Source organism: Streptomyces sp. NPDC002088, assembly GCF_040296605.1.
Taxonomy (GTDB): domain Bacteria; phylum Actinomycetota; class Actinomycetes; order Streptomycetales; family Streptomycetaceae; genus Streptomyces.
On record NZ_JBEOXO010000005.1, the window covers coordinates 330784 to 388454 of the forward strand.

Here is a 57671-nt window from a genome sequence, read left to right on the forward strand (position 1 = left end):
TGCCGGAGCAGCGCTCCGGCACCCCCGGGGACCCACCACACACCACGAGCCCACGGAGTCACGCGTGACGACCGCACCTGCCGAGACAACCATCGACGCCAGCGTCTTGAAGGGCGTGGACACTCTGTTCGATGGCTACGCCCAGCTCACTCCCACCGACACTCTGCTGGTCCTCTACACCCCGGACTGCCGGGAACAAGCGTCTCTTCTCGTTCTCGCCGCCCGTGACCGAGGGGTGGCCACCACGGCACTCGGCATGGCCCCCATCGAGGACCCCGGCTTCCACGAGCGCCTCAAGGCCGCCCTGCCCTCCCGCGACAGCCTGACCGGCCGCCTGGTCATCATCACCATCGAACGCGACACCATGTCGCACTCCCCCATCCTGCGCCACGAGGTCGACGCCTACGGCGATCAGGTCCTGCCCATCCGCATCATCAACGGCAGCTGGGACTTCTTCCGCCTCGCCCTTGGCCCCACCCCCGCGGAACTCAGCGCCATCAACGCCGGCTTGCTCCACCGTTTCCTCGCCGCCAAGCACCTCGCGGTTACCACCAGCTCCGGCAGCGAACTCGAAATCACCCTGGACAACGACCGCTACCGCTGGCTGAGCAACCGCGGCGTCTGGCGACCCGGCCACTTCGTCATCCTCCCCGCCGGCGAAGTCGCCACCTACCCGGCCTCGGTCACCGGCCGCCTCGTCGCCGACGGAGCGTTCAACGTCAACAAGGCTGTCCAACTCGATGCACGCCTGGGGGAGAACCCGCTCACCGTCGACCTCAAGGACAGCCAAGTCACCTCCTACTCTTGCGCGGACAAGAAGATCGCCAAGCTCTTCGAACGCTGCATCCAGGTCGACCACGGAAACCACGTCGGTGAACTCGGTTTCGGCACGAACACCGGCATCGACGACTTCATCGGCATGAATTCCCACATCAACGAGCGTCATCCCGGCATCCACCTCGGATTCGGCCAGCACGGCCAGCTCCCCGACGTCGTGGACTATTACACCGACATCCATATGGACCTCATCACCACCGACGTCACCATTCACATCGACGGCGACTCCATCCCCCTCACGTCCCGCGAGCTGGCGCCCAGCACCCTTCCGCACCCCACCAACGTCAGCGACGAGGACATCGACAGCAACTGCTGCGGCGCCCGGACCCCCCATTTGTGAGCTGCGCCCCAGCCGCTACGCCATCCACGGCGACCGCTGCCAGAAGCCGTGCGAAGTCCGCTGCCGGCGAGCGGCTGCTTCCTTTGCCTGCGTTGGTCAGTACCACGAAGCAGTGGTATGTGAAGCCGGATGTGGAGGATCTTCGTCCGGCGGCTGCTGCATGGGGAGGTCTGGCGGGGGTGCCCACCCCCCTCGCCTGATGAAAACGTGAGATGTGGGAGCGTGAGCGGGTGAGCAAGACGAACGTCGAAACCCTGCAATACCGCTTTGACGGGCCAGAGGACGCCCCCGTCCTGATCCTGGGTCCCTCCCTGGGTACCACATGGCACATGTGGGACCGCCAGGTCCCGGAGCTGACCAGGCAGTGGCGGGTCTTCCGGTTCGACCTGCCCGGGCACGGCGGCGCGCCCGCGCACCCGGCCGGCGCGGTCTCCGACCTGACCGCGCGCCTGCTCGCCACGCTCGACGCGCTCGGCGTGCAGCGCTTCGCGTACGCGGGCTGCGCCCTGGGCGGCGCGATCGGTGTCGAGCTGGCCCTGCGGCACCCGGAGCGGCTCGCCTCGCTCGTGGTGATCGCCGCCTCGCCCCGGTTCGGGACGGCCGACGAGTTCCGCCAGCGCGGGGTGATCGTACGGACGAACGGGCTGGACCCCATCGCGCGTACATCCCCGGACCGCTGGTTCACCGGCGGGTTCGCGGCCGCCCAGCCCGCGATCACCGAGTGGGCGGTGCAGATGGTGCGCACCACCGATCCCGGCTGCTACATCGCGGCGTGTGAGGCGCTCGCCGCGTTCGACGTACGGCACGAACTGGCGCGCGTCGGTGTGCCGACCCTCGTCCTGGTGGGCTCGGAGGACCAGGTCACCGGCCCCGCCGAGGCCCGCACACTGGTCGCCGGCATCCCGGACGCCCGTCTGGCGGTCGTCCCCGGCGCCTCCCACCTGGTCCCCGTGGAACAGCCGGCCGCCGTCACCGACCTGCTCGTCCACCACTTCTCGACCGCCTGGCAGCCCGCCTTCGACTCGGCCACCGGCCAGATGGCCATCCCGGCCGCCCCGGTCAAGCCGGTCCTGACCGCGCCCCAGCCCACCGCGCCGATCGCCGCGATCGCGCCGGCCGTCGTACCGCCGCAGGCCGCGGGGCGGCCGGAGGCGTACGACACCGGGCTCAAGGTGCGCCGCGAGGTGCTCGGCGACGCGCACGTCGACCGGGCGCTGGCGCAGGCCGACGACTTCTCCGGGGACTTCCAGGAGTTCATCACCCGCTATGTGTGGGGCGAGGTCTGGGACCGGCCCGGCCTCGACCGCCGCACGCGCAGCTGTGTCACCCTCACCGCGCTGGTCGCGGGCGGCCACCTGGAGGAGCTCGCCTTCCACACCCGGGCCGCCCTGCGCAACGGCCTCACCCCGGACGAGATCAAGGAAGTGCTGCTCCAGGCGGCGGTCTACTGCGGAGTCCCGGCGGCGAACAGCGCGTTCAGGGTGGCCCAGCAGGTGATCCGGGAGGAGACGACCCCCGCCGAGTGATCGCCAGCCGGGTACCGGGAGCACTACCCTGAGCGGCCCGCCGCCGCGACACTGGGGGCAGGATGGGACCCATGAAGCTCACGAAGAAGTCGCACGCCTGTGTCCGTCTCGAGAAGGACGGGCGGACGCTCGTCATCGACCCCGGAGGGTTCAGCGAGGAGGACGCCGCGCTCGGCGCCGACGCGATCCTCGTCACGCACGAGCATCCCGACCACTTCGACGAGGGGCGACTGCGGGCCGCTCTGGACGCCGACCCGGCCGCCGAGATCTGGACGCTGAGGTCCGTCGCGGAGCAGATCTCTGCCGCGTTCCCGGGCCGTGTGCACACCGTCGGCCACGGCGACACCTTCACCGCCGCGGGCTTCGACGTCCAGGTCCACGGCGAGCTGCACGCGGTGATCCACCCGGACATCCCGCGCATCACCAACGTCGGCTACCTCGTCGACGGCGGCCGCGTCTTCCACCCCGGCGACGCGCTCACCGTCCCCGACCAGCCGGTGGAGACCCTGATGCTCCCGGTGATGGCCCCGTGGAACAAGATCTCCGAGGTCATCGAGTACGTCCGCGAGGTCAAGCCGCAGCGCGCCTACGACATCCACGACGCTCTCCTCACCGACCTCGCCCGCCCGGTCTACGACCGCCAGATCGGCGCCCTGGGCGGCGCGGAGCACCTGCGGCTGACGCCGGGGACGTCGGCGGAGGTGTAGCGGGGGAGCGGGCCCGTTGTCGTACCCGCCGGGTAGGTTGTGAGGCATGCGCATCGCGACCTGGAACGTGAACTCGATCACCGCCCGCCTGCCGAGGCTCTTGGCCTGGCTGGAGAGCAGCAACACGGACGTGCTCTGCCTCCAGGAAGCCAAGATCGCCGAGGCGCAGTTCCCGTTCGACCAGCTGCGTGAGCTGGGCTACGAGGCGGCGGTGCACGCGACCGGCCGGTGGAACGGCGTCGCGGTGATCTCCCGCGTCGGCCTCGAGGACGTGGTCAAGGGCCTGCCCGGCGGTCCCGGCTACGAGGGCGTCGAGGAGCCCCGAGCGATCTCCGCGACCTGCGGCCCGGCCCGCGTCTGGTCGGTGTACGTGCCGAACGGCCGCGAGGTCGGCCACCCCCACTACGCGTACAAGCTCCAGTGGTTCGAGGCCCTGAAGGCGGCCGTCGCGGGCGACGCGGCCGGCAGCCGCCCGTTCGCCGTCCTCGGCGACTACAACGTGGCGCCGACGGACGACGACGTCTACGACGTGGCCGTCTTCGAGGGCCTCACCCACGTCACCCCCGCCGAGCGCGCCGCCCTGACCGCCCTGCGCGAGACGGGCCTGTCCGACGTGGTCCCGCGGCCCCTGAAGTACGAGCACCCGTACACGTACTGGGACTACCGCCAGCTCTGCTTCCCCAAGAACCGCGGCATGCGCATCGACCTGGTGTACGGCAACGAGCCGTTCGCCAAGGCGGTCAAGGACGCGTACGTGGACCGGGAGGAGCGCAAGGGCAAGGGCGCCTCGGACCACGCGCCGGTGGTCGTGGACCTGGACGTGTAGCCCTCGGTCGGAGGGAGAGCGTCGTGTAGTCCGCGGTCAGAGAAGATCCAGGTCCACCGAGTCCGCGAGGGCTGCCAGTCCGGCGTCCCCGGGATGCAGATGGTCCCCGCTGTCGTACGCGGCCAGGATGCGCGTGGGGCGGCCGGGGTCGCGCAGGACGATGTCGAAGTCGAGCACACCGTCGAAGATCCCGGAGCGGCGGATCCAGGCGTTGACCGCGGCCCGCTCGGCCTCGACCGACGCCGTGCACCGGGAATCCCCTCCGCACGGCAGGATCGTCGCCGCCAGCACCCGCAGCCCTCGGGCATGCGCCCGGTCGGCGATCTTCCGCAGCCCCGCGACGACCTGCTCGGCCGTCGCACCCGACCGCACGTCGTTCACGCCCTCGAACACGACCGCCGTACGCGCCGACGTCTGGGCGAACACGTCCCGGTCGAGGCGGTGCAGCGCGCTCACCCCGCCGGCGTCCGTGGAGACGCCGTCCCCGGGGTAGCGGTCGGTGACCACACGGTTGCCCGAGATGCCCTGGTTGAGGACGCCGTAGCGGGGCACCGCGGTCTGCCGCAGCAGACGGTCGGCGAGCACGTCGGGCCAGCGCCGGTTCGCGCCCGCCGTCGACCGGTCCCCGTCGGTGATCGAGTCGCCCAGCGCGACCACCGACCCCGGTCCGCCGCTCACGTCCACCCCGGTCAGCAGCGGCCAGGTCGTCAGCGTCGAGGTGTACGCCGCCGCCGAGCCGTCGGCCGTGTGGTCGCCCGGTCCGCTCAGGTACGACCGCTGCACCGCGAGCCGGTGCACGGGAGCCGCCCTGACGGTGCCGGGGAGGTGGAAGCTCACCAGCAGGTCGGCGTTCGCGGGCACCTTGAAGCCGAGCGGATCACTGACCGCCTGCGCCCCCGCCGGGACGTCGATGCCCGCCGCACCCCGGAAGGACAGCCGCACCGGCACGGCTCGGGCCGCCGCGCCCGCTGCCCGCACCGCCACCGTCGCACGGCCGATCCGCACCGGAGCGGAACCGAACGTGTTGTCGAATCGCAGTCGCACCCGGGGTCCGCCCACCGACGTGTGCACCACGAGCCGCAGCGTGCGGTCGGTCCACGGCCCCACGGCCGCGTAGCCGGACGTCGCCGCGGCCCAGGTGCCGGTCCAGCCCCCGGCTCCCCGCACCGACAGCGCGAACACGTGCAGACCGTCCGCCCGCGGCAGCCGCACCGAGGCGACCTCGCGGCCCGGCGCGAGCGGCACCGTCACGACGTACAGCCGGGCCTTCTCGGCGAGCCGGCCGCCGGGCGTGTTGACGTGCGGGAGCGCCACCGCCTTCGTGGCGAGCGGGCCGGTGCGCCAGTCGGAGGCGCTGAGCAGGTACGAGGAGTGTGTGCCGTCCGCGTACGTGACCGTGCCCGAGCCGCTCACCTCGGTGCCGTGGGTGCCGGCCATCAGGAAGGCGAGGGTGTCGCCGTGCCCGCCGACCCGCACCTCCTGTCCGGCGGCCCGCACGTTGTCCGGTTCGCCCGGCTGTCGTGGCGGCCAGGTCAGCTGGGCCCCCTGCACGGTGAGGGTGCGGCCGGGCGTCCAGCCCGCTGCCGTGAGGTCCCGGGCCGACAGGGAGGCGCCCGAGCCGTCGAAGTCCGCCTCGGCGGGCCGGGCGTCGTCGCTGACGGCCGTGTTGTCGAAGAGCCGCTCCAGGGGGAGCGGGGCGGAGCGGGGCGGGTCGGTGGCCCGCGCGGCGGACGCCGGCACCAGGGCTGTCGTGAACAGGGCGAGCGCGAGCGGGAAACCCCGGACACCTCGGTGCACGTAACGACTCCTCCCGCTCACCGGTCGTGCGCACAAGCACCGCGAAGCTAGAGACGCCCCGCGTCCCGGTCAACGAGCCATGCGGGAAGGCCGGGTGGAATCCACCGGACGAGACCATCGGGCGCGCCTGTGGTGCGTACGCCGGTGCGAATGACACGCTGGACGTATGAACATCCCTTTCCTGGGCAACCGGCGCAAGAAGAGCGACGGCGCGGAGATCTCCGCCGACCCCGAGGGTGTCGCCGAACTCCTCTCCGAGTGTGAGCTGCTGCGCTCACAGGCGTCCCAGGAGGGCGTCCAACTCGACGACTCCGTAGCCTCCTTGGAGGCGCTCGACCAGCTGGTGCCACGCTGGCGCGACGACGAGGAGGTCCTGCCCTGGCTCGGCAACGACGCGGGCCTCTACCTGGGTACGGTCATCGTGCGCACCGTTGCGGGCGCCGTCTGGGAGGTCTGGCCCGGCGGGCAGCCCGTCGTACGGCTCGCCTCCGGCCGTGAGTTCGACGTGGTGACCGCCGGTCACGAGTGGGCCGTGAGCGGTGTTCCCGAGCTGTCGCAGTTGTACGCGGAGGTGGCCGAGGCGTAGGCAGCGGACACCTAATTGCGGTAAATACGGCTAATGCCCGAAAAGTGCGTGTCGTGAGGGGCCTTGATCCCTGTCTGGATAGTTTGCGGCAGTCACGACACAGCTGAGGTGAGTAACGGTGGGCATGGCTGTCGATCCGTTGATCGAGCTGCAGGACGTCAACAAGCACTTCGGGGAGTTGCATGTCCTCCAGGACATCAACCTCACCGTCGGCAAGGGGGAGGTGGTCGTCGTCATCGGCCCGTCCGGCTCGGGCAAGTCCACCCTCTGCAGGGCGATCAACCGCCTGGAGCCGATCGAGTCCGGGACGATCACACTCGACGGCAAGCGGCTGCCCGAGGAGGGCAAGGAACTCGCCAGGCTCCGCGCGGACGTCGGCATGGTCTTCCAGTCCTTCAACCTCTTCGCCCACAAGACCGTCCTGCAGAACGTCTCCCTGGGGCAGGTCAAGGTCCGCAAGCGCAAGAAGGAGGACGCCGACAAGCGCTCGCTCGAACTCCTCGACCGCGTCGGCCTCGCCTCCCAGGCGCCCAAGTACCCGGCCCAGCTCTCCGGCGGCCAGCAGCAGCGCGTGGCCATCGCCCGCGCCCTCGCCATGGAGCCCAAGGCGCTGCTGTTCGACGAGCCGACCTCGGCCCTCGACCCCGAGATGATCAATGAGGTCCTGGAGGTCATGCGGCAGCTCGCCCGCGACGGCATGACCATGGTCGTCATCACCCACGAGATGGGCTTCGCCCGCTCGGCCGCCAACCGGGTGGTCTTCATGGCCGAGGGCCGGATCATCGAGGACCGCACCCCGGAGGAGTTCTTCACCAACCCGCGCACCGACCGCGCCAAGGACTTCCTCTCCAAGATCCTCAAGCACTGAGCGGGGAGTGCGACCCATGTTCCGTACCACACGTGTGTCCGCCGTCCTGGCGGTCCTGGCCGTGCTGTTCGCAGTGGCCTGCGGCAAGGAGGGCAGCCCGCCCAGCAAGGGGCCCGCGGCCGACAAGCTCCCCAACTACGAGGTGGCACAAGGATTCCGGCTTCCCGAGTCCCCGACCTGGACCCGGGCGAAGAAGCGCGGCTACCTGATCATCGGCGTCAAGGAGGACCAGCCGTACCTGGGCGAGAAGGACCCGGCGACCGGAGCCTACTCCGGCTTCGACATCGAGATCGCCAGGATGATGTCCGCCTCCCTCGGCTTCGACCCCAAAACGATCCGCTTCAGGACGATCGCCTCCGCAAACCGCGAGACCGCCCTGCAGAACGGCCAGATCGACTTCTACGTCGGCACCTACACGATCAACGCCAACCGCAGGAAGCTCGTCGGCTTCGCCGGCCCCTACTACATGGCCGGGCAGTCGCTGCTGGTGCGAGCCGACGAGAACGACATCCACGGCCCGCAGGACCTCGACGGCAAACGTGTGTGCTCGGTGACCGGTTCGACGCCGTACCAGCGCATCAAGGAGAACTTCCCGAAGGCGGTCCTAGTCGCCTACGACACCTACTCCGTCTGCGTCGACAACCTGCTCACCTACCAGGTCGACGCCGTCACCACCGACGACGCCATCCTCATCGGCTACGCGGCGAAGCTCCCCGACGAGCTCAAGGTGGTCGGCAAGCCCTTCTCCGAGGAGCCGTACGGCATCGGCGTCCCGCACGGCGACAACGCCCTGCGTTTTGCCCTCGACGACGCGTTGGAGGCCCGTGAGAAGAACGGCGACTGGAAGAAGGCGTACGAGGCGACGCTCGGCCTGTCCGGTGTGCCCGCGCCCACCCCACCCCCCATCGACCGCTACCCGGCTGGCTCATGAACGTACTGACAGACAACTTCTCCACCTACGCCGAAGGCTTCCTCGGCACCGTCGAACTCACCGTCTACGCCTCGGTGCTGGCCCTCCTCCTCGGCTTCCTCATGGCCTCCTTCCGGGTGGCGCCCGTCGGCTCCCTGCGGGTCTTCGGCACCGTGTGGGTGACCGTGCTGCGCAACACGCCGCTGACCCTGCTCTTCTTCGCGGTGCTGCTCGGCCTCCCCAGGTTCGGACTGGTCCTGCCCTTCAAGGTGTTCGCCGTCCTCGCCCTCGGCTGCTACACCTCGGCGTTCATCTGCGAGGCGCTGCGCTCCGGCATCAACACCGTGCCCAGGGGGCAGGGCGAGGCGGCCCGCAGCCTCGGGATGACCTTCGCGCAGACCCTGAACCTGGTCGTCCTGCCGCAGGCGTTCCGTTCCGTGATCCCGCCGGTCGGGTCCACCCTCATCGCGCTCGCCAAGAACTCCGCGATCGCGGGCGCGTTCAGCGTCACCGAGCTGCTCGGCACGTACAAGACCCTCAGCGAACTCGGCTACAACATCATCTGGACCTTCGTCTGGATCGCCGTCGGCTATCTGATCATCACGCTCGCCATCAGCGCGCTGTTCAACGTGCTGGAGAAGAAGTGGGGAGTCGCCCGTTGACACCGGCCATCGCCCTCTACGACGTGCCGGGGCCCAGAACCCGGCAGCGGCACCGGATCTACAGTGTCGTGTCCACCGTCGTGATCCTCGCTCTGCTCGCCTGGATCCTCTATCTCCTCTTCGACACCGAGCAGTTCACCTACACGAAGTGGATGCCCTTCGAGTACAAGGGAATCCAGGAGCTCCTGCTGCGCGGCCTCGGCAACACGCTCAAGGCCTTCGCCATCGCGGCGGTCCTGTCGCTGGCGCTCGGCGGGGCGCTGGCGACCGGGCGGCTTTCTGACCACCGGCCCGTGCGCTGGCTGGCCACGGTCGTCGTGGAGTTCTTCCGCGCCATGCCCGTCCTGGTGATGATCTTCTTCATCTTCGTGGCCCTCAAGGTGCAGCCGCTGCCCGCCCTCGTCGCCGGACTGACCCTCTACAACGGCTCCGTGCTCGCCGAGGTGTTCCGCTCGGGCGTCAACTCCGTCGAACGCGGCCAGCGGGAGGCCGCGTTCGCGCTCGGCATGCGCAAGACGCAGGTCATGTCGTACGTCCTCGTGCCCCAGGCCGTGCGGGCCATGCTCCCCGCCATCATCAGCCAGCTGGTCGTGGCCCTGAAGGACACCTCCCTCGGCTACCTGATCACCTACGAGGAGTTCCTCCACGCCGGGAAGCTCATCGCGTCGAACCTCGACTACGATTTGCCGTTCATCCCCGTGGTGATGGTGATCTCGCCGATCTACATCGGGATGTGCATGCTGCTCTCCTGGTTCGCCGGCTGGGTGTCCCGGCGGGAGCAGCGCAGTCCCAAGACCAAAGCCGTGGAGGTGGCCGCGGCCGAACCGGGGACACTGCTGCCGGGTGGGGGACCCCCCACGGCCCCTAAACCGTAGGGGGCAGCAGTTCACAGAGCCATACCCGCCCGGCCGCGGCCGGAGATCACTGCTCGCGCAGCGGAACCGACACGTACGACGGGTCGTTCGCCGGCGAGGAGAAGGTCAGCTGCGCGCCGGACGGGTTGTGCTCGATGTAGAGCGGGTCGACCGTGTCGACGACCAGGGCGAGCCGGTGCCCTGCCGGGACGTCGTAGGCCGTGGAGAACAGGTCCAGGTCGAGGCCGAACGGCTTGCCGGGCGTGACCCCGTGGAAGGTGTACGGCGCGTTGCTGACCAGCTTGCCGAGGCCGAGCGGGCCCACGTCGTACAGGTAGGCGACGAGGGTGCCGCTCTCCTTGGTGGGGGTGACCGTGGTGTGCAACTTGGCAGTGCCACGCACCTTTTGGGCGGTGGCGTACTTCTCCGACTGCCATACGGCCGCCCAGCGGCGGGGGAGCAGGGGGATCGAGGCCACCGGGGGGACCTGGGCGATCTGGTCGAGGATGCTCGACAGGAAGACGATCCCGCCGTCCGCCCCGGAGTCGACGTTCGTGTGGATCGTGGTCGTGCCCGCGAGATTGATCTTGCGGGTGGTGGCGCCGACCGACTTCCAGTCCGGGTAGCCCTCGTAGCCGCCCGTGGAGCGGGACTTGAGCTGGACCGGCTGTTCGCGGTCGATGCCGTTGTCCTCGCCCTTGAGGTAGTGGTCGAACCAGCGGGTGGTGGCGGTCCAGACGTTGTTGGGTAGCCCGAACAGGCCGGTCACCTCGGCGGTGGCGACTGGGCGGCAGAGAGAAGAGGTAAGGGGCCCGGTGCATACCGGACCCCGATTACCACGTCGGACCGCTCTCGTGCTGGGTGCGGCCGGATTGGAGTTCTCTCCCGCGCGAGCGGGAGACTCTCCCCTGGATCGCTCCGGGGAGTTTGACAGGTCATGCCTGTCCGGCGGCGACCCTCCCGGCCGCCGGAGCAACTGCTTGAGCTGCTGGGTGTGTTGACGGCTTGGCTGTCGCCGTCAACAGGACCACAGTAGCAGCACGGAGTCGCTCTGCGTAACCGCATATGTTCAGTCTGTGTTGGTGCTGGCGTCCTCGTCGGTTGACCGTGCGCGGCGGCGAGCAGGCTGATGCCGGCGCCGTAGGAGACGCCCGCCATGCCGATGTGCCGGTCGTCGGTGGGGGTGTTGGCGATCGCCCAGTCGATGACCTTGGACGCGTCCGCTATGTCGGGAGGTCCCGCCACTTCTATCTCGCCACCGGACTGCCAGAAGCCGCGGACGTTGTAGGTGAGCACGATGTAACCGGAGTCGGCGAGCTGCTGGGCCTGCGCGAGATACTCGACCTGGGGCAGGCCCCAGCTCGTGGGCAGCACGATCAGCGGGTAGCGGTGCGTGCCGTCGGAGCCCGCCGGGGTGACGACGTTCGCCTTGAGGACGGTGCCGCCGTCGCCGGTGATGTCCACGAAGCGGACGCTGTTGCCGGCCGCCTGCGCGGCGGGGGCGAGCCCGAGGACGCTGCCGGCGATCAGGGTCGCGGAGACGGCGCCCACGGCGGTCGTACGCAGGGCCCTGCGATGGTGCCCGCCCGTCGCCCGCCGCCACCCTGTTCGAAGGCGCTCCGCGCCCCTTTGGTCCATGGGTCACTCCTCACTCGTGTAAGTGCAAAGTGACCGAACGGTAACCTCGCCTCCTTACCGTAGGTAACCCATGGGTAAGTTACGCGGGAGTAACGATTGTTGGTCTGTGAACGAACTCAGGAGGCGCGGTGCGAGGTCCGTGTCGGCTCGGGTGCCGGAGTCGGCAGCGGCGCCTGGGCCGCGCGCGTCACGTCGGCGACGAGTTCGACGACGTCAGGGCCGTACGCCTGCGAGTTGACGACCTTCAGCAGCAGGACGAAGGAGGCGCTGCCGTGCTTGCGGGCCAGCCGCTCGTGGTTGCGGGCGAGATAGCGGGTCGCGGCCTGGTTGGTGATGGCGCGCTGACCGCAGAAGAGGAACACCGGGCGCGCGTCCTTGCGCTGGCCCGCGGTGAGCCGGGCGAGGATCACGTACTCGCCCTTGCCCGGCTCCAGCCGGTAGCGCTCGCTGCCTATCTGGAAGGCGCCGCGGTCCGGACCGGGCTCGGCGTCGACGTTCACCCGCACCCCCGGCAGCAGGGAGCCGAGATGCGCTGCCATACGGCGGTTGGAGGCCGGCCCGCCCACGCAGAACTCGGTGCGCTCCCCGAACCCCTGCTGGGCCGCGTCGTGCGCGACGACCTGGGCGTTCGCGTTGCAGTCCTTGATGAGCGCGGCCAGTTCGAGGAGGGCGAACACGTCGTGGCGCATCACCGTCAGCTCGGGACCGCCCGCCTCGCGGTTGACCACCAGCAGCGACTCGGAGTTGTCGGGCAGCCCGAAAAAGGCCTGCTTGCGCCGCAGCCTCCGCTTCCAGAGGTAGGTACGGGCCAGCCAGCCGAGGGCGGTGCTGAGGCCGGCCGCCACCACGCCCAGGACGATGTTGCGCACGTCGTCAGTCATGGGCGCGCATGGTAGCGGGCCCGTGCGGACCGGTGTTCGACACGGTCCTGACGTGGCAAGGGTGATGGATTAGGCTGCTTGGACGGTCCCTTGACTGGAGGTGCGGATGCGTCGCCCTGTCGTGCGGAATCTGGCAGTCCTGGCGGTTTTGGCCGCCGTGGTGTCGGTGGGGGCCGCGGCGCCACCCGCCGCACAGACCGGCTCCGCCGGGAAAAACCCCGCGAAAGTTCCGGTCGCCGTCGGCTACGGCGGCGCGGTCGCGAGCGTCGACACGGACGCCTCGGCCGCCGGCATCGAGGTGCTGAAGAAGGGCGGCAACGCGGTCGACGCGGCCGTCGCCACGGCCGCCGCCCTCGGCGTCACCGAGCCCTACTCCGCCGGCATCGGCGGAGGCGGCTACTTCGTCTACTACGACGCCAAGTCCCGTACGGTGCAGACCATCGACGGCCGCGAGACCGCCCCGCTGACCGCCGACTCCAACCTGTTCGTGGAGAACGGCAAGGCGCTCGCCTTCGCCGACGCCGTCAGCAGCGGACTGAGCGTCGGCACACCCGGCACGCCCGCCACCTGGGCGACGGCGCTGGACAAGTGGGGCAGCGAAAAGCTCGGCACGGTGCTCAAGCCCGCCGAGCGCATCGCCCGCGACGGCTTCACCGTCGACGACACCTTCCGCGCGCAGACGGCCTCCAACGAGACCCGCTTCCGCTACTTCCCGGACACCGCCGAACTGTTCCTGCCGGACGGCCGGCTCCCCGTCGTCGGCTCCACCTTCAAGAACCCCGATCTCGCCCGCACCTACGAAGAGTTGGGCAAGGAGGGCGTCGGCGCGGTCTACCGGGGCGACCTCGGCAAGGACGTCCTCAAGACGGTCAACAACCCGCCGGTGGACGTGGGTTCCGGCTGGAACGCCCGCCCCGGCGACCTCACGGCCAAGGACCTCGCGGCGTACCGCGCCAAGATCCAGGCGCCCACCAGGACCTCGTACCGCGGCCTCGGCGTCTACTCCATAGCGCCCTCCTCCTCCGGCGGCACCACCGTCGGCGAGGCCCTCAACATCCTGGAGAAGACGGACCTCTCCAAGGCGAGCGAGGTCCAGTACCTGCACCACTTCATCGAGGCCAGCCGGATCTCGTTCGCGGACCGCGGGCGCTGGGTCGGCGACCCCGCCTTCGAGGACGTACCGACGAAGGAACTGCTGTCGCAGCGGTACGCCGACTCGCGCGCCTGCCTCATCAAGGACGACGCCGTCCTCACCAGCCCCGTCACCCCCGGCGACCCCCGCGACCCGGCGGCCTGCGCCACCGGCGGCACCGCGGCCCCGACGACGTACGAGGGCGAGAACACCACGCACCTGACGGTCGCCGACAAGTGGGGCAACGTCGTCTCCTACACCCTCACCATCGAGCAGACCGGCGGCAGCGGCATCACCGTCCCCGGCCGGGGTTTCCTCCTCAACAACGAGCTGACGGACTTCTCCTTCACCCCGGCCAGCCCGGCCGTGCACGACCCGAACCTGCCGGGGCCGGGCAAGCGGCCGCGGTCGTCGATCTCCCCGACGATCGTGCTCGACAAGAACAACAAGCCGGTGGTCGCCCTCGGTTCGCCCGGCGGGGCGACCATCATCACCACCGTGCTCCAGACCCTCACCGAGTTCCTCGACCGCGACCTGCCGCTCGTCGACGCGATCGCCGCACCCCGCGCGAGCCAGCGCAACGCGGCCCAGACCGAGGTCGAACCCGGGCTCTACGACAGCGACGTGAGGACACAACTGGAGGCCATCGGACACAGCTTCAAGCTGAACCCGGAGATCGGCGCGGCGACCGGAGTCCAGCGGCTGCCCAACGGGAAATGGCTGGCCGCCGCCGAGACGGTACGGCGGGGCGGCGGCTCGGCGATGGTGGTGTCTCCGGCGTCGTAGCACCTCACAGCTCGGGGGCGGGCGGCTGCTCGGTTTCCGCGTCCTGTTCCGCGTCCTGCGTACGGAACGCCAGCTGCCCGTCCGCCACGTCCACCGTCACCCGGCCGCCCTCCCCGATCCGGCCGTCGAGGAGCAGCCGGGACAGCCGGTTGTCGACCTCCCGCTGAATGGTGCGGCGCAGCGGCCGGGCGCCGTACTCGGGCTGGAAGCCGCGCTCGGCGAGCCAGTCGACGGCCGCGTCGGTGAACTCCACCCCGATGCCCTGCGCGTGCAGCAGCCGGCGGGTCTTCTCCAGCAGCAGGTCGGTGATCTTCCGCAGCTGGTCCGTGGTGAGCTGGCGGAAGACGACGATCTCGTCGATGCGGTTGAGGAACTCCGGCCGGAAGTGCTCGCGCAGCGGCCGCAGGACCTGCTCGCGTCGCGCCTCCTCGTCGGCCTCGCCGCCACCCGGCCCGAAACCGATACCGGCGCCGCGCCGGATGATCGCCTCGGAGCCGAGGTTGCTCGTCATCACGATCACGGTGTTGGTGAAGTCGACCGTGCGGCCCTGGGAGTCGGTGAGCCGGCCGTCGTCGAGGACCTGGAGCAGGATGTTGAAGACGTCCGGGTGCGCCTTCTCGACCTCGTCCAGCAGGAGCAGTGAGTACGGATGCCTGCGCACCACCTCGGTGAGCTGGCCGGCCTCCTCGTGGCCGACGTAGCCGGGCGGGGCGCCCACCAGTCGGCTGACCGTGTGCCGCTCCTGGTACTCGCTCATGTCGAGCCGGACCATACGCTCCTCGCTGCCGAACAACGCGTCCGCGAGCGCGCGGGCCAGCTCCGTCTTGCCGACACCGGTCGGGCCGAGGAAGAGGAAGCTGCCGATCGGCCGGTCCGGGCTGGACAGTCCGGCGCGGGAGCGCAGCACCGCCTCGGCGACGACACCGACGGCCTCGTCCTGGCCGATCACCCGCTGGTGCAGATGCTTCTCCAGGCCGAGGAGGCGTTCCTTCTCCTCCTGGGTGAGCCGGCTGATCGGAATACCGGTCTGCCGGGACACCACCTCGGCGATGGCCTCCGCCGTCACCTCCAGGTTCAGGCCCTCGTCGGCCGCGTCGTCGCCCGTGGCCTCCGTGATCCGCTGCTTCAACTCGCCGATCCGGTCCCGCAGCTGCGTGGCCTGCTCGTACTGCTCGTCGGCGACCGCCTGGTCCTTGTCACAGGTGAGCTGCTCGACCTCGCGCTCCATCGTCCGTACGTCCGTACCCTTCGTACGGGCGCCGAGCCGCACCCGGGCTCCGGCCTGGTCGATCAGGTCGATGGCCTTGTCGGGCAGCCGGCGGTCGGTGAGGTAGCGGTCGGACAGCTCCACGGCCGCCACCAGCGCCTCGTCGGTGTAGCGGACCTGGTGGTGGGCCTCGTAGCGGTCGCGCAGTCCGCGCAGGATCTCGATCGCGTCCGCGCCGGTCGGCTCCGGCACCAGGATCGGCTGGAACCGGCGGGCCAGCGCCGCGTCCTTCTCGATCCGCCGGTACTCCTCCAGCGTGGTGGCGCCCACGACGTGCAGCTCGCCGCGGGCCAGCGCCGGCTTGAGGATGTTGCCCGCGTCCATCGCACCGCTCTCGCCGCCCGAGCCGGCGCCGACGACGGTGTGCAACTCGTCGATGAAGACGATCAGCTCGTCGGAGTGGGCACGGATCTCGCCCACGATGTTGTTCAGCCGCTCCTCGAAGTCCCCGCGGAACCGGGTGCCGGCGACCACGCCGGTGAGGTCCAGGGAGACCACCCGGCGGCCGCTGAGCACGTCCGGCACGTCCCCGTCGGCGATGCGCTGCGCGAGCCCCTCCACGATGGCGGTCTTGCCGACGCCCGCGTCACCGATGAGCACCGGGTTGTTCTTGCCTCGCCGGGAGAGCACCTCGATGGTCTGCTCGATCTCCTCGTCCCGGCCGATCACCGGGTCGATACGGCCCTGCCGGGCCAGGTCGGTGAGATCGCGGCCGAACTTGTCGAGGGTCGGCGTCGAGGTGAGCCGCGGGCGCGGGCGTTCGGCGAGCGGCGGCTGCACCCCGTCCGGCGCCTCGGGCGGCAGGCCGGTGGGGGCGAAGTGGGCCGAGTGGAGGATGTGGCCGGCGGCGGAGTCGGGGTTGGCGGCCAGGGCGCTGAGCACGTGCTCGGGGCCGATGTAACCGACGCCGTGCGCGCGGGCCAGCTCGTGCGCGTCCAGCAGGGCGCGCTTGACGGCCGGGGTCAGGGAGAGCGAGGTGGGCGGCGGGGCCTCACCCGGCGGGTGCTGGACCGGGCCCGAGCGCTCGTCGATCTCCGTCGCCAGCGAGTCGGGGTCCGCGCCGGCGCGGCTGAGCAGGCTCCGGGTGGGCTCCGCGGCGAGCGCGGCCCGCAGCAGATGCTGCGTGTCCAGGTCCCGGCTGCCGTGCTCGGCTGCGTACATCGCGGCGCCGCGCACCAGCTCCCGGGCCGGCTGACTGAGCAGCCGGCCGATGTCGATCTGCCGGGGACCGGGGCGCGGTCCACCGAAGAAGCGTGCGAGGAATTCTCCGAAGGGGTCCGGGCCGTATCCTTCCGGTCCCGTGAAGCCGCTGGTCATGGCGTTCCGTTCCGGCGTCCCGATGGGGGTCTCCCGGTCCGGACGGAGCCGGGAACCCGGGGGAGTACCGGGACGCGCTCACTGATCGACGTGCACGTCCGGACGCGGGTGCCCGGACGCGGCCGGCTTACGCCTGCGGTGCGTCCCATACGTCCGCTGCCGTCAGGCGGCCCACCACGGCGGCGGGCCAGGTGTACTCGATCTCGTCCAGCACGAGGCCCGAGGCCAGACGCAGCGGGCGCTCTGCCGTGCGCAGGCCGCCCTGGCGCTCGTAGAACACGATCGCACGATCGTTGCCGCGCAGCACCTCCAGGAAGACGTCCCGGCCGGGGCACGCCGACGCGGCCCAGGCGAAGCCGCGGTGCAGGAGGAGGCGACCGAGGCCGGTGCCGACCCGGCCGGGCCGCACATGCAGGTTGTCGACGTGGACACGCCCGTCCGGCGCGGTGTGGAGATTGACGAAGCCGCAGAGCTCCGCTTCGTCGTCTTCCTCGCCCGCTTCGTCTTCCTCGGCGAGCAGCAGACAGTGGCCGGCGTCCGTGGCGGCGACGGCCGTGCGGGAGTGCCACTTCGCACGGTGCTCCTCGGCCAGCGGTCCGTGCAGGTACTCCGCGGGCATGAGGCCGGCGTAGGCGCTGCGCCAGCTGGCCGTGTGCAGGGCGGCGATGCGGTCGGCGTCGGCGGGGGTGCCGGGGCTGATGCGCATGGGGGCGGGGTCCTTGGGGCGGTTCGGGGATTGGGTGGTCGGTGCGGGGCGAGGGCGGCGCAGCTGCCGGAATCCGCCGTCGGCGGATTCCCGCGGTGGGCGGTCAGCGGGCCGTCAGGATGCGGGGGCCCGCCTCCGTGATGGCCACCGTGTGCTCGACGTGGGCCGCGCGGGAGCCGTCGTCCGTGCGCAGTGTCCAGCCGTCGGGGGCCGCGTGATAGCCGTCCCGTCCGCTCGCGACGAGCATGGGCTCGATCGCCAGGACCATGCCGTGGCGCAGGGGAAGGCCGCGGCCGGGGCGGCCCTCGTTCGGGACGGGCGGGTCCTCGTGCATGCGGCGGCCGATGCCGTGGCCCCCGAAGCCGTCCGGGATGCCGTATCCGGCGGCGCGGCACACCGAGCCGATCGCGTGCGCGATGTCGCCGATGCGGTTGCCGACGACGGCCGCCTCGATGGCCGCGGCCAGCGCCCGCTCGGCGGTCTCGATCAGCCGTACGTCCGCCGGGCGCGGGGTGCCCACGACGAAGCTGATCGCCGAGTCGCCCACCCAGCCGCCCAGTTCGGCGCCGAAGTCGGCGGAGAGGAGATCGCCGTCGCGCAGCCGGTAGCCGTCCGGGATGCCGTGCACGATCGCGTCGTTCACGGAGGCGCAGATGACGGCGGGGAAGGGGGTGGGGGCGAAGGAGGGCCGGTAGCCGAGGAACGGCGAGGTCGCGCCCGCCCCGCGCAGCACGTCGTGCGCCAGCGCGTCGAGTTCCAGCAGGGAGACGCCGACGTCGGCAGCCTCGCGCACCGCGGTCAGGGCCCTCGCGACGACCTGGCCGGCCTCGTGCATGGCGTCGATCGAGGTGTCTGTCTTCAGCTCCATCATGCCAATTACTATACCGGTATTAGAATGACGGCATGGTGCGTACCCCCCTGACTCCCGAAGAACGCGAACGCGGCGAGCGGCTCGGCCGGCTGCTGCGTGAGGCCCGCGGCGACCGCAGCATGACGTCGGTCGCGGCGAGCGCAGGCATCTCCGCGGAGACGCTCCGAAAGATCGAGACCGGCCGTGCGCCGACACCGGCGTTCTTCACGGTGGCCGCGCTGGCCCGCGCCCTCGGGCTGTCGATGGACGAGCTGGCGGGGCGGTGCGCGCCGGCCGGGGTGCTCGGGGTCCTGGGGGGACTGGGTGGCCCGGTGGGCCTCGGGGGCTGACGTCACGGCCGGGATCCGCGGCCGCGGAGATCACTGCGTCCACTCCGAAAACTCCCCGTAGTCGTTCTGTAACACGGCTGGTGTTTCCTGCGAAGCGGAGTGTTCCGGTCTGGCGGGAGTTGGGCGATGACAGTGGATCAACTCCCGGTCCGGGTACGGGAGTTCGCGAAGTTCCTGGACGGCGTGCTGGCCCGCCTGGATCAGGACGGCGGCTGGTGCGCGGTGTTCTGGCAGCGCGATCCCGACGGCATGCAGGCCTGTCTCGACGGGCGCGAAGTGCCGCCCTGGGACGTTGTGGAGGCGCTCCTCCATGACCTCGCCGCGGGGTACGGCCCCGAGGTCGCCGCGCCGGAGAAGGAGCGCGCCCGTGCCCTGCACGCCGCCGCGCTCTCGGCGTACGACGCCCGGCCCGGCGGCCGGGACGCCCTCGGCGACCGGCTCGACGTGATGCTCCGCGAACAGCGGTACGCCGCCGAACGGCAGGCCGAACTCGACCGGTTGCTCGCCGCCGCCACCATCAAGGAGGAGGTCGACGCGTTCCGCCTCGACCTCGCCTGGGCCCGCGACGATCACGAACGCGCCACCGCTCGGTGCGCTGAACTCCGCGCCCGTATTGAGGAGTTGGACCGGCGCGGAGTGGGCGGCCAGGTGCGGGGCGCGCAGGCTGTCCGGCGGCCGGGTGCGGACGCGGAGGCCGGGTACCGGGTCGACGGAGGCCGTCCGCGCGGCGTCGGCCCCCAGTCACTGCCCCGGCAGCGCGACCCACGCGGCGCGGCCCCCTCCGGAGCCGGCTTCCCGAACCCGGAGTACGGCACGACCCGTGAGTACGACGGACCCGGCGCCTCTCGCTCCGAGTACCGCGCCCGCGGCGCCTACGACGGCTCCGAGTACTCCGCCCCAGGCGCGCGCGACGGCTCGGAGTTCCGTGCCCCCGGCGCGCGCGACGGCTCCGAGTACCCCGCCACCGGCGCGCGCGACGGCTCCGAGTACCGCGCCCGCGGCGGCTACGACGCCCCGGGCCCCCAATACGGCGCCCCAGCTCCCGTAACCCCCGAACCGGCCCCCACCGGCACCCCACCCACCGATGTCGCCCCGGTCCCCGCCCCCGCCCCCACCCCCGCCAAGCAGCGCAAGCGGCGCCGTGGCAGTGCCCGGTTCGCCGGGGTGATCGAGGAGGAGGCCGCCCCCGTCGTCGTACCGCCGGATGCCGTACCGTCCCTGCCCGTGCCGGCCCCGGCCGCCGCCGGCCGCACCCCGCGCGGAGCGCGCTTCGCGGGGGCCGCCGAGACGGTGGAGCGGGTGGAGTCGGAGCAGGCCGAGCCGCTGGACGCGGCAGCCGGGCGGGAGACCGCCGAGACGGTGCAGCGGCTGGTGCGGCTGCGGGCCGAGGGCCGCAGCGGCGAGGCACACGCCCTGCTGGTCGAGGTCACGTACTGGCCGGCCGCCCGCCTCCCGCTGCTCGCCGCCGAGCTCCAGCGCGCCGGGCTCGGCGCCGACTGGGCGACCCTGCTGTGGGAGGCCGCCTCGCTGCCCGCCGACCGGCTGGTCGCCGCCGCCGACGCCCTGGTCGCGGCCGGCCGCAGCGCCGACGGCGAGCAGATGCTGCGGCAGGGCGTCGCACGCCCCGCCGCCGAGATAGGCGAGGCCGTGCTCGCCCTGGCCCACGAGGGCCGCCACCGCGAGGTCCGCGCACTCCTCGACGCGTACGTGCGCGTCCGTACCCCCGAGGAGGCGGCCCGCAGCGTCGCACCGGACCCGCAGTCCCTCGTACCGCTGCTGGTGGCGGCCGCCCAGGGCGTCTCGGACGAGCGCCACTGGGACCTGGTGCACGCCCTGCGGGTGGCCGGTTTCACCGCCTGAGCCGCCGCCTTCGCCACCTGACCGGCCCAGCAGCTCACCCACAGGGGTGTGAAACGCGATCGACTCAGCGGGTTAACGACGATGGTCTTGGCAAGGCCGTCCGGGAGGCTTACGTTCGTCCCTCTACGGCCTGCGTCTACGGGCGTAGAGGCTCTGACGTCCCGTCGAAGGAGCAGCTCATGGCCAACGTCGTACGAGCCGCACTGGTCCAGGCCACCTGGACCGGCGACACCGAGTCCATGGTGGCGAAACACGAGGAACACGCGCGCGAGGCGGCCCGGCAGGGCGCCAAGATCATCGGGTTCCAGGAAGTGTTCAACGCCCCCTACTTCTGTCAGGTCCAGGACCCCGAGCACTACCGCTGGGCCGAGCCGGTCCCCGACGGGCCGACCGTGAGTCGTATGCAGGAGCTCGCCCGCGAGACCGGCATGGTGATCGTCGTCCCCGTCTTCGAGGTCGAGCAGTCCGGCTTCTACTACAACACCGCGGCCGTGATCGACGCCGACGGCACCTTCCTCGGCAAGTATCGCAAGCACCACATCCCGCAGGTCAAAGGCTTCTGGGAGAAGTACTACTTCAAGCCGGGCAACGTGGGCTGGCCCGTCTTCGACACGGCCGTGGGGAAGGTCGGCGTCTACATCTGCTACGACCGCCACTTCCCGGAGGGCTGGCGCCAACTCGGCCTGAACGGCGCCCAGCTCGTCTACAACCCGTCGGCCACCCACCGTGGCCTGTCCGCCTATCTGTGGCAGCTGGAGCAGCCCGCCGCGGCCGTCGCCAACGAGTACTTCATCGCCGCGATCAACCGCGTCGGCCAGGAGGAGTACGGCGACAACGACTTCTACGGCACGAGCTACTTCGTGAACCCGCGCGGCCAGTTCGTGGGCGAGGTCGCCAGCGACACGAAGGAGGAACTCGTCGTCCGCGACCTCGACTTCGACCTGATCGACGAGGTCCGGCAACAGTGGGCCTTCTACCGCGACCGCCGTCCTGACGCCTACGAGGGGCTGGTGCAGCCGTGAACGAGCTCTACGCCCGCCACCGCAACGTCCTCCCGGACTGGCTCGCCCTCTACTACGAGGACCCCCTCGAGATCACCCACGGCGAGGGTCGGCACGTCTGGGACGCCGACGGCAACCGCTACCTCGACTTCTTCGGCGGCATCCTGACCACGATGACCGCGCACGCCCTGCCCGAGGTGACGAAGGCGGTGAGCGAGCAGGCCGGACGGATCATCCACTCCTCCACGCTCTACCTCAACCGGCCGATGGTCGAACTCGCCGAGCGCATCGCCAAGTTGAGTGCCATTCCGGACGCCCGCGTCTTCTTCACCACCTCCGGCACCGAGGCCAACGACACCGCCCTGCTGCTCGCGACGGCATACCGGCGCAGCAACACGATCCTGGCGATGCGCAACAGCTACCACGGCCGCTCCTTCAGCGCCGTCGGCGTCACCGGCAACCGCGGCTGGTCCCCGACCTCCCTGTCGCCGCTGCAGACGCTGTACGTCCACGGAGGTGTGCGCACGCGCGGTCCGTTCGCTCATCTCAGCGACGACGACTTCATCGCGGCCTGTGTCGAGGACCTGAAGGACCTTCTCGGCCACACCCGCCCGCCCGCCGCCCTGATCGCGGAACCCATCCAGGGCGTCGGCGGCTTCACCTCCCCGCCCGACGGCCTGTACGCGGCTTTCCGCGAGGTGCTCCAGGAGCGGGGCATCCTGTGGATCGCCGACGAGGTGCAGACCGGCTGGGGCCGCACGGGCGAGCACTTCTGGGGCTGGCAGGCGCACGCCGACAGCGGCCCGCCGGACCTCGTCACCTTCGCCAAGGGCATCGGCAACGGCATGTCCATCGGCGGGGTCGTCGCCCGCGCCGAGATCATGAACTGCCTCGACGCCAACAGCATTTCGACGTTCGGCGGCACCCAGGTCACCATGGCGGCCGGGCTCGCCAACCTCGGCTACCTCCTCGAACACGACCTCCAGGGCAACGCCCGGCGCGTCGGCGGACTGCTCATCGAACGGCTGCGGGCCGTCGGCGCGCAGGTTCCGGGCGTACGTGAAGTGCGCGGGCGGGGGCTGATGATCGGCGTCGAGCTCGTCAAGCCCGGGACGGACGAGGCCGATCCGCAGGCCGCCTCCGCCGTGCTCGAAGCGGCCCGCGAGGACGGCCTGCTCATCGGCAAGGGCGGCGGACACAACACCAGCGCCCTGCGCATCGCACCGCCGCTCTCCCTCACCGTCGCGGAGGCCGACGAGGGCGCCGCGATCCTCGAACGCGCTCTGAGGAGCACTCGATAACGGGCCTTCGGTAACGCCACAGCAAGGGAACACGCCATGACCACCGCCTTGGAACCCGCCCTGTCGGTCCGCCAGGTCCTCACCCTGGAACGGGTGCTCGCCGGGGAGCCCGAGGTGGTGGCCGGTGCGAGCCAGCTCGACCAGCCCGTGCGCTGGGTGCACGTCGCCGAGGCCGCCGACGTCGGCGTGATGCTCAGCGGCGGCGAGATGGTCCTCACCACCGGAGTGCTGCTCGCCGGCGACGACAGCCTCCAGGCCGAGTACATCCGGTCACTGCACCGCGCCGAGGCAGCCGCCGTCGTCCTCGGACTCGGCCGCGCCTTCCCGGCCCCGCCGGATGTGATGCGCCGCGCCGCCGAGCGCTGCGGACTGCCCATGGTCGTCCTCCACCGGCCCTTCCCCTTCGCCGAGCTGACGGAGGAGGTCCAGTCCCGGCTGGTACGGCGCAAGTTCGCCGCCGTCAGCCTCTCCGAGGCCGTCCGCACGGCCCTCACCGCACTCATCACCGTCGGCGCCCCGCTGCAACACCTGCTCGACGAGATCGCCCACCACAGTGCCTGTCCCGTCGTCGTCACCAACCTCGCCCACCGCGTCCTGGCCACCGCGGGGGAGCGGCCGGCGGTGGACGACGTGCTGCGCGACTGGGAGCGCATCTCCCGGCAGGCCGGCGGCAGCGAGGGCGACGGCTGGATCCGCGCCGAGCTGGGCGGGCGCGGGGAGCGGTGGGGCGGGATCGTGCTGTGCGGCTACCGCGGCGACACCGCCACCGGTCGGCTGCTCGCCGACCGTGCCGCCGAGGCCCTCGTCCTGCACCGCATGCTCGGCGGCGGCTCCGCCCACACCTGGGAGGAGCAGTCCGCACAGAGCCTGCTGACCGACCTGATCAGTGGTGTCGTACCGGCCAGGCAGCTGCTGCCTCGGGCGCGCGCCGCCGGACTGCCGGTCAACCGGCGCACCTTCGTTCCGCTGGTCGTGCGCGACGGCGACCCGGGCCAACTCGACCGGATGCTGCGCCTGCTGGGGCTGCCCGGACTGGTCGCCGAGCTGACCGAGGGAGTCACCGCCGTCCTGCTGAGCCTCGCCCGCGACCAGGACGCCGAGGCGCTCGCGGCGCACTTCGCGGCCCGGCTGCGGACGGAGTCCGGCGCGGCCCGTACGGTCGCCGCGGCCGACGGCCGTATCGCCTGGGACGACGTGCCCGCCGGGCTGCGCGAGGCCCGGCACGTGGCCGACGCGGTGGCCGACTCCGCCACCGCCCTCGACCTCCCGGCCGTCGTCCGCCTGAGGGACGTACACCTGCGCGGGCTGATCCGGCTGCTGCGGGACGATCCGCATGTGCAGTCCTTCGCGGAGCGGGAGCTGAACGGGCTGCTGTGCGGGGCCGACGAGGACCTGCTGTCCGTGCTGCGGACGTACCTCGCCACCGGCCGCAACAAGTCCCGCACCGCCCAGCTCCACCACGTCTCCCGGCCCGCGCTGTACCGCCGCCTGGAGGCGATACAGGCGCGGCTCGGTGTCGACCTCGACGACTTCGAGCAGGCGGCCTCGGTGCACATCGCGCTCCTCGCGCATGACGCGCAACAGCGGTGAAACATGCGACGACCTGGGAAAACGGCGGTGAAACATGGGCCCACGACAGGGTGACACCGTGACACGTCGGGCGCCCGCAGACGTGACACCGTGCAACTCAAAGCCTGTTTTCGGACTTCCTAGTCTTCTCGCACACCGAGCGACCGGAGGTCCCGATGAGCACAGTGATCCGTGCCGCCCTCTTCCAGACCGCCTGGACCGGCGACAAGGAGTCGATGATCCAGGTACACGAGCAGGCGGCCCGCGACGCGGCCGCGCAGGGTGCTCAAGTCCTGTGCTTCCAGGAGCTTTTCTACGGACCGTACTTCTGCCAGGTCCAGGACAAGGCGTTCTACGAGTACGCCGAGCAGATCCCCGACGGCCCCATCGTCACGCGCTTCCAGGCGCTCGCCAGGGAACTGGGCCTCGTCCTGATCCTGCCGATGTACGAGGAGGAGCAGCCCGGCGTCCTCTACAACACCGCCGCCGTGATCGACGCGGACGGTTCGTACCTCGGCAAGTACCGCAAGCACCACATCCCGCAGGTCCCCGGATTCTGGGAGAAGTTCTACTTCCGCCCCGGGAACAGCGGCTGGCCGGTCTTCGACACGGCCGTCGGCAGGATCGGCGTCTACATCTGCTACGACCGGCACTTCCCGGAGGGCTGGCGCGCACTGGGTCTGGAGGGCGCGGAGATCGTCTTCAACCCGTCTGCCACCTCGCGCGGCCTGTCCGGCTATCTGTGGCAGCTGGAGCAGCCGGCGGCGGCCGTCGCCAACGAGTACTTCGTCGGCGCCATCAACCGGGTCGGCGTCGAGGAGCTCGGCGACAACGACTTCTACGGGACCTCGTACTTCGTGGACCCGGAGGCACAGTTCGTCGGCGAGGTGGCCTCCGACAAGGAGACCGAACTCGTCGTCCGGGACCTGGACCTGGCCAAGCTGCGCGAGGTCCGCGACCGCTGGCAGTTCTTCCGGGACCGCCGTCCGGACGCGTACGCCCCACTGACCGCTCCCTGACCGACGCCCTGAGCTTTTCACAGGTCCGGTGCACGGGGTTCGGGCCTGCGGGGCACCAGGAGCCTTCAGCAACGTCCGTCACAAGGAGAGAGGGAGCAATGAGCAGCCGTACCGTCATCCGTGGCGGTCTCGTCATCACCGCGTCCGACAAGACCCACGCCGACGTCCTGATCGAGGACGGCCGTGTCGCCGCCCTCGCCGCCTCCGGCACCTTCGAGACCGGCACCCGGGCCGCCGCCTGGGGCGGTACGACGACGATCGTCGACTTCGCGGTGCGGAGCGTGGGGCGCACCCTGCGCGAGGGCCTGGGCACCTGGCACGCCAAGGCCGAGGGCAACTGCGCCAGCGGAAGTGACCAGGAATTTTCTACCGCTGGGTGCGGGTGAGGCGGTGGACGGCGGCACAGCCGCCACAGCGCCCGGCCCTGGCGTCCCACCGTCACCGGCCGGGCGCCCGGACTTGGACCGACGAGACGACACGAAACACGAGCAGCCCGGAGCAGGAGGGCCCGAACAATGACCCGCACACTGATCACCGGCGGCCTGGTCATCACGGCCGCCGAGGAAATGCACGCAGACGTACTGATCGAGGGCGGCCGGGTCGCGGCCTTGGCGGCGCCGGGCAGCCAGCAATGGACGGCGGACCGCGTCATCGACGCGTCGCAGAAATACGTCATTCCCGGCGGCGTCGACGCGCACACGCACATGGAAATGCCTTTCGGTGGGACTTTCGCCTCCGATACCTTCGAGACCGGCACGCGTGCCGCTGCCTGGGGCGGCACGACCACGATCATCGACTTCGCGGTCCAGTCGAAAGGCAGCTCGCTGCGGGCCGGCCTGGACGCGTGGCATGAAAAGGCCGAGGGGAACTGCGCGATCGACTACGCGTTCCACATGATCGCGTCGGACGTGAACGAGTCGACGCTGAAGGAAATGGACGGGCTCGTCGAAGAGGGCGTGACCTCGTTCAAATTGTTTATGGCGTATCCAGGAGTCTTCTATTCGGATGACGGCCAGATTCTGCGAGCCATGCAACGGGCCGGGGAAAACGGCGGGCTGATCATGATGCACGCCGAGAACGGCATCGCGATCGACGTTCTCGTCGAGCAGGCGGTCGCCCGTGGTGAAACCGACCCGCGTTATCACGGTGAGGTCAGAAAGGCCCTTCTCGAAGCCGAGGCGACCTACCGCGCGATCAAGCTGGCTCAGGTCGCGGGTGCACCGCTCTACGTGGTGCATGTGTCGGCGGCGGAAGCAGTCGCGGAATTGACGCGTGCGCGGGACGAGGGGCTGAACGTCTTCGGCGAGACATGCCCGCAGTATCTGTTCCTGTCGACGGACAACCTGGCCGAGCCGGATTTCGAGGGCGCGAAGTACGTGTGCTCGACACCGCTGCGGCCGAAGGAACATCAGGCGGCACTGTGGCGAGGCCTGCGCTCGAACGACCTCCAGGTGGTGTCCACCGACCACTGCCCGTTCTGCTTCGTCGGCCAGAAGGAACTGGGCCGGGGGGACTTCTCCAAGATCCCCAACGGCCTGCCCGGCGTGGAGAACCGGATGGACCTACTTCACCAGGCGGTAGTGGACGGGCACATCTCGCGTCGTCGGTGGATCGAGATCGCCTGTGCCACTCCGGCGCGCATGTTCGGTCTGTATCCGCAGAAGGGGACGATCGCGCCGGGGGCGGACGCGGACATCGTGATCTACGACCCGCACGCCGAACAGATCCTGTCTGCCGAGACGCACCACATGAACGTCGATTACTCGGCATACGAAGGCAAGCGGTTGACCGGCCGTGTGCAGACGGTGCTCTCGCGCGGCGAAGTCGTCATCTCCGAGCGGGAGTACACCGGGCGCGCGGGCCATGGTGCCTACACGCCGCGATCCACCTGTCAGTACCTGAACTAGCAGACCGCTCCGGCGGTGTCCCGGGCGCGCGCCGGCCGACCCGTGTCGGCGCGCGCCCCTCATGCCGGCGGTCTGACGGGCGCCGTTCACCTGGCGCTGGGCTGCTGGTTCGAACGTGATCAGTAAGGGGCCTTCCATGGACTTCGGACTTGTTCTGCAGACCGACCCCCCGGCTTCGAGGGTCGTGGAGTTGATGAAGCGTGCGGAGGGGGCCGGCTTCACGTACGGCTGGACCTTCGACTCGGCCGTGCTGTGGCAGGAGCCGTTCGTCATCTACAGCCAGATCCTCGCGCAGACCGAGCGGTTGAAGGTCGGCACGATGGTGACCAATCCCGGCACCCGCACCTGGGAGGTGACGGCGTCGACCTTCGCCACGCTGAACGACATGTTCGGCAACCGCACGGTCTGCGGGATCGGGCGCGGTGACTCGGCGATGCGGGTGGCCGGCCGCAAGCCCAACACCCTGGCCCGCATCAGCGACGCGATGCGGGTGATCCGGGCGCTGGGGCGGGGTGAGGAGGCCGACCTCGGCGGCGGGGCGGTCGTACGGTTTCCGTGGATCAAGCCGGGGGCGGAACTCCCGGTGTGGATGGCCGCGTACGGGCCCAAGGCGCTGAAGATGACGGGGGAGGAGGCCGACGGGTTCATCCTCCAGCTCGCCGACCTCTACCTGACCGAGTACATGGTCAAGGCCGTCAAGGACGCGGCCGTCGCCGCCGGACGCGACCCGTCCGACGTCAGGATCTGCGTCGCCGCCCCCGCGTACGTCACCGAGGACGACTCGCCCGAGGCGCTCGCCCACGCGCGCGAGCAGTGCCGCTGGTTCGGCGGCATGGTCGGCAACCATGTGGCGGACCTGGTGTCCAAGTACGGCGAGCACTCCGCCGCCGTACCCGACGAACTCACCGACTACATCAAGGCGCGCGAGGGGTACGACTACTCCCACCACGGACGTGCCGACAACCCCGACACCGCGTTCGTGCCCGACGAGATCGTCGACCGGTTCTGCCTCATCGGCCCGGTCGAGAAGCACATCGAGAAGCTGAACGCGCTGCGTGAGCTGGGCGTCGACCAGTTCGCCGTCTACGACATGCACGACGCGAAGGAGAAGGTCATCGACGCGTACGGGCAGGACGTCATCCCCGCGCTGAACGCATGACAGCACCCTTAGTGGCACCCGCGGCGCTACTCGCAACACCCGCACACAGCACGGCAGTTCACGGCACCCGCACGGTCGTCATCCCACCTTCCCCTCCGTAGAACGGACTGCCCATGACCGACACCGCTCCACCGCCGTCCTCGATACCTGCGGGCCCGGTGGAACTGTCCGCCGACGCCTACCCGGCCGGCAGCCGCTACGCGAATGACGACCTGCGCCCGGTCCCGCTCGCCGAGCGCCGCTGGACGACGTACAACTTCGTGGCGCTGTGGATCGGCATGGCCCACTGCATCCCGTCCTGGACGCTGGCCTCGGGCCTGGTGGCGCTCGGTATGGACTGGAAGCAGGCGGTGCTCACGATCGCCCTCGCGAACGTGATCGTGCTGCTGCCGATGCTGCTGACCGGTCACGCCGGCCCGAAGTACGGCATCCCGTTCCCGGTCCTCGCCCGCGCCTCGTTCGGCGTCCGGGGCGCCAACCTGCCCGCGCTGGTGCGGGCGGCCGTGGCCTGTTGCTGGTTCGGCATCCAGACCTGGATCGGCGGCCAGGGCATCTTCGTGCTCCTGGGCAAGATCTTCGGTGGGTGGGCGGACGCCGGGAAGGTCGGCGGCTACCCGTGGACGCTCTGGCTGTGCTTCGTGATCTTCTGGGTGCTCGAACTGGCCATCATCTACCGGGGCATGGAGACCCTGCGGCGCTTCGAGAACTGGGCGGCTCCGTTCGTCCTGGTCGGTGCGCTGGTGCTGCTGGTGTGGATCGCGAACAAGGCGGGCGGGTTCGGCCCGCTGCTGGACGAGCCGTCGAAGCTCGGCTGGGGTTCGGACTTCTGGAAGGTCTTCTTCCCCGGTCTGATGGGCATGATCGGCTTCTGGTCGACCCTGTCGCTGAACATCCCCGACTTCACCCGCTTCGGGAAGGGCCAGCGAGCCCAGGTGTGGGGCCAGACGCTGGGTCTGCCCACGACCATGACGCTGTTCGCGCTCCTCTCCGTCCTCGTCACCTCCGGTTCGCAGGAGGTGTACGGGGCGGCGATCTGGGACCCGGTCGAGCTGGCGGGCAAGACCGACAACGTGTTCGGCCTCTTGTTCGCGCTGATCACCGTGTTCGTCGCGACCCTCTCCGTGAACATCGCGGCGAACGTGGTCTCACCCGCGTACGACCTGGCGAACCTTGCCCCCAAGCTCATCAACTTCCGTACCGGCGCGATCATCACGGGCGTCGTCGGTGTGATCGTCATGCCGTGGAAGCTGATCTCGTCGCCCGAGCTGTACATCTTCACCTGGCTCGGCGTGGTCGGTGGACTCCTCGGCACGGTCGCCGGGATCCTGATCGCCGACTACTGGATCGTGCGCCGCACCGAGCTGCACCTGGCCGACCTGTATGTGGCCGGGGGCCGGTACTGGTACTCGGGCGGCTGGAACTGGCGGGCCGTGGCCGCGTTCGTGGTGGGCGGACTCCTCGCCGTGGGGGGCTCGTACTCGACGCTCGACGCGGACGGCAACAAGGCGGGCCCGTTCCCCGTCGACGGCCTGATCCCCTTCCTCAAGCCCCTCGCCGACTACGGCTGGGCCGTCGGCCTCGGCTCATCCCTCGTCGTTTACCTCGCGCTGATGGCCGGCAGACGGGACCCGGAGGGCGCCACCGGCACCGCGTGAGGTTCTGGGTGACGCCGCGGGGCACAGTGCAGCGCGGCCCTGCCCGCCGCGCAGCGCAGGCTGGGCAGACCGGCCGTCTGCGCGGCGCGCGTTGCCTGGTGAACAGAACCCGGGCGTTCAGCCCGACTCGTCTGCCGCCACCTGCGGCTTTGCCTGGAGAGGGCCTCTGACCTGCGTCGGAGGCCCTTTCCGATCTTTCAGGGGCTTGCTCCGTCAATGCTGTGACCGGGAAGGTTCGCCGGGTTGAGTAGGCTGAGCCGCTGCGGTGCGGGAGAGCGGGGATGACGCGGAGGCCGTCGACAAGCGAGGCCGTGGGGCGGAGGGCGTATGAGTGGCCGACGGCTGCACGGATGTCTTGGTTCGGTGGTTGTGCTGGCCGTCGCTCTGCTGACGGCCATGCTTCTGGGGAGGGCATGGAGCGCCTGCGACGCAGGGGTGAACAGTTCGGCCAACGGTGGCTTTCTCCTCCTGATCTTCATCCCCGTTCTCTGGGTCGTTCTGATGCTTGTCTGGCTGGGCGCTGGGGCCTTTTTGGGAGAGCGGCCTCTGGTCCGCGCCTTTGTCCTCGGGGTGCTGATGCTCACCGTTTCCTGGTGTGCCATCTCGCTTTTCTGGGGTGGCGATACCTATCACTGCCCCAGCGGTGTGCCGTCGTGGTGGCCGGACTTCGTCCCGGCTCCAGGATTCTGAAAGAGCGTTTTGTTCCGGCGAGGTTGTCGGTTCGAGGTTCGGACGTTGCGTCAGTTCGGGGTGGATTCGCGGGTGAGTCGTCGGCTCATGAGGTCGATCATCGCGACATGGATTATGGCTTCGACGTGGATTATGGCTTCGGAGCGCTGTGGTGGGTCTCGTAGTCGTGGTGATCGACGAGGATCTGGGGGTGCCCGCGTACGGTCCGTTCGTGCGGTACTCGCACTCTGAATGGCTGCAAGCCTTTGCCCTCGACGGCGCTGCATGACCGGCAGTGCAGACCGCTCGCGTGGGCGGCGGGGCCGTGCCGCTTGCGCAGGGCATCAGCGTGCGCCCAGCCGCACCTCACCCCCTCGTATCCTGGCCCGATGCACCAGCCCACCACCTCCCGAACCGTCCGCCCATGACCGCCGGATCCCCCGGAAGCGGTACCGGGGACGGCGTGTCGTCGGGGGTCACCTTGCGGGAGATCCTCGTCCAGGACGAGGACGGCATCCTCCATCTCGTCCTCGCGCCGTCCGGTCAGGACGACACGGTCGTGCACGGAGTGATCATCGGCGAGGAGGACGCGGCGCGGCCGTATGCCGGGCACCTCGTGCTCGCGGCGGGGCTGCGGCCGGACGCCGTGAGCGCCCCGGACATTGTGCGGGAGGCGGCCCGGCGGGGGGCCGTCGCCGTCGTCCTGCGCAGTGGCGGCGGGGACAGCATGCCCGAGCCGGTGCTCGCCGCCGCGCGGGAGAGCGGGATCGCGCTGCTGTCCCGCGCCGAGTGGGCCGAGTGGGGCGACACCCTGGAGCTGGTGCGGTCCGCGCTCGCGTTCGGCGCGGTCGGCAGCCAGGACAGCCTGGCCGAGGGCGCCGCCGGTGGCGGTCTCGCCGTGCTCGCGTCGGTCGTCGCCCGCTACTGCCGGGCGTCCATCACGGTGGAGGACACCCAGTTCCGGGTCCTCGCCCACTCCGCGACCAGCGCCGACGCCGACGGACTGCGCCAGTCGACCATCCTGGGTGGCCGGGTTCCCGAGTGGAGGGTCGCCGAGCTGCGCCGCAGCGGACTGCTGCGCGCCCTGTGGAGCTCCCGAGACGTCATCCACCGCCCCGCCGACGAGACCGACCCCGAGCGTCTGGTCGTCGCCATCCGCGGCGGCGGCGAGGTCCTCGGATCCATCTGGGCCGCGGCCGACGGGGGACAGCTCTCGCCGGACGCTGCGCAGGTGCTGCGGCGCGCCGCGGAGATCGCCGTGCCGTACCTGCTGCAGCACCGGCTGCGGGGGAGTAGCAGCCGTCGGCGCCAGGCACACGCCCTGCGCGGTCTGCTGCTCGGCGAGGGCGACCGCCACTCCCACATGTGGTCGCTGGAACTCGCCCCCGACGTGCCCTGCGCCGTCGTCGTCGCCGAACGGGACCGCGCGTCGGGACCCGCCGCGGTACGCACTTTGCAGGCCCTCGCCCTCCAGGCCGCCGCGCACCGTGCCACTGCCCGCGTCTGGCGCGAGAGCCACCGGCTGACCGTCCTGCTGCCGGTCCCGGACGGCGACGAGCGCGACGCCGCGCACCTTGCCCGCGAACTCGATTCCCTCGCCGCGGCCATGCCCGACGCCCCGGCCGTCTGGGTCGGCGCCGGGACGCTGGCCGTCTCTCCGTCCGGCGCCGCCGACTCCTACGACGAGGCGCTCCTGGTCGTCCGGGCCTTGCGGGAACGGGAGGCTCGCGCGGTCCCGCCCAACAGCTCCGGGTCCACCGGGGGGCGAGCGGAGCAGCGGGGGCCGATCCGGCACGCGGGACCGGGCGACGTGGGGCAGACCGTGGCCGTACTGCGGGTCCTCGACGCGATCCGGCCGCTGTGGGAACGGTACGGCGGCCCCGTCCACGAGATGGTGACCACCGATCTCGCCGCCGGGGGCGAACTGGTGCGCTCGCTCACCGCCTACCTGGACGCGGCGGGCGACATGTCCCGGGCGGCCCAGCGTCTCGTCCTGCACCCCAACACCCTGCGCTACCGGCTGCGCCGGGTCCGCGAACGCTTCGGCATCGACCTCGACGACCCCGACACACGGCTCGTGGTCACGCTGGCGGTGCGCCTTGCCGGGAGCGATGCACCGGGCCACCACGAGTACGAGGGGTTCTGACGGTGTTGGTCTGCGTGTAAGGGGATTCCTCCGGGCTCGTCACCCTTTTCGGAGTGGCTGACAAAAAATCCGTGATCCTTTGTGTCGTACTACGAAGACGTCGACCGGCCCCGGGGAACATCCTCTTGTCACTCCCTCAAACGTGACGAAGGCTCCCCGTGACCCTGAACAGCGACGTCCCCCTGGACTTCTGCCCGCAGCCCACCACCGACGGCGCCGCTCTCCGCTCGGCCGAACGCGTCGGCACCGTCCTGCGCCACGCGCTCGACCACGGCCTGCTCGGGACCTCCCAGCCCGTCGCCGCATTCCTCGACATCGACGGAATCCGGGCGTCGGTCGCCTCCCTGCAGGCCGCCTTCGCCACCGTCCCCGAGGTGCTGCACACCTTCGCCGCCAAGGCCGCCTCTCTCGTCCCGGTGCTGCGGCTTCTCGCCGGCCTGGGCATGGGCTGCGAGGTCGCGAGCCCCGGCGAGCTGCGGCTGGCCCGGGACGCGGGATTCGCGCCGTCCCGTATCGTCCTCGACTCGCCGGCCAAGACCCGCGAGGAGATCGCCGAGGCGCTCGCACTGGGCATCGCTCTCAACGCCGACAACCTCGACGAACTGGACCGCATCGACACGCTCCGGCCCGCCGACTGCGCGTCCGTCATCGGGCTGCGCGTCAACCCGCAGGTCGGCGGCGGCACCATCGGCGCGATGAGCACCGCCACCGCCACCTCCAAGTTCGGGGTCGCCCTGCGCGACGCGGGCGGGCGTGACCGTGTCGTCCAGGCCTTCGTCCGACGGCCCTGGCTGACCCGGCTGCACGCGCACGTCGGCTCCCAGGGCTGCCCGCTGGAGCTGATCGCCGAGGGCATCGCGGAGACGTACCGCCTGGCGGAGGAGATCAACGCCACGGTCGGCCGACAGCAGATCACCAGCCTGGACATCGGCGGCGGTCTGCCGGTCAACTTCACCGACGACGACGTGCGCCCCACCTTCGACGACTACACCCGTGCCCTACGGGCCGCCGTACCCGGCCTGTTCGAGGGACGCTACGCCCTGGTCACCGAGTTCGGCCGGTCGCTGCTGGCCAAGAACGGGTTCATCGCGGCCCGCGTCGAGTACGCCAAGCAGTCCGGGGGACGCCGTATCGCCGTCACCCACGCGGGTGCGCAGACCGCGACCCGTACCGTTCTCATGCCCGGCTCCTGGCCGCTGCGGGTCGGCGCCTTCGACGCGGAGGGGCGGCCAAGGACCGGTCCGACCGAGGCCCAGGACATCGCCGGGCCCTGCTGCTTCGCGGGCGACATCGTGGCCGAGGGCCGCGACCTGCCGGTCCTGGCCGAGGGCGACTGGGTCGTCCTGTACGACACGGGCGCGTACTACTTCTCCACCCCCTGGGCCTACAACAGCCTGCCCCGCCCCGCCGTGCACGGCTACACGGCGGACGGCGGCGCCGTGCGCCTCGCCCCCGTGCGCGACGCGCAGACGCTCGACGAGATCGCCGCGGAGAGCGGCGCCCGGCACACGGACCGGCTCCTCGCCCTCACCCCGTCCGGCCCCGCCACCACCCGCTGAAACCCGCCACCCGTCGCCGACCAAGGGCTCACCCCCCTCACACCCGCGCACTGAGTTTCCCGTACGACGCCGTTGCCACCCCTCCGTCCCGACGCCCCCGAGGACCAGCCGCGACCACCCCCGCCGCTGAAATCGCCGCTGAACCGCCCCGTATCCCAGGAAGTGAGCTTCATGGCCATGCCCGACCAGACCGGTCCGTACGACGTCCTCATCACCGGCGGCACCGTGATCGACGGAACCGGCGCCGCCCCGCGCCGCGCGGACGTCGGCGTGCGCGCGGACCGGATCGTCCACGTCGGCGACCTGGACCCGACGGCGTCGGCGGCCACGGTGCTGGACGCGACCGGGCTGGTCGTCACCCCGGGCTTCATCGACCTGCACTCCCACGCGGACTTCTCGGTCCTGGCCATGCCCGACGCGGAGGCGTGTCTCCGGCAGGGCGTCACGACCCTGGTCACCGGCAACTGCGGGCTTTCGCCGTTCCCGCTCGCCGCCGCAGAGGCGGCCGCCGACGGCGGTCCGGGCACCCTGGCCGGGGCGCAGTGGCACGACCTCGACGGCTTCGCCGCCGCCGTGGAGGCCGCCCGGCCCGCCCTCAACATCGCCCCGCTGGTGGGACACGGCGCGCTGCGCACGGCGGTGATGGGCGACGCCCGCACCCCAGCGGGTCCCGCGGAACTGGACGCCATGCGCACCCTGCTCGCCACCGCGGCGGCTCAGGGCGTCTTCGGCATGTCGACCGGGCTCATCTACGCCCCGGGCTCCTTCGCCACCACCGCCGAGATCAAGGCGCTCGCCACCGAGGCCGCCCGGCACGGCCTGCTCTACGCCACCCACATGCGCGACGAGGGCGACCGCCTCCTGGAAGCCGTCGCCGAGGCGATCGACGTGGCGACGGCGTCCGGGGTACGGCTCCAGGTCTCCCACCTGAAGGCGATGGGCCCGGCCAACCACGGAAAGGTCGACAAGGCGCTGGCCGCGATCGACGCGGCGGCGGGCGACGACCTGGACGTGGCCTGCGACGTCTACCCCTACACCGCGTCCTCGACCCGGCTCACCTCCCGGCTGCCCGACTGGGCGATGGACGGCGGCCCCGCGGGCCTTCTGCAGCGGCTCGCCGACCCGGACACCCGCGCCCGCGTCCTGGCCGACCTGCGCCCGGCCGTCGGCCGCACGTTCCTGCCCGAAGGCGTCGTCCTCGCGATGATGGGTCCCGGCCTCTACAGCGACCGGATCGGCGACAGCATCGCCGACATCGCCCGCGACGAGGGCGTGGAGCCCGCCGAGGCCGTCCTCAACGTCCTGGCCGCACACCGGGGCGAGGTCATGATTGTCAACCATGCCATGGCGGACGACGACGTCGACACCGTGCTGCGCCACCCCGGCAGCGCGGTCGCCAGCGACGGCTGGGTGCTGCACGCCCCCGGCGACGGCCACCCGCACCCCCGCAACTTCGGCACCTTCGCCCGCGTCCTCGGCCGCTACGTCCGTGACCGCGGCGTCCTCGAACTCGCCGACGCCGTACGCAAGATGACGTCCCTGCCCGCCTCCCGCCTGCCCCTGCCCGACCGCGGCACCCTCGCCGCCGGACAGGTCGCCGACCTGGTCGTCCTGGACCCGGAGGAGGTCACCGACCTCGCGACCTTCGCGGACCCCTGGCAGTACGCGACCGGCGTGCGCGACGTCCTGGTGGCAGGCCGGTGCGTGCTCCGGGCCGGCGAGACCACCGACGCCCGCCCGGGTCGGGTCCTGCGCCGCAGCCCCGCCTGTTAGTACTCCAGCCGGACCTCTGTATTTGTGCTGGTCAACGGCCTGGCGGTGGGGAGTGTAGCGGGGGTTTGGCGTGCGCGGGACGGTCTTGGGCCGACCGTCCCACCGACGTGTGCCCGCGCCGCATCGAACAACTCCGCCGCCTGCATGCCTACGGCGTCACGGCGTTGACGCCCTGCGGGCGTCGGCCCGCTCCCATCCGCGTACCTCACATCTGGGACTTCATGGAAGATCACCCTGATGAGCCAAAGTCAGTATCTGGCCCTGGGGAGATCCTGCAGGGCTCCAGAAAGCGCTTTTCGCTGAGCAGGCCCAGAAGGAGGGACGGCCGCTCGGCCTCGGGCAGGTCTGGCGGGATGGCGAGGTCGGGGGCGTGAGGTGATGAATCGACCAGCGGGGTGTCCGGTTTCGTCGCTGCTATCAGAGCCTCCAGGAAGTGTGTACCGCTCTTGCCATGCCGTCTCCTCACGATGCCGCAGTCCTCCGGGTGGGCCAGGGCGGCGGAGACCAGGACCAGCACACCGTTCCGAGCGAGAATTTCGGCTGTCAGCCCAGCACGCCGTACGTCCTCGGCCTCGAGCACGGCCACCTGGTGCCCCGCGCCGCGAAGCAGTTCAGCCAGCGCATGTGCGAGGGGCGTCGTGCCCGACCCCGGTGAACCGGTGAGCCACACCGTCACTCCGCAGTCGCAAGGCTTGGTGTACACGGGCATGTCTGGGCAACCTCACTTCTCAGGGCAGGAGTTGGTTCGGTGCAGGGAGTGGGCGAAGGACCACCAGAGCACGCCGTATGCGATCACGATGGCCGCGATGCACAGGGCGGCATGCTGGGCGTCCATCATGGTGGCGAGGCCCCCTGCCACCAGTTGGCTCGCGCCGAGGGACAGCGTGGAGAACATGAAGTCAACGCTGAGGACGCGCCCGCGGATGGTGTCCGGCGTGGCCGACTGCAGGGCGAAGGACGACAGGGTGGAATTCATGCTTCCCCCGATGTGGGCCGTAACGACCAGCAGGGCGGCCAACGGGAACCACGCGACAGCGGAAAATCCCGCATAGGCCAGGCCGAACGTCAGGGTCGAGGCCAGGGTGAGCAGCCGGATCCGCCCCTCCCGCCCCGACAGCAGCCGTCGGCCCAGAACAGGGCCGATCAGCGCACCCACTCCCCGGGCGGCGTAGAGCAGGCCCACACCGACATCGCCGACGTGGAAGACCGCTGCGCCCAGGGCAGGGAAGAGTGCCAGAACACCGTTGCCCAGGGCGGTTCCCGGCTTGGCCAGTACCAGTGCAGTGATACGGCGGTCCTTGCGGGCGAACGACGCGGTTTCCCGCAGATCATCGCGCACCCGGCCCCGCGCCTGCCCGCGCTGGTGGTCACCGCAGGGCTTTCGCACCCGCTGGACCAGAGCCGCGGAGATGCAGAAGGTGGCCACGTCGAGGGCGAAGCACCAGGATGTGCCGACGGCGGACGCGAGCAGGGCGCCCAGTGAGGCACCCACGGCGAGCATGATCCCCCAGGCGCCGCCGCTGAGCGCATTGGCCGTCAACAGGTCTTGTTTCGGCACCAAGTTGGGCAGTGCGGCGTTCGCGGCCGGCCCGTAGAACGCCTTCACGCCCGCGACACCACCCAGCGCGATCAAGGCGATCCAGGCCGTCGACTCGTCCCTTACGAGGAACAAGGTGGCGATGAAAGCGGCGGAGAGCAGGTCGCACAGGATCATCAGCCGGCGCCGGTCGACGCGGTCGACGATCACTCCGGCGTACGGGGACAGCGCGGCGATGACCAGGGTGTCGGCCGCGAGGACCAGCGCCCCCCACAAAGGGGCGCTGGTCAGCTGCTGGAGCAGCGCGAGCAGCGGGATCATCGCGAACCAGTCGCCGCCGAGGCTGACCAACTGGGACAGGTAGACGCGGCGGAAGTCCGCTTCCTGCCGCAGCAGTTGACCTGCCGACCTCGGCATCGCGGACGGGTGCGGTGCGGCGCCTGTCGTACTACTGCGCGTCAGCACGCAGCGCCTCGCGGAGCTCGTCGGAGCGGCCGGTGAGGAGGAGAGCCAGTCGGTGCCGGTTCGGTTCGGGCAGCTGATCGAGTACCTGCTCGTCCACCCGGGCAAGGAAGCCACGCCCGAGCTCCAGAGCCGTCGCCATCGCCTCGTCGGTGTTCTCGAGCATCGCAAGGGTCGCGATGCGCAGGTCGCCCAGGCACATGTCGCGCTCGTAGGCAGGCAGCAGTTCGGGAGCGTATTCGCGCACGATGTCGCCGGTGACCACCATCATGCGCATGCGGGCCGCGATGTTGTCGGGCTCGTAGAGGCGCTGAGTGATGGAGCGTTCCCCGGTTTCGCGGATACGCCAGTGGTAGACGACCTGTCCGACCACGTCTACCGCGCGGGCCTCGACGTGGGCTCGTACGGTCACGGGCGCGTCCTCGTACTGGCGCAAGGAGAAGGCGAATTGGTGGTGGTCCCAGAACGACCGGCGGAACACCTTGTTCCAGATCATGCGGTCGAGGATCAGCTTGTGGTCGCGGGTGATGTGGGTGCGGCGGCGCGGGGCGGCGAAGACGTCGGCATAGCGCGGATGGCGGTGGGTGCCCGAGGTGGTAAGGCGTCGTACGTCCCCGGAGGCGAAGTCGGAGCCAGTGGATTGAAGGGATTCCACCAGAGCGCGGTAGGCCGTCGGCGGTACGACGTCGTCGGAGTCGGCGAAGGCCAGATAGGTACCGGTGGCCTTCGCGGCACCGGCGTTGCGGGCGGCACTGAGCCCGAGGTTGTGCTGGGTGATCAGGGAGAACCGCTCGTCCTTGGCCACCCATGAGGACGCGATCTGGGGGCTGTTGTCGGTCGAGCCGTCGTCGACCAGCACCACTTCGATGTCCGTGAGTTCCTGGGTGGCCAGCGACTCCAGGAGCTCGGGGAAGTAGGGGGCGACGTTGTAGAAGGGCACGACGACGCTGAGTGTCGGCATCGGGGATACCTCAGTTCTGGGGTGTGCGGGCGAGGATTCCTGTGGCGCAGGCGATTCCCCCTGCGCCTTTGGCGAGTTCGGGTATCGGCACACGGGCGACGCACTCGACGCCGTGCCGGGCGAGCAGGGCCGCGGTGTCCCGGGACCCGGTCGGCATGAGGATCGAGCGGGGCGCCACGGTGACGAAGTTGAACGCCAGATGGGTGCGGACCTCGTCGGACTCAGGGATGTCGACGACGGTGAACCCCAGATCACGCAGTCGGCGCACATCGGCGGGGTCCATGATCGAGGTACGGGCGGCGAGCAGGTCGGCGTCGAGCACCTGGAGTACGCCCAGCAGATGCTGGACTCCGTTCGGTACGGACAGCCGCAGCACCTGCGCGCCCTGCTGCTGGGCCTCTTGCGCGACCTGCCGGGCGCCGGCGTCGTTCGTGCGTGTGCCGAGTCCGACGGCGACCAGGTCGGAGCGCAGCCACTGGGCGTCGGCGCCCTCGAAGAGACCGTCGGCGCCGATGGTTCTGGCCACGGGAATGCCGAGCTGTGCGCAGAGCCGGAGGGTCTGCCGTTCCTCACCGGCGCGGACGCTGCTGGCCATCCGGGGAATGACGGCTCCTGCGCCGGTCATCCACAGCAGATCACGCACGAACATCGCGTTGGCGCCACTGTAGGGATTGCCGCCGGGCGGCTGGGACGCGGGCAGCTCGTGCACGGTGATACCGAGGGCCCGGTATGACTCGGCCAGTATGTCCATGTCACGGCGCAGCGCGGAGGGGTCGAGCTGCTCCAGGTGCTGGAGCGCGTCCGGGTCCCCGGCGGTCAGCAGCGAGGCCGGCGGGCAGTGCAGGGCGACATCGGTGAGCCGGTCGAAGTCCCGTTCCACCCGCAGCGGCGCCCAGATGCCGCCGTGCGCGATGTCGTCCTCGAGCCGTCCCGGGCGGGCGCGCCAGCCCGGCCCGTGATAGGCGGCGGCGGTCACAGCCACTGGTCCTCCTCCCCCTTGCGGTAGCCGAGTTCGCTCGCGACCTCCCGGATGGCGGGGTGCTCCACGGCCGGGAGCACGAGGTGGGCTCGCTGCCGCCAGCGCGCCGGGCGAGGCTGCGCGGTCGCCATGACGACAGGGAACTGGACCGGACGGGAAGGCTGTTGAACTCCGGCGAAGTCGAAGACGGACCGGAGGGTGGCCTCCCGGGCGGCGGGATGAAGAATCTGCTCGAAGGGCACACGCAGAACCTCGTCCGCGATGCCGGGCGCCAGCCCCTCGAGAGCTGAGCGGTGCGCTCCCGCCCACTGATGGGCACACACCCATTCCAGCGGCTGGTCGACGAGCTTCTCCCAGCCGGGCGGAATGTCGAAGTTCCACCAGCGCCGGGCCGCCGCGCCGAGTTCCGAGTAGCCGTCGATGGCCAGGGTGTGCTGGTCGGAGACGTCGTACGAGAAGAATCCCCGGTCGCGCCAGCCGTCGTAGAGCCCGTTGATGCTTGCGGCAGGGTTGCGGGTGAGGTGGACCACCCGTATGTGGGCGTGAGGGAAGAGGCGTCGCAGCAAAGGCAGTCGGTAGGCGTCGACAGACGACTTGATCACCACGGGATGGCGCTGCAGACAGTCCCGGTCGGCGGCGGTGCGGACGCGGGGGACGATGAACGGCGGTTCCTCGATGCAGAAGCCGTCGTGGGGCGTGCGCAGGTCGCCGGTGCTCCCCTCGCTCCGCAGAGCAGGCGGCAGATCGTAGAAGGAGGGGTCGATCCGGGGATGGGAGCAGCGAAGGCGGTGCAACACCTGAGCGAACAGGGCGTCCGGGTCGTCGCGGCGTACACAGCCGCGCACGGCCTGGTCAACGGCATCCTGGACGGTCGTGTGCCGGATCTCCTCCAGGGGCCACTGCAGGGCCAGGCGGCGCGTCACGACGGCCGCGTACTGCATCCGGCCGACGGCATCCACCGGCGGCCGGTTCGGCCCCGAACCGAGCAGGGACATGAAGTCCGCTGAAAACTCGGACCAGTTGAACACGGCGTCCGGCTCCAGTATGTCGGAACCGTCCCTACCGCGGTCGAGCCCGTTCAACTTGTACAGAGCGGTGTGTTCACCGGCGATGGACAGGACGTCGGGCTGGTCCGACAAGATCTGGTGAAGGAGGCTGCTGCCGCCCCTGGACGAGGCCACGATTGCCACGACGCGTGTGACGTGCGACAGATCCACGTCCGCGGAGACGGGCACGGTGGCCAGTGTGCGTCGGGCTGCGGCGATCGACCGGTCCCGCACGGAGACTTCAACGCCTGATGCCATCAGAGCAGGACCTCGCTTCCGTAGGCGGCTTCGAAGGCGATGCCACCGCCGGGGGGTACGTCGATGGTGAGTGGCCCTCCGGGATGGGGGCGTTCAGCGGTGAGTGGTTGCCCGGTCGGCGAGAGGACGGTGAAGGAGAGCCCCTCGGCCTGCGCGTCCACCGTCAGCCGGGGCGCGTAGCCGCCGTTGAGCACGATGGCCGGCCGCTGCACCTGGCACGAGGTGGTGGGCTGGAGGACGAAGACGACATCGCGCTCGTCGGCGGACGCCCGCAGGACGCTGTGTGAGGCGTTGTCGGTCGTCCGATGCTGCAGGAAGCCGCTCATGTTGTCGGCGTACAGCTGGTGGTGCCGGCGCAGCACCTCCTTGCCTTCCTCGGACAGGCGGGCGAAGTCCGAGCCGTAGGCCGGGATCCCGGCGGCCAGCATGGAGATGACCGACACGGCGATGTCCTGCGGCGTGTCATGGGGGCCAAACGTCTGGTAGTCGTTGATCGCGGCCGCGGTGTACGCCTGCACATGCAGGGTCCGCAGGAAGTTCGTCCGCGGGTCGAACGGTGCGTCGCCGGCCCGCATGCAGGTGCCGTACGGGGTGAGGAACGCCGTGCCGTAGTTCTGCTTGAGTTCGACAATGTAGTCCGGTGCCACCTCACGGGTGCGCCGGTCGGCGTCCTCCAGCATCAGCTGCAGGCCGGTGAGCATCGAGTCCAGGTCGTGCTCGTGGTGCGGGCTCTGGCACCGCAGGTCGGGTATCCAGTTGAACAGGTCGTACTTGGCGCCGTGGAATCCGTACTCCCGCACCAGCCGTACGCAGACGTCCGCCATCACCCGGCGCGCCTGGGCGTTCATGAAACACAGCGAGTAGAACTGGGTCTCGCCCAGCACCGGTTCGCCGGAGGCCGGGGCGATGAGCAGGTGGCGGCGGTCGGCAAAACAGTCGGCGGCGGGGCCGACAGCATGCGGAGCGCACCAGATGAGGGCCCGCGCCCCCATCGCCTCCACCCGGCGCACCAGTGCGTGCATGTCGGGAAACTTGTCCGGGTCGGGCTTCCAGTCACCGATGTTCAGCGGCGTCTCGTACGCGGTGTCCAGGCCGGGGCCGAACCAGCCGTCGTCGATGATGAAGTTCCGGACGCCGACATCGAGTCCGATCTTGACGTTCTCCAGGACCATCTCCGTGCTGATGTCGTCGCTGGCCCAGTCGGTCCAGCTGCACCAGAAGGGCTCGAAGGAGCGGGCGACGATGCGGTCCTCCAGCCCGAATGCGGCTCGGGTCCGCTCGGAGAAGTCCCGCAGCACCTCCAACCACGGCCCGCGCTCGCCGCCCTGCGGCCCGGAGACGAGATACACGTGCTCGGTCAAAGACCCATCGGCCGCGGCGGCGGACCGGGGCAGGGGGTACTCCTGCGTGCCCCGGCGAAGGCTCACCTCGACGCCGCCCGTATGGACGTTCAGCGCCCGGTTGGACACGGGCTCCAGAAGGCGCATGTCCGTCTCGGCGAGGGAACCGATGACGCCCATGGCCAGTTCCACGTTCCCGTCCCGCCCGGTGAACATGTAGAGCGGGACCTTGACGTCGTTGATCTTCGACTGGGCGAGCCGACCGAACTTCCAGAAGCTGGTGGCGTGCATCAGGTTCATGAACCACCGCCCGCTGTCCGGTGGAACGACCTCATCGAAGTTCCCCATCGGCGCACGCAGCAGGTACTCGACGGAGACGATGCGCTCGCCGCTCGGCGGACGCACAGTGACCTTGAAGGGAGCCGTGCCGCTCACGCTGACGTCGATGTCCTCGCGGCGGGCGGCGGCCACCTCCCCGAGCACGAAGGGGCCGAACTCCCTTTCAACTCCCGACTCAAGACGAACGATCAGGCGCATGCGTGGTGCTGCGTTCATCGATTGCCCTTCTGGCTGCGGAAGACCCACTCGGGGGCAGCGGGCCGGACGGCGTTACGCTCCGTTCACAATCCGCGAGGCAACCACAATCGAACATGAGACGTCAATGAATCGGTTCAGATTCCAAGGTTAGTCAACAGATCTGAACTAAAGTGAACGACTGTCTGGGGGTGAGTGGGTCGAGGCCCGGTCAGAGGAAGTCACCCTGTTTGTGCCGGTGACGTACGGGCTGTGCGGGGCCGAGGGGCCCGTGTGCTCCAGTAGCCGCTCCCTGAAGCGGGTGAGGACCGTGTGGCCGAAGCCGGGATCCGCCGGCTCCCGGCCGAGCATGTATTTCCGGTCGATCGCCCTTGCGGCCATCGCCGCGGCCTGCCGGACGGTGAGATCATCGGCGAACTGCACCACCGTCACCGGTGTCAACGCTCCCGGGGGCAGCCCCGGCCGGCCCCGGATCCCGTAGCTTGCGGCCTACGGCTCGTCGGTGAACAACCCCATGAGGTGATCCTTCACTCGCATCGCCAACGTGCCTTCGGAGAACACCGTCCACGCCGCCCGCGACGTCTCCTCCGGGATCTCCGGCAGCCCGCCCGCCTGCAACGACATGGCCAACTCCGCACGCTGGACAGCCCGGTACGTCCAACGTGCCCGACCGGAGGAGATCACTTGACGGAATCGCGCAACAGCGACCCAGGGCGGCTTCGCCGCCCGCCGTGAGGCGGGCAAAACGAAGGTCTCGGGCAGGGCTTCGGCGTAGTCGCATGACGTCTGGTTCGTGATCATCCGAGGCCGAGGAGCGCGAGGGGGCATCGAGGGTCGCGGGCGTTGCGGCGGAGGCCGGCCGCGATGTTCTTCACTCCGGCTGCCCGGAGGGCTCCGATGGCAAGGTTGCGCCAAGTGGCCATTGCGGCCCATCCCGGCGCTGGAACCCCTCGCGGACTACGGCTGGGCGGTCGGAGGGCGTCAGCCCTTCTGACCGCCCTCCAACGCCGCCACCGCGTCCTTGGCGGCCTTGATGGCGCCCTTGTTGATCTCGTCCGTACTCGGCGCCTTCTTCGACTCGAAGTCGCTGCCGTTGTAGGTGATGACCACCAGCGCGTTGGACACGCGGACGATCACCTCTCCCTCACGCGTCTGCTGCTTGTCCTCGGTGGTGAGGTTCACCACCGAGTAGGCGGTGTCACCGAGACCCGGAACGGCGCCTCCGCCGCTCTTCTCCGCGAGACGCTCCTTGTACGCCGTCTGTGCCGCGTCGTCCGAGTCCATGATCTCGAAGGAGACGTCGAGCCAGCGGTAGTCGTACCCCTTCAGCGCGTTCCAGGAGCAGGTGCGGCGCACCTTCGTGTCCGTCGACGGGATCTCCTTGCCGGCCGTCTTGGCGCCCGGCACAAGCGACTTGACCGTCGTCGCGGCCACGCTCGCGCAGGGTGCGGGGGCGGAGGCATACGACTTCGACTCCGCCGTCGACGACGGCGCGGAGGACGATGAGGTGGGCGTCTTCTGGGTCGGTTCACGCTCGGCTGCCGGTGTCGGGGCGAACGGACCGGACGTCAGCGACCAGCCGGCGGCGGCGAGCACGACGACCGGCGACAGACGCGCGGTGAGGGCGAGCGGCAGTGGCAGAGAACGCAAGGCGCACTTCTCGTGGGGGTCGGTGCGGAGGGTGTCCACACTGCGGACGGGACGCCAGTGTCACACGACTCCCTGTGGGGTGGAAGTGCGAACTCGCTGCGTACCTGTGCGATTACAGTGGCCGGTAACTCGTGGGCTGTGTGTGCCGATTTGTCCGCCCGGGTGGAGGCGGGCCGAGTGCCAAATTCGGTTGCTGTGTTCGATGCCGGTCCGCAGCCTTGACGCATGTCTTCGTCATTACCTGTCACCGGGGGCGAGCCGCCCGCCGTCCGCGACGACATCCTCGACTACTACGCACGCGGCAAGGAGGACGCCCGCCTCAGAGAAGGCGGCGCACCCGCCGGGCGGCTGGAGTTCTGGCGTACGCAGGACGTACTGCGGAGGCTTCTGCCCGCGCCCCCCGCACGGGTGCTGGACGTCGGCGGCGGCAGCGGGGTGCACGCGGAGTGGCTCGCCCGGGACGGCTACGGGGTCGAACTCGTCGACCCGGTACCGCTGCACGTCGAGCAGGCGGCCCGGTTGCCCGGAGTGAGTGCGCGTTCCGGAGACGCCCGGTCCCTGACGGACGAGGACGCCGCGTACGACGCGGTGCTGCTGCTCGGCCCGCTGTACCACTTGCCCGAACGGGCCGACCGGACAAGGGCGTTGCGCGAGGCGCACCGCGTGGTCCGGCCGGGCGGGCTGGTCGTCGCGGCCACCATCAACCGGTTCGCCGGGCTGCACGACGTGCTGAGGGAGGAGCGCTACTTCGATCCGGCGCAGCGGACGCAGACCGACGCCGTCACGGAGCACGGCAGGCATCCGTCCCAGCGGGAGGGCCGGCTCTTCACCACCGCCTACTTCGCGCAACCGAGCGAACCTGCCGAGGAGTTCACCGAGGCAGGGCTCACCGTCGAGGGCCAGTACGGCGTCGAGGGCGTCGCCTGGCTCATGGGCGGTCTGGAGGCGTGGCTCGACGATCCGGAGCGCCGAGAGGCCGTCCTGGCGGCGACCCGGCGCATCGAGTCCGAGCCGGCGCTGCTGGGCGCGAGCGGACATCTGCTCACCGTGGGCAGGCGGCAACCGTAAGGCACGCGCGCGTGCGTACGATCACGGGACCGGCCGCCGCGCGCGAGGAGTCCGCCCGTGTTCACCACCCGACCCACCCTCCAGGGCACCTTCGGCATGGTGTCGTCCACGCACTGGCTGGCCTCCCAGTCGGCGATGGCCGTCCTGGAGGACGGCGGCAACGCCTACGACGCCGCCGTCGCCGGCGCCTTCGTGCTGCACGTCGTCGAGCCGCACCTCAACGGACCCGCGGGCGAGGTGCCGATCCTGCTCGCCCCGGCGGGCGGCGAGGTGCGTGTGCTGTGCGGGCAGGGCGTCGCGCCCGCCGGGGCCACGGTCGCGTACTACAGGGGACTCGGTCTGGATCTCGTACCCGGCACCGGGCCGCTCGCCGCCGCCGTCCCCGGCGCGTTCGACGCCTGGATGCTCCTGCTCCGCGACCACGGCACCAAGCCCCTGGCCGACGTCCTGAAGTACGCCATCGGGTACGCCGAACACGGGCACGCGCCCGTGGAGAACGTCGGCGCGACCGTCGAGACCGTCCGGGAGCTGTTCGAGACGGAGTGGACCTCGTCCGCGGATGTCTACCTGCCCGACGGGCAGGCCCCGCGGCCGGGCCGGCTGTTCCGTAATCCGGCCCTCGCCGCCACCTGGAAGCGGCTGCTCTCCGAGGTCGCCGGGGCGGGCGACCGGCAGGCGCAGATCGAGGCCGCGCGGGAGGTGTGGCGCACCGGGTTCGTCGGTGAGGCGCTGGTACGGCAGGCACAGCGGCCCACCATGGACACCAGCGGTGAGCGCCACACCGGCACGCTCACGGCCGCCGACCTCGCCGGCTGGTCCGCGTCCTACGAAGCGCCGGCGACGTACGACTGGAACGGCTGGACCCTGTGCAAGGCCGGCCCCTGGAGCCAGGGCCCGGCCCTCCTCCAGCAACTCGCCCTGCTCCCGCCCGAGCTGCCCCGGTACGGCTCCGAGGAATACGTCCACCTGCTGGTCGAGGGTTGCAAGCTGGCCATGGCCGACCGCGAGGCCTGGTACGGGGACGCCGCCGACGTGCCGCTCGATGACCTGCTGTCGGCCGGGTACAACGTGCGGCGGCGGGCGCTCGTCGGCGACAAGGCCTCGTACGAGCTGCGGCCCGGCGCCCCTGGAGGCCGCACCCCGAGGCTGAGCGCGCACGCGCACGTGGTGGCCGCCGACGACCCCGGCTTCAACCCGATGGGCGCGGGCGAGCCGACGGTCGCCAAGGGCCCGGCGTCGTCCCCGGTGCCGGGCGAACCGGACGTGCGCGCCGACGGCGCCACCCGCGGCGACACCTGCCACCTCGACGTCGTCGACCGCTGGGGCAACATGGTCGCCGCCACGCCCAGCGGCGGCTGGCTCCAGTCCAACTCCGTCGTCCCCGAACTGGGCTTCCCGCTCGGTACCCGCCTCCAGATGACCTGGCTGGAGGAGGGGCTGCCGAACTCCCTCACCCCGGGCCGCCGCCCCCGCACCACCCTCACGCCCTCGATCGCCCTGCGCGACGGGGTGCCGGTCATGGCGTTCGGCACGCCCGGCGGGGACCAGCAGGACCAGTGGCAGCTGCACTTCTTCCTGGCCGTCGCCCTGCGTGAGCAGGTACGCGGCGGCCTCGACCTCCAGGGCGCGATCGACGCCCCGAACTGGCACAACGACGGCTTCCCGGGCTCCTTCTACCCGCGCGGCATGCGGCCGGGGAGCGTGACCGTGGAGTCCCGTATGCCCGCGGAGGTCGTCGAGGGGCTGCGGCGGCGCGGCCATGACGTGACCGTCGCCGACCCCTGGTCCGAGGGCCGGCTGTGCGCGGTCGCCCGGGACCCGGAGACCGGGATCCTGTCGGCGGCGGCGAACCCGCGGGGCATGCAGGGGTACGCGGTCGGACGGTGAGGCGCGCGGGGGCCTGCCGCCGGGGCCTGCCGTAGGGGTCCGCCGCCGGGGCGAGCCCGCGGGGCCAGCCTGGGGGCGAGGTTTCGGAGCCTGCCGCCGGGGTCCGGTTCAGTTCCGGCTCGGGGGCCCGGCGGCACACCCCGGCGCCGGGTGTTCATGCCGATTCCACCTGCTGTGCACCGGCCGGGCGGGGATTGTCAGTGGCGCGTGGTCTCATGGGGGCATGCTCGAAGACATCACGGAAACCATCGACGAGTTTCTCGCCCGCCACTCGGCCGACGTGGAAGAAGCGCTCCGCGGAGCGGCCGCCGCCGAGATCATGCCGCGCTTCCGCCGGCTCGCCGCGCACGAGGTCGACCAGAAGGGCGGCCCGCACGACCTGGTCACGGACGCCGACCGCAACGCCGAGCTGTACCTCACCAAGGCGCTCGGCGCCCTCCTGCCCGGCTCCGTCGTGGTCGGCGAGGAAGCGGTGCACGCCAACCCCGCGACGTACGAGGCGATACAGGGCGACGCGCCGGTCTGGATCGTCGACCCCGTCGACGGGACACGGCAGTTCGTGCACGGCGACGACGGCTTCTGCACCCTGGTCGCGCTGGCGCGGGGCGGGGTCCTGCTCGCCTCGTGGACGTACGCGCCGGCCCGCGACCAACTGGCCACGGCCGTACGGGGCCGCGGCGCCTTCCTGGACGGCGAGCGCCTGTTCGCCGGCCCGCCCGCACCCGGCCGGGACCTGGAGATCGCCACCTCCCACCCGGACTACACGACCGACGAGCAGAAGCGCACCCTGCTCCGCCTGTGGACGGACGGCGTCGCGCCGCGCGCCTGCGGTTCGGCGGGCCTGGAGTATCTCGCCGTCGCCCGCGGCGAGTTGGATGCCACCGCTTTCTCCTGGGAGCTGGGCTGGGATCACGCGGCAGGCCTGCTGCTGGTCGAGGAGGCCGGCGGCGCCCACCTGACCGTCACGGGTGAGCCGTTCCGCATCACGGGCGGCAACGCCCTGCCGTTCACCGCGGCGCGGGACGCGGCCACGGCTCGCCGGGTGGTGGGGTTGCTGTCGGGCGGAGTCTGATCTGCGGAGCGCGGCTCTTCGGCATGAAGAGCACGGTGACCACCTCGAACTCCAGCACCCTGCCGACCGGCGGCCAGCCGGCGCCCTCTCGGGGGAGGTGCAGGACGTCCACGAAGCCGTCGACGGGCAGACCGAGGCCGACGCGGAGCCCCGTGCGGCCGGGCGGCCAGGGGGAGGGCGCGATCGTCCCGGTGACCCGGGCCCCGCTCGGCAGCGGCCCGGAGCGGTATCTGCCCAGCTCGTGCCGGTACTGCCGGGCCCGGCGCCACGACGCCTCGAATTCCTCGGCTGTCACCGGTTCCTCGGGCGAGGGTGCCGACGCCTGTGACGCCACGCCGAACGTCGACTCTCCGTACACGGAGGCGTACAGCTGCCCGCCGAGCGGTCCGTACTCCTCCCGCAGCCCGGCGAGATCGGGCGCCGAAACGGCGGCCTGCGCGCTCCCGTCCGGCCCGAAGCCCGCCTCGCGCAGCAGTTGCCCGGCGTCGGTCACCTCGAACCAGCGATCGGCCCCCGACTCCCCGGACCCGCTCCGAAACCACCGTGTCACCCCGCCGAATTTACCCGCGCCGTGAGGCCTGTCAGTCCCCCGGCATATCCTGATCCCCAGTGGCCATCGGCTGACGAAGGAGTCCGAAGGTGCCGTCGATGCTCGATGCGGTCGTGGTGGGTGCGGGGCCGAACGGACTGACCGCTGCCGTGGAGCTGGCCCGTCGCGGCTTCTCCGTGGCCGTCTTCGAGGCGCGTGACACCGTCGGCGGAGGAGCCCGCACCGAGGAGCTCACCCTCCCCGGCTTTCGCCACGACCCCTGCTCCGCTGCGCACCCCCTCGGCATCAACTCACCCGCCTTCCGAGCGATGCCACTCGAACGCTACGGCCTCGAATGGCTGCACGCCAAGCTGCCCATGGCGCACCCCTTCACCGACGGCACCGCCGCCGTGCTGTCCCGGTCGGTCGCCGAGACCGCCGCCTCGTTCGGGCCGCGCGACGCGGGGGTGTACCGCAGGCTGGTCGAGCCGTTCCTGCCCAAGTGGGACACCCTCGTCCGCGACTTCATGTCCCTGCCGCTCACCGCCCTGCCCCGCGACCCGGTCACCCTCGCTCGTTTCGGCCTCGTCGGCCTGCCCCCGTCGGCCTGGCTGACCCGCCGCTTCCACGACGAGCGGGCCAAGACCCTCTTCGCCGGCCTCGTGGCACACGTCATGGCCCCGCTCAGCGGCCTGGCCACCGGCGCCGTCGGCCTGATCTTCGCCCTCGCCGCGCACGCCCGCGGCTGGCCCGTCGCCCGCGGCGGCTCCCAGTCCGTCTCCGACGCCCTCGCCGCCTACCTCGAGGACCTCGGCGGCACCATCCACACCGACTACGAGGTCAAGCGTCTCGACGACCTGCCGCCCGCCCGCGCGTACGTCTTCGACACCTCGCCCACCGCGCTGGCCCGTATCGCGGGTTTCGGCCGGTACTACGAGGGGTACCGGTACGGCCCCGGCGTCTTCAAGATCGACTACGCGCTGGACGGTCCGGTCCCGTGGACCGCGAAGGAGGCGCGGGTCGCCGGCACCGTGCAGATCGGCGCGGACAGCGCGGAGATCGGCGCGGCGCTGCGCGCGGCGTCCCGGGAGAACCGCGCGCCCGACAAACCGTTCATGATCACGGTGCAGCCCAGTGTCGTCGACCCAGGCCGGGCTCCGGCGGGCAAGCACGTCTTCTGGGCCTACGGCCATGTCCCCCACGGCTGGACCGGCGACCTCACGGACGCCATAGAACGCCAACTGGAGCGCTTCGCACCGGGCTTCCGCGACCGCGTCCTCGCCCGCGCCACCGCAGGCCCGCCCGAACTCGCCGCCCGCAACGCCAACTACGTCGGCGGCGACATCGCCACCGGCGCGGTGTCCGGACTCCAGATCATGCTGCGCCCGAAGCTGTCCCTGTTCCCCTACAGCACCCCGCACCCGGCCGTGTTCATCTGCTCGCAGGCCACCCCGCCGGGCCCTGGCGTCCACGGCATGTCGGGACACAACGCGGCGAAGGCCGTGTGGCGGAGGCTGCGGCAACAACCGTAGGAGCGGCGCGCTCTCCGACGTACGGTTACTGCCGGTGCCGGTGGTGGTGGTGATGTTCGGCTCCGGCCGGCGGGTATAGAGACAGCCATGACCACCATCACCCTCGCCCAGGGCGACATCACCGAGCAGTCCGTCGACGCCATCGTCAACGCGGCGAACTCCTCCCTGCTCGGCGGCGGTGGCGTCGACGGCGCCATTCACCGGCGCGGCGGCCCCGCGATCCTCGAGGACTGCCGCAAACTGCGCGCTTCCCACTACGGCAAGGGCCTGCCCACCGGTCAGGCGGTCGCCACCACCGCCGGCCGACTGGACGCGCGCTGGGTGATCCACACGGTGGGTCCGCGATTCACCCACGAGCAGGACCGGTCGGAGCTGCTGGCCTCCTGTTATCGGGAGTCGCTGCGGGTCGCGGATGAGGTGGGCGCCCGTACCGTCGCGTTTCCCGCCGTCTCCGCCGGTATCTACGGGTGGCCGATGGAGGACGCCGCCCGGATCGCCGTGGAAACGGTGCGGGCGACACAGACGGCGGTCGAGGAGGTCAGGTTCGTCCTCTTCGACGACCGGGCCTACGACGCGTTCGCCAGGCAGGTCCAGTGACGGACGCCGTCGTGCACACGCACATGTCGGCGCCCGCCCTGTCCCGGCTCAGGTGGCGCGCAGTGTCGCGATGATCCGGGGGTGGCCGTCGACCGTCCGTTGTTCCGTGTCGCCCGTCTCCGTGAGCCCGGCCCACGCGGCCAGCCGTGTCACGGCCGGGGCACTGAAGCCCCAGTAGTGCATGTCGTCGCCGGTGGTGGCCTCGCCGGCGGCCAGCACGCGTACCGCAGAGGCGTCGTCGCTCTGTCCGGACATCCCGTAGGTCTCCAGCAGGATCTCGCCGCCCGGGTTGAGGAGCGTGCGGAGGGTCCGGAGCATGCCGAGCGGGTTCTCCACCCGGTGGAGCATCCCGCAGCAGAAGACGAAGTCGAACCTTTCCGCCGACGTCGCCAACTCGATCGCGTCGGCCCGCAGGTATTCCACCGAGGACCCGATCAGCTTGCCGACGGCGCGGAACGCCTCGCCTCCGGCGATCTCGATGCCCCAGCGTTCCCTGACCGTGTGCGTGTACTGCTCGTTGTCGACGGCCAGGACCCGCTCCGCCCCGCGTGCCTCCGCCAGGAAGGCGTAGAAGCCGTCACGCGTGCCGACGTCGAGTACCCGTACGCCACGGAAGTCGGCCGGAAGGAAAGGGATGCGGTAGCGGTGGTCGCGAGCGATGCCCCGTGTGTACAGGCCGGCCTTCGTGTTGAGCGCGAAGGTGTGGAACCAGATCGGGATTTCCTGCAGGACCGCTTCGCATTCCTCGACCGGCGCGTCGAGGGGAAGCAGGTCCGCCACTTCGCGTTTCGCGTCCGTGATCTCGAAGTACACCTGTGCGGTCATCGACTCCGCCTCTCGGATCAACGCCACCCGCCTCACGTGAAGGCGTGCGACAGTCACTCCCGCCCATCGGTGCCTCCCGGTGCCTCTCGCTCCGGTGTCACCACAGTGGACGTCCTGGTGGGGTCACCGCTCGACGAGGTGGGCCGTACGGGTGGCGATGATCAGGCCGACCGCGGGACGAGGCCGTTCGCGCTGAAGGAGACCGCGCGCGCTCACATCGGCCGCCGCGCGGCTGTGCGACGGGCTTAACGCCCGATGATCAGCCGAGGAGACATACGCGTAATCAGCATTTCGTACGGTCGTGGAAGGTCGAAACCAGGCCGATCACCGGATAGGGGGCGCCCGTGACCGCGCCGGACTCGCGGGCCGACAGCACATCGAAGGTGCGGACGGTCTGCTCGTACTGCGGAGTCGGCTGCGGCATGGTCCTCGACATCGGCAGAGGCCCGGACGGCCGCCGTACGGTCCTGAAGGCGTCCGGTGACAAGGAGCACCCCGCGAACTTCGGCCGGCTGTGCACCAAGGGCGCGACCACGGCCGACATGCTGTCCGCCCCGGGGCGCCTGACCACGGCCCTGGTGCGGTCGGACCGCGGGGAGGAGCCGCAGCCCGCACCCGTGGACGCGGCGATCGCCGAGACCGCGCGGCGGCTGCGGGCGATCGTCGACGAGCACGGGCCGGACGCGGTCGCCCTCTATGTCTCCGGGCAGATGAGCCTCGAGGCCCAGTATCTGGCGAACAAGCTGGTCAAGGGGTTCATCCGGACCAACCAGATCGAGTCGAACTCCCGGCTGTGCATGGCCAGCGCCGGCACCGGTTACAAGCTGTCGCTCGGTGCGGACGGCCCGCCCGGCTCGTACCAGGACCTGGACAAGGCGGACGTCTTCCTCGTCATCGGCTCGAACATGGCAGACTGCCACCCCATCCTCTTCCTGCGCATGATGGACCGGGTGAAGTCGGCGGGCGCCAAGCTGATCGTCGTGGACCCGCGGCGCACCGCCACCGCCGAGAAAGCGGACCTGTTCCTCCAGATCAATCCGGGTACGGACCTCGCGCTGCTCAACGGCCTTCTCCACCTCCTGCACGAGAACGGCCACACCGACCCCGCGTTCATCGCCGCGCACACCGAGGGCTGGGAGGCGATACCGGAGTTCCTCGCCGACTACCCGCCCGCCGCCGTCGCCGAGCTCACCGGCATCCCGGAGGACGACCTCCGCGAGGCCGCCCGGCTGATCGGCGAGGCGGGGGAGTGGACGAGCTGCTGGACGATGGGCCTCAACCAGTCCACGCACGGCACCTGGAACACCAACGCCCTGGTCAACCTGCACCTCGCGACCGGCGCGATCTGCCGCCCGGGCAGCGGCCCCTTCTCCCTGACCGGCCAGCCCAATGCCATGGGCGGCCGCGAAATGGGTTACATGGGCCCCGGACTCCCCGGACAGCGCTCCGTGCTCGTCGACGCCGAGCGTGCCTTCGTCGAGGAACTGTGGGAGCTGCCACCGGGCACGATCCGGGCGGACGGCGTCGGCAAGGGAACGATCGAGATGTTCCAGAAGATGGCCGACGGCGACATCAAGGCCTGCTGGATCATCTGCACCAACCCGGTCGCCTCCGTCGCCAACCGCAGGACGGTCATCGAAGGCCTGGAGGCCGCAGAGTTCGTCGTCACCCAGGACGTCTTCGCCGACACCGAGACGAACGCCTACGCCGACGTCGTCCTGCCCGGCGCCCTGTGGACCGAGACCGAGGGCGTCCTCATCAACAGCGAGCGCAACCTCACCCTCGCCCGACCCGCCGCCGACCCGCCCGGCGAGGCCATGGCCGACTGGCGGATCATCGCGGCCGTCGCCTGCGCGATGGGCTACGAGGACGGGTTCTCCTACGACAGTGCCGAGCAGGTCTTCGAGGAGATCAAGCGGGCCTGGAACCCGAAGACCGGCTACGACCTGCGCGGAGTGACCTACGAGCGCCTCCGTGCCACGCCCGTGCAGTGGCCGGCCGCCACCGCCGACGGACCCGACCGCAACCCCGTCCGGTACGTCAACGACGACGGCTCGCTCACCTTCCCCACCCCGAGCGGCCGCGCCGTCTTCCACGCCCGCCCGCACATCCCGCCCGCGGACATGCCGGACGACGACTACCCGTACCTCCTCAACACCGGCCGGCTCCAGCACCAGTGGCACACCCTGACGAAGACCGCGAAGGTGCCCAAGCTGAACAAGCTCAACCCCGGCCCGTTCGTGGAACTGCACCCGCAGGACGCGGCCGGCCTGGGCATCGCCGACGGCGACTCGGTGGAGGTCGCCTCGCGGCGCGGCCGCGCCGTGCTGCCCGCGGTCGTCACCGACCGGGTGCGCCCGGGGGCGTGCTTCGCGCCGTTCCACTGGAACGACCTGTTCGGGGAGTACCTGAGCGTCAACGCCGTGACGAGCGACGCCGTCGACCCGCTGTCGTTCCAGCCGGAGCTGAAGGTGTGCGCGGTGTCGCTCACCAAGGTGTCCACTCCGGTGAAGGTGTCCACTCCGGTGACGGCGCAGACACCAGGCACGGCCGCACCGGCCGAGGTCGTACCGGCCGAGGTCGTGGAACAGTCCGCCCCCGTGCCTGCCGCAGCCCTCTTCGGCCTCCGCCCCGCGCCGCCGCCGGTGCTGTCCGAGCGTGAGCGCCAGTACCTCACCGGCTTCCTCGCCGGTATTCCCTCCGGCGCCCCCGGCGTCCCGGTGCTGCCGCCGGACGCGCCCTTCACCCCCGAACACGCCCTGTGGGTCAACGGCACCCTGGCCGGCATGTACTCCCGGACCGGCTCCGCCGCCCCACCGCAGCCCGCGGCTCCCCAGACCCCGGGCCGCCGGGTCCTGATCCTCTGGGCCTCGCAGACCGGCAACGCCGAGGAGTTCGCCGCCGCCACCGCCGACCGGCTCACCGCGGGCGGCCACACCACGTCCCTCGTCGCCATGGACGAGACAGACCCCGACGCGCTGCCGTCCGACGCCGATCTCCTGCTGATCACCAGCACATTCGGCGACGGTGACGCCCCCGACAACGGCACCGGCTTCTGGGACAGCCTCACCGCACCCGGCGCCCGACGCCTGGAGGGACGCCGCTACGCCGTCCTCGCCTTCGGGGACTCCTCGTACGACGACTTCTGTGGGCACGGCCGCCGACTCGACAGCCGTATGGACGAGTTGGGAGCGGTCCGCCTCGCACCGCGCACGGACTGCGAACCCGACTTCGAGAGCCGGGCGGAGGCCTGGCTGGACCAGGTGCTCACCGCCCTCAAGGACGGCGCTGCGGGCCCGGCCCCCGCGCCCGTCGCTCCCCGTGCCAAGCGGCCCGCGCCGGTCACCGCCCGGCTGACCGGCAACCGCCTGCTGAGCCTGCCGGGTTCGGGCAAGGAGGTACGCCGTTTCACCTTCGACACCCGCGACAGCGAGACCCCGCTCGTCTACGAGGCGGGAGACGCCCTCGGCGTCCGGCCGCTCAACTCACGTGCACTCGTGGCGGAGTGGCTGACCGTCACCGGCCTGGACGCCGGAACCGGCACGGACACGGCCGTACACGTCGACGGCATCGGCGAGATCGCCCTCGAAGAGGCCCTGCTGCGGCACCTGGACATCACTCGCATCACCCCGGATCTGCTGCGCTTCGTCGCCGAACGCGCCCGCGACCCACGCGAGCTGAAGCGTCTGCTGCGCCCGGACAACAAGGGTGAGCTGGCGAAGTGGTCCTGGGGGCGGCAAGCCGTGGACGTGGTCACCGAGTTCGGCGTCCGCGCCGGGGCGCAGGAGTGGACCGAGATGCTCGGACGCCTGCAACCACGCCTGTACTCCATCTCCTCCAGCCCGCTCACCGACCCGCACCTGGTCTCGCTGACGGTCTCCGTCGTCCGGTACGAGAACCTGCAAGGCCTGCCCCGCCACGGCGTCTGCTCGCCGTTCCTCGCCGACGCCGAACCCGGCACCCCGGTGCCGGTCCACGTCCAGCGGTCGCCACACTTCCGCCCGCCCGCCGACGCCGCCACACCCGCGGTGATGATCGGTCCCGGCACCGGAGTCGCGCCCTTCATCGGCTTCCTCGAAGAGCGCCGGGCCTGCGGCCACCGGGCCCCCAACTGGCTCTTCTTCGGCGAGCAGCACCGCGCCACCGACTTCTACTACGAGGACGAACTCACCGCCTTCCTGGCCGACGGCACCCTCACCCGCCTGGACACCGCCTTCTCCCGCGACCAGCGGGCCAAGGTCTACGTCCAGGACCGGATGCGCGAACACGGCCCCCAGCTGTGGTCCTGGCTCCAGGACGGCGCCCGCTTCTACGTCTGCGGTGACGCGTCCCGCATGGCCAAGGACGTCGACCAGGCCCTGCGGGACATCGCCATGGTCCACGGCGGCCTCGGCGAGGCCGACGCGGCGACCTACGTCAAACAACTCGCCGCCGACAAGCGCTACGTGCGCGACGTCTACTGACCGGCCGGACCCCCGGCGGTGGTGACCCCCGCCGGTGGTGACGAAGGGCCACGGCCTGCTCGAACGACCGCCCGGCCCGCCCGCCGCGCCGCTGAACCGTGTGGCGAGAATGAGGCCAGGACGAAACAATCCGTGGGGCACAGGGGCAATACCACCACCCCCGGCCGACGGCTCTCAATTTCATCGAAAAGGAAGTCTCATGGTCGAGCAGGACGAGCGCTTCGACGTCGTGGTCCTCGGCGCGGGCCCCGGCGGTTATGTCGCCGCGGTGCGGGCGGCGCAGCTGGGCAAACGCGTCGCCGTCGTCGAGGAGAAGTACTGGGGCGGCGTCTGCCTGAATGTGGGCTGCATCCCCACCAAGGCCCTGCTGCGCAACGCCGAGCTCGCGCACATCGTCACCCGCGAGGCGAAGACCTTCGGCATCCGGGTCGACGGGGAGGTCTCCTTCGACTACGGCGAGGCGTACCGCCGCA

At 70.8% G+C, this 57671-nt stretch carries 47 protein-coding genes and 3 pseudogenes (1 of these 50 running past the window's edge); 31 read left to right on the forward strand and 19 right to left on the reverse strand.

The features are described from left to right. Positions 1-64 precede the first annotated feature (64 nt). From ABT114_RS13815 to ABT114_RS13830, 4 genes are all read left to right on the forward strand, one after another. A complete protein-coding gene (locus ABT114_RS13815; RefSeq protein ID WP_351142006.1) occupies positions 65-1177 on the forward strand; it encodes a CgnE/CgnB domain-containing protein in 1113 nt (370 codons plus the stop codon). A 212-nt stretch (positions 1178-1389) separates the two neighbouring features. Beyond that, positions 1390-2703, forward strand: coding sequence for a bifunctional 3-oxoadipate enol-lactonase/4-carboxymuconolactone decarboxylase PcaDC (pcaDC, locus tag ABT114_RS13820; protein ID WP_502988316.1), 1314 nt, complete (start codon positions 1390-1392; stop codon positions 2701-2703). A 71-nt stretch (positions 2704-2774) separates the two neighbouring features. Beyond that, on the forward strand, positions 2775-3410 hold the full coding sequence (locus tag ABT114_RS13825; protein WP_351142010.1) for an MBL fold metallo-hydrolase: 636 nt from the start codon (positions 2775-2777) through the stop codon (positions 3408-3410). A 46-nt stretch (positions 3411-3456) separates the two neighbouring features. Next, positions 3457-4236, forward strand: a complete 780-nt coding sequence (locus ABT114_RS13830) for an exodeoxyribonuclease III (protein ID WP_351142012.1) — start codon at positions 3457-3459, stop codon at positions 4234-4236. Positions 4237-4272: 36 nt separating this feature from the next. Here the strand turns inward: ABT114_RS13830 and ABT114_RS13835 are convergent, their stop codons facing one another. Then, complete coding sequence (locus ABT114_RS13835) at positions 4273-6033, reverse strand: SGNH/GDSL hydrolase family protein (RefSeq protein WP_351142014.1); 1761 nt, start codon at positions 6031-6033, stop codon at positions 4273-4275. Positions 6034-6199: 166 nt separating this feature from the next. On the opposite strand from ABT114_RS13835, the gene ABT114_RS13840 reads away from it, so the two are divergent. The 5 genes from ABT114_RS13840 (at position 6200) to ABT114_RS13860 (ending at position 9934) form a co-directional block, all read left to right on the forward strand. Continuing rightward, positions 6200-6619, forward strand: coding sequence for a DUF6278 family protein (locus ABT114_RS13840; RefSeq protein ID WP_351142016.1), 420 nt, complete (start codon positions 6200-6202; stop codon positions 6617-6619). A 124-nt stretch (positions 6620-6743) separates the two neighbouring features. Beyond that, positions 6744-7487, forward strand: coding sequence for an amino acid ABC transporter ATP-binding protein (locus tag ABT114_RS13845; protein ID WP_351142018.1), 744 nt, complete (start codon positions 6744-6746; stop codon positions 7485-7487). A gap of 16 nt (positions 7488-7503) precedes the next feature. Then, on the forward strand, positions 7504-8418 hold the full coding sequence (locus ABT114_RS13850; RefSeq protein WP_351142020.1) for a glutamate ABC transporter substrate-binding protein: 915 nt from the start codon (positions 7504-7506) through the stop codon (positions 8416-8418). Continuing rightward, the gene (locus ABT114_RS13855) at positions 8415-9059 is read left to right on the forward strand and encodes an amino acid ABC transporter permease (protein ID WP_351142022.1); all 645 of its coding nucleotides are present in this window, start codon (positions 8415-8417) and stop codon (positions 9057-9059) included. The genes ABT114_RS13850 and ABT114_RS13855 overlap by 4 nt, the downstream gene beginning before the upstream one ends. Beyond that, a complete protein-coding gene (locus ABT114_RS13860) occupies positions 9056-9934 on the forward strand; it encodes an amino acid ABC transporter permease (protein ID WP_351142024.1) in 879 nt (292 codons plus the stop codon). The genes ABT114_RS13855 and ABT114_RS13860 overlap by 4 nt, the downstream gene beginning before the upstream one ends. A 46-nt stretch (positions 9935-9980) precedes the next feature. Here ABT114_RS13860 and ABT114_RS13865 read toward each other — a convergent pair. The 3 genes and pseudogenes from ABT114_RS13865 to ABT114_RS13875 form a co-directional block, all read right to left on the reverse strand. Next, positions 9981-10694: pseudogene (locus ABT114_RS13865) on the reverse strand (CocE/NonD family hydrolase C-terminal non-catalytic domain-containing protein); the annotation flags it as partial. 322 nt (positions 10695-11016) lie between these two features. Beyond that, positions 11017-11551 (reverse strand): annotated as a pseudogene (locus ABT114_RS13870) (CocE/NonD family hydrolase); the annotation flags it as partial. 116 nt (positions 11552-11667) lie between these two features. Further along, entirely contained in the window at positions 11668-12432 is a 765-nt protein-coding gene (locus ABT114_RS13875; protein ID WP_351142026.1) for a hypothetical protein, read from the reverse strand. A gap of 106 nt (positions 12433-12538) precedes the next feature. Here ABT114_RS13875 and ggt point away from each other — a divergent pair, with 106 nt between their 5' ends. Continuing rightward, a complete protein-coding gene (ggt, locus tag ABT114_RS13880; RefSeq protein WP_351142028.1) occupies positions 12539-14350 on the forward strand; it encodes a gamma-glutamyltransferase in 1812 nt (603 codons plus the stop codon). A 4-nt stretch (positions 14351-14354) separates the two neighbouring features. Here ggt and ABT114_RS13885 read toward each other — a convergent pair whose 3' ends face one another. From ABT114_RS13885 to map, 3 genes are all read right to left on the reverse strand, one after another. Further along, a complete protein-coding gene (locus ABT114_RS13885; protein WP_351142030.1) occupies positions 14355-16934 on the reverse strand; it encodes an ATP-dependent Clp protease ATP-binding subunit in 2580 nt (859 codons plus the stop codon). Between the two features lie 127 nt (positions 16935-17061). Further along, positions 17062-17640, reverse strand: a complete 579-nt coding sequence (locus ABT114_RS13890) for a GNAT family N-acetyltransferase (protein ID WP_351142032.1) — start codon at positions 17638-17640, stop codon at positions 17062-17064. 103 nt (positions 17641-17743) lie between these two features. Then, entirely contained in the window at positions 17744-18511 is a 768-nt protein-coding gene (gene map / locus ABT114_RS13895; protein WP_351142035.1) for a type I methionyl aminopeptidase, read from the reverse strand. A 32-nt stretch (positions 18512-18543) separates the two neighbouring features. Between map and ABT114_RS13900 the strand changes: the two genes are divergently transcribed. From ABT114_RS13900 to ABT114_RS13965, 14 genes and pseudogenes are all read left to right on the forward strand, one after another. Continuing rightward, on the forward strand, positions 18544-18840 hold the full coding sequence (locus tag ABT114_RS13900; RefSeq protein ID WP_351142037.1) for a helix-turn-helix domain-containing protein: 297 nt from the start codon (positions 18544-18546) through the stop codon (positions 18838-18840). 126 nt (positions 18841-18966) lie between these two features. Further along, positions 18967-20700 carry a hypothetical protein gene (locus ABT114_RS13905; RefSeq protein ID WP_351142039.1) on the forward strand — a complete coding sequence of 578 codons (1734 nt, stop codon included), beginning with the start codon at positions 18967-18969 and terminating at the stop codon, positions 20698-20700. A gap of 179 nt (positions 20701-20879) precedes the next feature. Then, entirely contained in the window at positions 20880-21722 is an 843-nt protein-coding gene (locus tag ABT114_RS13910; protein ID WP_351142041.1) for a nitrilase-related carbon-nitrogen hydrolase, read from the forward strand. Then, complete coding sequence (locus ABT114_RS13915; protein ID WP_351142042.1) at positions 21719-23002, forward strand: aspartate aminotransferase family protein; 1284 nt, start codon at positions 21719-21721, stop codon at positions 23000-23002. The genes ABT114_RS13910 and ABT114_RS13915 overlap by 4 nt, the downstream gene beginning before the upstream one ends. A gap of 36 nt (positions 23003-23038) precedes the next feature. Then, positions 23039-24592: a PucR family transcriptional regulator gene (locus ABT114_RS13920; protein WP_351142044.1), complete on the forward strand. Its 1554-nt coding sequence runs from the start codon at positions 23039-23041 to the stop codon at positions 24590-24592. A gap of 155 nt (positions 24593-24747) precedes the next feature. Further along, positions 24748-25590: a nitrilase-related carbon-nitrogen hydrolase gene (locus ABT114_RS13925; protein ID WP_351142046.1), complete on the forward strand. Its 843-nt coding sequence runs from the start codon at positions 24748-24750 to the stop codon at positions 25588-25590. A gap of 98 nt (positions 25591-25688) precedes the next feature. Then, positions 25689-25934, forward strand: a pseudogene (locus ABT114_RS13930) (dihydropyrimidinase); the annotation flags it as partial. Between the two features lie 171 nt (positions 25935-26105). Further along, a complete protein-coding gene (hydA, locus tag ABT114_RS13935; protein ID WP_351142049.1) occupies positions 26106-27497 on the forward strand; it encodes a dihydropyrimidinase in 1392 nt (463 codons plus the stop codon). Positions 27498-27633: 136 nt separating this feature from the next. Further along, on the forward strand, positions 27634-28656 hold the full coding sequence (locus ABT114_RS13940) for a TIGR03842 family LLM class F420-dependent oxidoreductase (protein WP_351142051.1): 1023 nt from the start codon (positions 27634-27636) through the stop codon (positions 28654-28656). Positions 28657-28769: 113 nt separating this feature from the next. Beyond that, complete coding sequence (locus ABT114_RS13945; protein WP_351142053.1) at positions 28770-30311, forward strand: NCS1 family nucleobase:cation symporter-1; 1542 nt, start codon at positions 28770-28772, stop codon at positions 30309-30311. 363 nt (positions 30312-30674) lie between these two features. Beyond that, positions 30675-31001: a hypothetical protein gene (locus tag ABT114_RS13950; RefSeq protein WP_351142055.1), complete on the forward strand. Its 327-nt coding sequence runs from the start codon at positions 30675-30677 to the stop codon at positions 30999-31001. A 403-nt stretch (positions 31002-31404) separates the two neighbouring features. Further along, positions 31405-33126, forward strand: coding sequence for a PucR family transcriptional regulator (locus ABT114_RS13955; RefSeq protein WP_351142057.1), 1722 nt, complete (start codon positions 31405-31407; stop codon positions 33124-33126). Positions 33127-33308: 182 nt separating this feature from the next. After that, a complete protein-coding gene (locus ABT114_RS13960) occupies positions 33309-34685 on the forward strand; it encodes a type III PLP-dependent enzyme domain-containing protein (RefSeq protein WP_502988326.1) in 1377 nt (458 codons plus the stop codon). Positions 34686-34856: 171 nt separating this feature from the next. Further along, entirely contained in the window at positions 34857-36458 is a 1602-nt protein-coding gene (locus ABT114_RS13965) for an N-acyl-D-amino-acid deacylase family protein (RefSeq protein WP_351142061.1), read from the forward strand. 229 nt (positions 36459-36687) lie between these two features. Here ABT114_RS13965 and ABT114_RS13970 read toward each other — a convergent pair whose 3' ends face one another. From ABT114_RS13970 to ABT114_RS14010, 9 genes are all read right to left on the reverse strand, one after another. Beyond that, entirely contained in the window at positions 36688-37167 is a 480-nt protein-coding gene (locus ABT114_RS13970) for an adenylyl-sulfate kinase (protein WP_351142063.1), read from the reverse strand. A 12-nt stretch (positions 37168-37179) separates the two neighbouring features. Continuing rightward, a complete protein-coding gene (locus tag ABT114_RS13975; protein WP_351142065.1) occupies positions 37180-38412 on the reverse strand; it encodes an MFS transporter in 1233 nt (410 codons plus the stop codon). A gap of 31 nt (positions 38413-38443) precedes the next feature. Next, complete coding sequence (locus tag ABT114_RS13980) at positions 38444-39418, reverse strand: glycosyltransferase family 2 protein (protein WP_351142067.1); 975 nt, start codon at positions 39416-39418, stop codon at positions 38444-38446. 10 nt (positions 39419-39428) lie between these two features. Continuing rightward, positions 39429-40400 carry a dimethylarginine dimethylaminohydrolase family protein gene (locus ABT114_RS13985; RefSeq protein ID WP_351142069.1) on the reverse strand — a complete coding sequence of 324 codons (972 nt, stop codon included), beginning with the start codon at positions 40398-40400 and terminating at the stop codon, positions 39429-39431. After that, positions 40391-41701, reverse strand: a complete 1311-nt coding sequence (locus ABT114_RS13990; RefSeq protein ID WP_351142070.1) for a sulfotransferase family protein — start codon at positions 41699-41701, stop codon at positions 40391-40393. Before ABT114_RS13990 ends, ABT114_RS13985 begins: the two co-directional genes overlap by 10 nt. Further along, positions 41701-43596: an alpha-galactosidase gene (locus ABT114_RS13995; RefSeq protein WP_351142072.1), complete on the reverse strand. Its 1896-nt coding sequence runs from the start codon at positions 43594-43596 to the stop codon at positions 41701-41703. Before ABT114_RS13995 ends, ABT114_RS13990 begins: the two co-directional genes overlap by 1 nt. 147 nt (positions 43597-43743) lie before the next feature. Further along, entirely contained in the window at positions 43744-44049 is a 306-nt protein-coding gene (locus tag ABT114_RS14000) for a transposase (protein WP_351142220.1), read from the reverse strand. A 15-nt stretch (positions 44050-44064) separates the two neighbouring features. Beyond that, positions 44065-44199, reverse strand: a complete 135-nt coding sequence (locus ABT114_RS14005) for a hypothetical protein (RefSeq protein ID WP_351142074.1) — start codon at positions 44197-44199, stop codon at positions 44065-44067. Positions 44200-44556: 357 nt separating this feature from the next. Next, positions 44557-45225 (reverse strand): hypothetical protein, encoded by a 669-nt coding sequence (locus ABT114_RS14010; RefSeq protein WP_351142076.1) that lies wholly within the window; start codon positions 45223-45225, stop codon positions 44557-44559. A gap of 225 nt (positions 45226-45450) precedes the next feature. Between ABT114_RS14010 and ABT114_RS14015 the strand changes: the two genes are divergently transcribed. The 3 genes from ABT114_RS14015 to ABT114_RS14025 all read left to right on the forward strand — a co-directional run bounded on the left by ABT114_RS14015 (position 45451) and on the right by ABT114_RS14025 (position 49252). Continuing rightward, positions 45451-46293 (forward strand): class I SAM-dependent methyltransferase, encoded by an 843-nt coding sequence (locus tag ABT114_RS14015; RefSeq protein ID WP_351142078.1) that lies wholly within the window; start codon positions 45451-45453, stop codon positions 46291-46293. 57 nt (positions 46294-46350) lie between these two features. Next, positions 46351-48180 carry a gamma-glutamyltransferase family protein gene (locus ABT114_RS14020; RefSeq protein WP_351142081.1) on the forward strand — a complete coding sequence of 610 codons (1830 nt, stop codon included), beginning with the start codon at positions 46351-46353 and terminating at the stop codon, positions 48178-48180. Positions 48181-48403: 223 nt separating this feature from the next. Next, positions 48404-49252 carry an inositol monophosphatase family protein gene (locus tag ABT114_RS14025; protein WP_351142083.1) on the forward strand — a complete coding sequence of 283 codons (849 nt, stop codon included), beginning with the start codon at positions 48404-48406 and terminating at the stop codon, positions 49250-49252. Here the strand turns inward: ABT114_RS14025 and ABT114_RS14030 are convergent. After that, positions 49188-49802, reverse strand: coding sequence for a hypothetical protein (locus ABT114_RS14030; RefSeq protein ID WP_351142085.1), 615 nt, complete (start codon positions 49800-49802; stop codon positions 49188-49190). The genes ABT114_RS14025 and ABT114_RS14030 overlap by 65 nt on opposite strands. Positions 49803-49900: 98 nt before the next feature. Here ABT114_RS14030 and ABT114_RS14035 point away from each other — a divergent pair, with 98 nt between their 5' ends. Then, complete coding sequence (locus ABT114_RS14035; RefSeq protein ID WP_351142222.1) at positions 49901-51313, forward strand: phytoene desaturase family protein; 1413 nt, start codon at positions 49901-49903, stop codon at positions 51311-51313. A gap of 87 nt (positions 51314-51400) precedes the next feature. Beyond that, positions 51401-51910: an O-acetyl-ADP-ribose deacetylase gene (locus ABT114_RS14040; RefSeq protein WP_351142087.1), complete on the forward strand. Its 510-nt coding sequence runs from the start codon at positions 51401-51403 to the stop codon at positions 51908-51910. Between the two features lie 48 nt (positions 51911-51958). On the opposite strand, the gene ABT114_RS14045 is transcribed toward ABT114_RS14040, so the two are convergent. Both ABT114_RS14045 and ABT114_RS14050 read right to left on the reverse strand, forming a co-directional pair. Next, positions 51959-52735 (reverse strand): class I SAM-dependent methyltransferase, encoded by a 777-nt coding sequence (locus ABT114_RS14045; RefSeq protein ID WP_351142089.1) that lies wholly within the window; start codon positions 52733-52735, stop codon positions 51959-51961. A gap of 283 nt (positions 52736-53018) precedes the next feature. Next, positions 53019-53159 carry a hypothetical protein gene (locus tag ABT114_RS14050; RefSeq protein WP_351142091.1) on the reverse strand — a complete coding sequence of 47 codons (141 nt, stop codon included), beginning with the start codon at positions 53157-53159 and terminating at the stop codon, positions 53019-53021. Here ABT114_RS14050 and ABT114_RS14055 point away from each other — a divergent pair. Both ABT114_RS14055 and lpdA read left to right on the forward strand, forming a co-directional pair. Beyond that, a complete protein-coding gene (locus ABT114_RS14055; protein ID WP_351142093.1) occupies positions 53158-57198 on the forward strand; it encodes a bifunctional nitrate reductase/sulfite reductase flavoprotein subunit alpha in 4041 nt (1346 codons plus the stop codon). The two genes, ABT114_RS14050 and ABT114_RS14055, sit on opposite strands and share 2 nt — an antisense overlap. Positions 57199-57397: 199 nt before the next feature. After that, positions 57398-57671, forward strand: partial view of a dihydrolipoyl dehydrogenase gene (gene lpdA, locus ABT114_RS14060; RefSeq protein WP_351142095.1) — the 5' end (the start) only. 1139 nt of this gene lie beyond the right edge of the window; only the first 274 of its 1413 coding nucleotides appear in the window; the start codon lies at positions 57398-57400; its stop codon lies beyond the right edge, outside the window.

Bases quoted from the DNA above. Each gene is read 5' to 3' on its own strand.
- pcaDC (WP_502988316.1), top strand. From the start codon at position 1,390: ATGTGGGAGCGTGAGCGGGTGAGCAAGACGAACGTCGAAACCCTGCAA.
- ABT114_RS13825 (WP_351142010.1), top strand. From the start codon at position 2,775: ATGAAGCTCACGAAGAAGTCGCACGCCTGTGTCCGTCTCGAGAAGGAC.
- ABT114_RS13830 (WP_351142012.1), top strand. From the start codon at position 3,457: ATGCGCATCGCGACCTGGAACGTGAACTCGATCACCGCCCGCCTGCCG.
- ABT114_RS13840 (WP_351142016.1), top strand. From the start codon at position 6,200: ATGAACATCCCTTTCCTGGGCAACCGGCGCAAGAAGAGCGACGGCGCG.
- ABT114_RS13845 (WP_351142018.1), top strand. From the start codon at position 6,744: ATGGCTGTCGATCCGTTGATCGAGCTGCAGGACGTCAACAAGCACTTC.
- ABT114_RS13850 (WP_351142020.1), top strand. From the start codon at position 7,504: ATGTTCCGTACCACACGTGTGTCCGCCGTCCTGGCGGTCCTGGCCGTG.
- ABT114_RS13855 (WP_351142022.1), top strand. From the start codon at position 8,415: ATGAACGTACTGACAGACAACTTCTCCACCTACGCCGAAGGCTTCCTC.
- ABT114_RS13875 (WP_351142026.1), bottom strand. From the start codon at position 12,432: ATGACTGACGACGTGCGCAACATCGTCCTGGGCGTGGTGGCGGCCGGC.
- ggt (WP_351142028.1), top strand. From the start codon at position 12,539: ATGCGTCGCCCTGTCGTGCGGAATCTGGCAGTCCTGGCGGTTTTGGCC.
- ABT114_RS13885 (WP_351142030.1), bottom strand. From the start codon at position 16,934: ATGACCAGCGGCTTCACGGGACCGGAAGGATACGGCCCGGACCCCTTC.
- ABT114_RS13890 (WP_351142032.1), bottom strand. From the start codon at position 17,640: ATGCGCATCAGCCCCGGCACCCCCGCCGACGCCGACCGCATCGCCGCC.
- map (WP_351142035.1), bottom strand. From the start codon at position 18,511: ATGATGGAGCTGAAGACAGACACCTCGATCGACGCCATGCACGAGGCC.
- ABT114_RS13900 (WP_351142037.1), top strand. From the start codon at position 18,544: ATGGTGCGTACCCCCCTGACTCCCGAAGAACGCGAACGCGGCGAGCGG.
- ABT114_RS13905 (WP_351142039.1), top strand. From the start codon at position 18,967: ATGACAGTGGATCAACTCCCGGTCCGGGTACGGGAGTTCGCGAAGTTC.
- ABT114_RS13910 (WP_351142041.1), top strand. From the start codon at position 20,880: ATGGCCAACGTCGTACGAGCCGCACTGGTCCAGGCCACCTGGACCGGC.
- ABT114_RS13920 (WP_351142044.1), top strand. From the start codon at position 23,039: ATGACCACCGCCTTGGAACCCGCCCTGTCGGTCCGCCAGGTCCTCACC.
- ABT114_RS13925 (WP_351142046.1), top strand. From the start codon at position 24,748: ATGAGCACAGTGATCCGTGCCGCCCTCTTCCAGACCGCCTGGACCGGC.
- hydA (WP_351142049.1), top strand. From the start codon at position 26,106: ATGACCCGCACACTGATCACCGGCGGCCTGGTCATCACGGCCGCCGAG.
- ABT114_RS13940 (WP_351142051.1), top strand. From the start codon at position 27,634: ATGGACTTCGGACTTGTTCTGCAGACCGACCCCCCGGCTTCGAGGGTC.
- ABT114_RS13945 (WP_351142053.1), top strand. From the start codon at position 28,770: ATGACCGACACCGCTCCACCGCCGTCCTCGATACCTGCGGGCCCGGTG.
- ABT114_RS13955 (WP_351142057.1), top strand. From the start codon at position 31,405: ATGACCGCCGGATCCCCCGGAAGCGGTACCGGGGACGGCGTGTCGTCG.
- ABT114_RS13965 (WP_351142061.1), top strand. From the start codon at position 34,857: ATGGCCATGCCCGACCAGACCGGTCCGTACGACGTCCTCATCACCGGC.
- ABT114_RS13970 (WP_351142063.1), bottom strand. From the start codon at position 37,167: ATGCCCGTGTACACCAAGCCTTGCGACTGCGGAGTGACGGTGTGGCTC.
- ABT114_RS13975 (WP_351142065.1), bottom strand. From the start codon at position 38,412: ATGCCGAGGTCGGCAGGTCAACTGCTGCGGCAGGAAGCGGACTTCCGC.
- ABT114_RS13980 (WP_351142067.1), bottom strand. From the start codon at position 39,418: ATGCCGACACTCAGCGTCGTCGTGCCCTTCTACAACGTCGCCCCCTAC.
- ABT114_RS13990 (WP_351142070.1), bottom strand. From the start codon at position 41,701: ATGGCATCAGGCGTTGAAGTCTCCGTGCGGGACCGGTCGATCGCCGCA.
- ABT114_RS13995 (WP_351142072.1), bottom strand. From the start codon at position 43,596: ATGAACGCAGCACCACGCATGCGCCTGATCGTTCGTCTTGAGTCGGGA.
- ABT114_RS14005 (WP_351142074.1), bottom strand. From the start codon at position 44,199: ATGTCGTTGCAGGCGGGCGGGCTGCCGGAGATCCCGGAGGAGACGTCG.
- ABT114_RS14015 (WP_351142078.1), top strand. From the start codon at position 45,451: ATGTCTTCGTCATTACCTGTCACCGGGGGCGAGCCGCCCGCCGTCCGC.
- ABT114_RS14025 (WP_351142083.1), top strand. From the start codon at position 48,404: ATGCTCGAAGACATCACGGAAACCATCGACGAGTTTCTCGCCCGCCAC.
- ABT114_RS14035 (WP_351142222.1), top strand. From the start codon at position 49,901: ATGCTCGATGCGGTCGTGGTGGGTGCGGGGCCGAACGGACTGACCGCT.
- ABT114_RS14040 (WP_351142087.1), top strand. From the start codon at position 51,401: ATGACCACCATCACCCTCGCCCAGGGCGACATCACCGAGCAGTCCGTC.
- ABT114_RS14045 (WP_351142089.1), bottom strand. From the start codon at position 52,735: ATGACCGCACAGGTGTACTTCGAGATCACGGACGCGAAACGCGAAGTG.
- ABT114_RS14055 (WP_351142093.1), top strand. From the start codon at position 53,158: ATGGTCCTCGACATCGGCAGAGGCCCGGACGGCCGCCGTACGGTCCTG.
- ABT114_RS14050 (WP_351142091.1), bottom strand. From the start codon at position 53,159: ATGCCGCAGCCGACTCCGCAGTACGAGCAGACCGTCCGCACCTTCGAT.